Origin of the sequence: Flavobacterium aestuarii (assembly GCF_040049115.1) — a bacterium.
Lineage (GTDB): Bacteria > Bacteroidota > Bacteroidia > Flavobacteriales > Flavobacteriaceae > Flavobacterium > Flavobacterium aestuarii.
This window is the reverse complement of the sequence record NZ_JBDLZZ010000002.1, coordinates 230,834-288,504: the sequence shown is the minus strand read 5'-3', so window position 1 is coordinate 288,504 and position 57,671 is coordinate 230,834. Positions and strand designations below refer to the sequence as shown.

Below are 57,671 nucleotides of genomic sequence, written 5' to 3'. Positions count from 1 at the left end.
TTTTTATTATTATTTTTGAAATTGACATTATTATTGTCTATTGCTATTACCTTATTTTATTTTAAATCGCAATCCTGCATAATACATTTGACCAAATACAGGCGCGTATAAAATTGTTGCATCAAAATTAGGACCAAAAGGGTTTTCAGCGTCAACTATGGCTTGGCTCTGAGTATAATTACCAATATTTTCCCCTCCTATATATATTTCAAAATTTCTCGAAAATGTTCGTGTAATCTGAGCATTCATCAAAGAATAAGCTGGCGAATGTTCAGGAAGCTGATATGCAGCAGGATTAGATGCGGTATAAGGCAATTGCTGCTCTCCAATCCAGTTGTAAGTAAAATCGAATTTCCATTGCTGCCCTTTGTCCTTAATATGAGTTTCATAGCCTAAATTACTAAAGAAACGATGTGCCGCCTGCAATGGTCTCTGAAATTTGCCAGACAGATAATCTGTCTTGATATCATAGTATTTGTAAGCAGTACGCAATTCTAATCGCTTGGCCAATTCATAATTGAATTCCAATTGAAAACTATTAGCATACGAATTGCCGTCTAGATTGTGAAAAACAACTGATTGTGGGCTTTCCATGACATCGACTACAATTTGATTCTGAAAATCGGTTCTATAAAAATCGGCTGTTACATCTCCTTTTCTATTAAACAATTGAAATCCCTGCATAAAACTAAGGCCATAATTCCATGCAATTTCTGGATCTAATCCATACAATTTTCCTCCAGTGTTTACAACATCAAACGTTCGGGAACTAGCAAATAACGTTTGATTTTCGGCAAAAATATTAGCTGGACGCTTTCCTCTTCCCACAGAAGCTCTAAACACACCTTTCTCCCAAGGATTATATTTCAGATGTATTCTTGGCGTAGCAAAAACACCCAAACGATTTCCATAATCGATTCTGGCTCCCAGAATCATGCTGAAATTATCGTGATTATCAAAAGTGTATTCAAAAAATGCTCCTGCTGTATTATCAATTCTGCTATAATCTGCAGTATTTACAAATTCAGAATAATCATCATAGGTAAAGTTCAATCCAGCAGCAAACTTGTTTTTATCATTACTAATGATAGAATTAAAAATCAAGTTCGAATAAAAACTATTCTGCTTGATATTATATCCTCTCAACCCAAAATAGGAATCTTGATTATAACTGGAAAATGCATTCTGAAAACCGATACTTTGATACGGCTTGTCCTTAAAAACATATCCTAATTTTGTAGAAATATCTACTTTTCTGGTATCAATTTCGGAACCCCAAAAATTAGCTGTTCCTTTATCAGTATCAGGATTAAAATCCAATTGTCCCATCTGCTTGCTATCATCCATATATTGGAAATTAATAAAACTGACCCAGCCTGTTTCAGCATTGTAATATTGGTAGCGATTGAGTACATTGATTTGTTTTTGCAAAGGATTATCAAGGAAGCCATCGTCATTCTTATCCATTTTAGAATCACGAATATTGCCATGCAGCAATAAACTGGAAGCCCAATTGTCAGACAATTTGGTGTTGAAATTTACATTTAGCTCAAATCTGGAATCGGTAGATCCGTATGCATTTAATAAAACCGGCACTTCCGTTAATGGCTTTACCAGCTCAGTATTAATTTGACCAGAAATGCTTTCGAATCCATTGACCACACTCCCAGCACCCTTGCTGATCTGAATACTTTCTATCCAAGGACCAGGCGTAAAAGAAAGCCCGTACGCTTGTGAAGCTCCTCGAACCGAAGGTACATTTTCCTGGGTCATTAACAAGTAAGGACTTGTAAGGCCTAACATCTTTATTTGTTTTGTTCCCGTTAAGGCGTCCGAAAAATTGACATCTATAGAAGGGTTTGTTTCAAAACTTTCGGCCAAGTTACAGCAGGCTGCTTTGAGCAATTCCTTTTTTGTAACTAAAGTTGAATTTGCAGTCAGTGTATATGATTTTTGCAGGGCCTTGCGTTTAGACTGGACTTTTATTTCTCGTAAAGTATCTTGCGCAAACGAACCATAAGCAACGAGCAAAAACAGCAAATGCAGTATTGTTTGTTTTTTCATGATGTATATTATAAATGATTAATATGCCAAACCACTCAAATGGTTCAACTCAAAAATTAAACATTATAATCTATCATAAAGGAGATATTGGCTGTACAGCTTATAAAGCGGAGGCGCATTGGCATCACAATAATAGGAAAGCTGTACATTGCTTTTAAAGCTGGGAAGCGCACTAAAAGCTGTAAATTGATATTCTGGAATTAAAAAAGGTGAATCAAGCTGAAAAGAAAAAGATTTAATAATTTTATCATCTGCCTTTTCCTTAACAACGATTTTCTTGTCTTTACAGCAGCTGTCTTTTTTGCTGACAGCTTTTTTTTCGCAACAGCCTTTTTCCTGCTGCATTGATATAGCAGAACCCAGAGATACCGAGGCAATTTTCCCTCCGCAATAATGCACATTAAAAGCTAACCCAACATTGGAACCCAATATCAGAAATGCCAAAAGTATGCTTATATATCTCTTAACTCTCATAATGCAAAATTACCATTATTATTTTCCAAAAAAACTAAACTCTTGTTAAACTTTTAATGAAACAATCAAATCAATTATTATGGCATGCCCCAAGGGTCGGGCTGTACATTATATCTTTTGTTTTCCTAAAGAAGGAAAACAAAAGGATGCCATTTCCATCCCTCATGCAGATCCGTTTTCAAAACAGCTTCATTGTAAAACATGGCAATTAAACTGTTAAGATTGCTGGCAATTATTTATTCATTTTTTGAAAGTAAAATGCTGGAATAAAAACAAATACAAACAAAGGCTGAATCAAAAAACGCCTCACATAAAAAAGCAATAAATTTTCCTGGTTTCTAAAAAAATAAATAACACAAAAGAAAACTATTATTAGAATCACAAAAAATAAAATATATAAAACACCAGCAAACGAAACCATTTTCCAATCCTTAAAAATAAAATAAAGGATCCCAAGAGAGAAAACGGTATTCAACGCATATCGGAACAATAATCCCAGAAAAAGCAAACCTGAATTAAATTCAGGCAAGGGCATTTTTAAATAATCGTCATTAAAATAAACCAGAAAAGGATCATAAAACAATTGGCTTTCGAAAGCTCTAACCAGAATTAACAAACAGAGCAATATGGCCAGAAAAAAAATACTGGTTTTATTTTGAAGTATTTTATTCGGCATATTTCGAAAATTTTCTTACCCAGATTAGCCATAAAATAAAAACGGCTCCATAAATTATAGCCGGAAATAAAACACCATGCAAAAGATGTTTTATTGCAGGATAATAATACATCAAAACTATTAATAGAGCAATACGCAATACATTGAGAATATAAATCAATGTTGTACCTCCAAGAATAAATAACAAAGTACTCTTGAAACTTCCAGTAAACGCAACAATAAAAGAAATAAATAAAACAATAACACTTATTCCATTGCACCCTTCGACAATACGGACAATATATTGATTTTGAAAATACATCCTGACAAACGGTTCATTAACAACACTTTCAGCCTGAATACGCATGAAAAACCATGAAATCACCTTTTCAGAATTATGCGCAACAATTTGCGTAATACTATCAACAGTATTATTTCCAAAACTATTTAAAAAAAGCTGATAAAGGAATGTCAGCAGAATATAGCAGCCAAAAAAACTAGCTAAAAAAACTAGAAAAGGTTTGTATTCGGTGAAGTATTTTTTCAAAATTATTTTTTTTGCCAAATTTATACAATAAAAGAATCTGCTTTAAATACTTTTGCATAAAAAATAATAAAACATGACTTTTCAAGAATTACAGCCAAAAGTAACTGAGATAACAACAGACGCAATACTCAGCAGAGACGAAAAACTATTGGCAATCTGCCAGCTCCTGAGCGATTCTATTTCTTACTACAACTGGGTAGGTTTTTATTTTGCCAATCACGAAGCAAAAACACTTCACCTTGGTCCGTATGTAGGAGCTGAAACCGACCATACTGTTATTCCATTTGGAAAAGGAATTTGTGGTCAGGTTGCCGTTTCCAACAATAATTTTGTCGTTCCGGATGTAAGCGCACAGGACAACTATATTGCATGCAGTTTTACTGTAAAGTCCGAAATTGTAGTTCCTCTTTTTGTAAACGGTAAAAACATTGGACAAATCGATATTGACAGCCATGTGATTGATCCATTTACCGAAAAAGATGAACGCTTTTTGGAATTTGTGAATCAGGAGATTGCAAAGTTGTTTTAAACTTCATAACCAATTCTAAGAAAGCCTGAAAACATTAATTTCGGGCTTTACAAATACATCTTTTATTGTAGACAAAGACGGTCAGATAACAGAACCAATGACCGTAAAAATCCATAAATTCTACCCTAGATTATGAAGCAATTGATGTTATAAGCAGTTACAAAAAATGGATTCCCGGCAAACAAAGAGGACAATATGTAAGAGTCAAATACCAGATCCCGATTACTCTAGCAGGCATGAAATAAAAGGGGCTCATCAAAATAATTCAAAATACATAATTTATAATCCATAATTATTTTCTACATTTGCACCCGTCTTACAATAGCTGTATGACATACATAATAATCATTTAAATAATATTAAAATGTACTTAACTAAAGAAGTTAAAGCAGAAATCTTCGCTAAATACGGAGGAAAAGCAGAAAACACTGGATCTGCAGAAGGACAAATCGCGTTATTTACGCACAGAATTACTCACCTTACTGAGCACTTGAAAAAAAATCGTCACGATTTTAACACTGAGCGTTCATTGGTACTATTAGTAGGTAAAAGAAGAGCTTTGCTGGATTACTTGAAGAAAACAGAGATCAACAGATATCGTGAGATTATCAAAGTATTGGGTATTAGAAAATAATCAATATAATAAAGAGGTGCGAAAGTGCCTCTTTTTTTTATTTCTCTTTTAGATTTAAAAAAAATATTTTAAATTTAATAATTCTTATCAGAAATGATAATTCATTAAAAAAGTTTGGTTTTTCATTGGGTTTTAGGCATTAACTACGCAACAACTACAACTAACAACACAACTAAAACCCACTGTATAATCAAAAGGAAAAAATTATGATTCCACAATTATTTGTAGAAAAAATCGATTTGGGTGATGGCAGAAGCATCACAATCGAGACAGGACGTTTAGCTAAACAAGCAGATGGTTCTGTAGTAGTAAGAATGGGCGATACAATGATACTAGCCACAGCAGTATCAGCCCGTACCAGCAACCCTGGCGTTGATTTTTTACCGTTAACGGTAGATTATCGCGAAAAATTTGCAGCCGCTGGCCGATTTCCTGGAGGTTTCTTCAAGAGAGAAGCACGTCCAAGTGACAGCGAAGTATTGACAATGAGATTAGTAGACCGTGTATTGCGTCCGCTTTTCCCAGACGATTACCACGCTGAAACACAAGTTATGATTCAGTTGATGTCTCATGACGAAGAAGTAATGCCGGATGCATTAGCTGGCTTAGCTGCTTCTGCAGCATTGGCAGTTTCAGACATTCCATTTTACAATCTGATTTCTGAAGTTCGTGTTGCACGTATCGACGGAAAATTAGTTATCAACCCAAGCAGAGAAGATTTAGAAAAATCAGACATCGACATGATGATTGGAGCTTCTATGGATTCTGTAGCAATGGTGGAAGGTGAAATGAAAGAAATCTCAGAAGCTGAAATGATCGAAGCAATTAAATTTGCTCACGAAGCTATTAAAGTTCAAATTCAGGCTCAATACCGTTTACAGGAAGCTTTTGGAAAAAAAGAAATTCGTACTTACGAAGGTGAGAAAGAAAACGAAGAAATTTACAAAAAAGTAAAAGCAGCAGCTTACGATAAAATCTATGCCATTGCTAAAGTTGGATCTGCTAAACATGAAAGAAGCGCAGCATTTGCTGAAGTAAAAGAAGAAGTAAAAGCTTTATTCACAGAAGAAGAATTAGCAGCTGATGGTGATTTAGTTTCTAAATATTTTTACAAAACCAACAAAGAAGCGGTTCGTAATGTTGTATTAGAATTAGGAATCCGTTTAGACGGAAGAAAAACTACTGATATCAGACCTATCTGGTGCGAAACTGATTACTTACCAAGAGTTCACGGTTCTTCATTGTTTACACGTGGAGAAACTCAAGCTTTGGCTACTGTAACTCTTGGAACTTCTAGAGAAGCAAACCAAATTGACTCGCCATCAGAACAAGGAGAAGAGAAGTTCTACTTACACTATAACTTCCCCCCTTTCTCTACTGGTGAAGCAAAACCATTGAGAGGAACTTCAAGAAGAGAAGTAGGTCACGGAAACTTAGCTCAAAGAGCTTTGAAAAACATGATTCCTGCTGACTGTCCTTATACTATCCGTGTTGTTTCTGAAGTTTTAGAATCTAACGGATCTTCTTCTATGGCAACGGTTTGTGCTGGAACAATGGCACTTTTGGATGCTGGCGTTCAAATGGTAAAACCAGTTTCTGGAATTGCTATGGGATTGATTACTGACGGCGAGAAGTTTGCTGTATTGTCTGATATTTTAGGCGACGAAGATCACTTAGGAGATATGGACTTTAAAGTAACTGGAACAAAAGACGGTATCACTGCCTGCCAGATGGACATCAAAATTGATGGATTGCGTTATGATATTATGGAGCAGGCTTTGGCTCAGGCACGTGACGGACGCATGCATATTTTAGGTAAAATAACTGAAACAATCGCTGCGCCACGAGCTAATGTAAAAGCACACGCACCAAAAATCATCACCAGAACTATCCCTGGAAACTTTATTGGAGCATTGATTGGACCTGGCGGAAAAGTAATTCAGGAATTACAGAAAGCTACCGGAACTACAATCGTTATCAACGAAGTAGACGAGCAAGGAGTTATCGAAATCTTAGGTACAGATCCTGCTGGAATCGAAGCAGTATTGGCAAAAATTGCTTCTATCACTTTCAAACCGCAAATGGGTGAAGCTTACGAAGTGAAAGTAATCAAAATGCTGGATTTTGGTGCCGTTGTAGAATACACTGCTGCTCCAGGAAACGAAGTTTTATTACACGTATCTGAATTAGCTTGGGAACGCACAGAAAACGTGACTGATGTAGTGAATATGGGTGATGTTTTCCAAGTGAAATACTTAGGCGTTGACCCAAAAACTAAAAAAGAAAAAGTTTCTAGAAAAGCACTTATTCCAAGACCTCCACGCGAGGAGAAAAAAGAGTAATCCAATCTTAGTTTACTAAAGGTTTATTTTTATAAAAAAGCCCCGTTTCAAAATTATGAAACGGGGCTTTTCAGTTTTACAAACAGAATATCAAAAAACATGAAGTTGTAGCAACACAAAAGACATTCTCGCCCAAAATCATCAAATTAAACAGTTTTTTCCGCTTTAATGAATAATTATTCCTTTTTTTAAGAAAGATAAACAATTTATTATATTAAAATAACGACATATTCAAAGAAAAAAAATATCTTTAACGTGAAAATTATTAACAAATTAATTTAAAAAATTATGTCTTATCCAACTATCCAAGTTACAAAACTTAATGCCGTTCCTTTCACATTCGACGAAACAGCAAATGTAGAATACCCAGTATCTCCTTTTGTTTCAGCAAAATTATACACCAATGCAGACAATGTTTTAACCTTAAAAATAAGAGCTACCTTATATATAGACTCTGCAAACACAGTTGAGCCTTTTGTAGAAATTGACCCTGTGGTTCGTGGAGGTTCCTTGCAATTGTATTTTGATTACAACTTTACCGAGGAAAGCCCTAAAAGTTTAGATGTTTGGTACATTGAATTGGATTATAGCGCGGAAGGGGTCGGATATATATCAAGCGTTACATCTTATTTAAGAGATGTTGATCCTGAAACTTCTAGAGGAACTAGAACAGATGTAGGAAATTAACAACTTAAAAACAACATCATTTATTAAAATGGTGTTGTTTTGAAATCTGCACTAAAAACTAACCAATTTGTAAAATGTTTAAATTAAAATTATTCATTACTTCAATTTTACTTTTTTTTCCGTTTTACCATTTCTCCCAAGAACAATCAACAACTGTAACTCTAAACCATATATTACAGAAAAAAGCTATAGAGTTCGAAAACGAAAATAACTTTAATAAAGCTCGTCTTTACTTTATAAAAAACAATTGGGATTCCACATTAGTATATTCCATGAAACAGCTAACTTCCAGGAATAACAAAGAAGTAATAGATTATTGTCACTTTTTTAGAGGATATAGTTTTAGAGAAAAAAAACTATTCAAGGAAGCCCAATCAGAAATGCATTTAATATCCGATAAATTTATGCTTTATCCTCTAGTAAACAAAAATTTAGGTCAAATTGCATTAGAATTAAAAGAATTTAAAAAAGCTATTCACTACTTTAAAAAAGTAGAAAAACTAGCAATTACAAACAAAAATGGTTACAAAATAAGTATTATTTACCAAAATTTAGGCGTTTCTTATTTGCATCTCAATCAGTTTGATAAGGCTGATGAATATCTTACAAAAAGTAAAGAATTACAAGAAAAAGAAAAGGATACAATCTCTTTAATTAGTTTATATTTAGATATCGCAAATTTAAGTTATGTCCAATATAAAGATTCTCAAGCAATCCCATATTTTGAGAAAGCTTATAATTTATCAAAAAAAATAAAAGATTTCAACAAAAAAGAAATCACAGCTTTCAATATGTCAACTGTAGAAGAAAATAGAGGCAACTACAAACAAGCCTTAATCTATAGAAAAGAATACGACCGATGGAAAGATTCCCTCAACAACCAAAATAAAGTCTGGGCAATTGCTGATTATGAAAAAAAATACGCTATAGCCCAAAAACAAAAACAAATATCAGTACTAAAAATAGAGAATGAACTAAAAGAAACACAGCGTAAAACCATGTTTTTTTCAACATTAGGTTTATTATTGGTATTGTCAGCTGGTGTATATGCTTATGCTCAAAAAGTAAAAAATGCAAAAATCATACTCTCGCAAAAAGAAAAACTGAACGAACTCAACGCTACCAAAGATCAGTTGTTTTCTATAGTAAGCCATGATTTGCGTTCCTCAGTAAATGCTTTAAAAACGAGCAACACCAAATTAACCACTTCACTGGAAACCAAAAACTATAGTGAGTTAGACCAACTCCTACATCAAAATAGCGAAATAGCAAACGGCGCCTACAGTCTGCTCGACAACTTATTGCATTGGGCATTATTGCAAACCAAACAATTGTATTTTCATAAAGATTCTGTTCATCTTTTTTCTATTATACAGCAAATAGAATACAACTACAAACCTTTATTACTTGATAAAGCCATCAGTTTTGAGAACACAGTTTCAAAAAATAGTTTTATATTCGTAGATCTCGATTCGTTAAAAATTGTACTTCGTAACCTGCTCGATAATGCTATAAAATTTACTCCCGAGAATGGACAAATTAGTTTTTATACTATAGAAACCAATACAGATTTTTGCCAGCTCGTGATTCAGGACACTGGTTTAGGAATGACACAAAACACCATCGACGAACTAATGCAGGAAAGTGAATTACTGGCCAAGAAAAAAAACTCGGAGATTATAGGAACAGGTCTAGGTATGCAATTGTGCAAGCAAATGATTAAGAAAAATGGAGGTTCAATAGCCATAGAAAGCGAGCTCAACAAAGGAACTAAAATGATACTTTCGTTCCCAAAAACAAAACAAAATGGATAATATTAATGTACTCATTATAGAAGACACGCCAGAAGAAAGCGAAGCACTAAGCAAAGTTTTATTGGCTAACAATTATAACATCGCAGGTATTGCCCAAAATTATAAAGACGCACTAACCTTATTTTACAAAAACCACGTCGATATTATTATTATCGATGTATTCTTGGATGGAAAACCAGAAGGAATCACGTTTGCCGAAACTATCAATATTATACCAAATGCTTCCAAGCCTTTTGTTTTTTTGACCAGCTCACAGGACCGTCAGATTTTTGAAAGAGCAAAACTTACCAAGCCATTCAGCTTTTTGATGAAACCTTTTAATGAATTAGAAATAATTTACGCAATAGAAATGGCTGTTGAAAAATTCTATGAACAAACCAATGTCTTTCTGAGCGAAGATCAGGATACTGTAATCAGTAACGACTATTTATTTATCAAAAAGAAAAATGCACTCAAAAAAGTATCGCTAAAAGATATTCTTTACATCGAAGTTGAAGACCGATATTGCAACATCATTACTGAAAAAGAAAAATTTGTTATATTGATCTCTCTCACCAAAATCAGTGAACTGCTCGATAAGAATAAATTCATAAGAACTCATAGAAACTATATAGTGAACTCTGATACAATTGAAGAAATAATTCTAGCTGATAATCTTGTTATTCTCAAAGGAAATCACAAAGTGAGCCTCAGTGACAATTACAAAGATTTTATCAAGAAAATAAAAACATTATCATAACTATTTCCTTTGTTACAGAAAATCTTCTCTTCATAGAGGAGATTTTTTTTTGTTTATATGTGACTAAATGAAAAAATTGACGTTGTTCATTTACAATGCTTATAACAACAAAAACCAGCTTCATAACATCTGGATAAAAACAGAGAAACTTTAGCCATATTTTTAACCAGCCAAATAACCTAAAGAACCAATGAGAATAGAACTTAATACCACCCTAAACATGCAATTAAGAAACTTTTTTAACAAAATCAACCCCTGGATTGGGCTTTTAGCATCATTGTGCATTATCCTCCCCAGCTTGTATAGCATTCTTGATGCTCCTTTTACAATTACCGATGACCACTTTATTCTGGCAGGCGGTTTATTTTTTTTTATTGTATTTTTAAAACAGATATTTAACAGAATAGTTAATTTAGAAGGAATGGATTGAAATCCTAATTACCTGATAACAGCAAGCATTAAAACTGCAAAACAATTTAGTTAAAGAGCATCTTTAAAACAAAGAGTTTTTGTTTCCAATTGTATTAAAATCCTAATACAAAATTATTCCTTACGCCCCGTATTTACCATTTTATAATCAGATTAGTTAAAACTCCCTGTTTCAGCATTCATGAGACAGGATTTTATTTTTATAAAAAAATAAACTTTTTGTAACTTTTTCTAATCCCATACGTATAACCACTTGTACACTTAAAAAAATGAGGAGACAAAAACATGAGACAACTTAAAATCACCAAGCAGGTAACCAATCGTGAGACCGCTTCATTAGACAAATATTTACAAGAAATTGGAAAAGTTGACCTTATTACCGCCGACGAAGAGGTAGAATTAGCGCAAAGAATTAAAGCTGGCGATCAAAGAGCTCTCGAAAAACTAACAAAAGCCAATTTACGTTTCGTTGTTTCGGTAGCCAAACAATACCAAAACCAAGGATTGACACTTCCCGATTTAATTAATGAAGGAAACTTAGGATTGATAAAAGCAGCACAGCGTTTTGATGAAACTCGTGGTTTCAAATTCATTTCATATGCTGTATGGTGGATTCGTCAATCTATCCTTCAAGCCTTGGCAGAACAATCTCGTATCGTTCGTTTACCATTAAATAAAATTGGTTCTATCAATAAAATCAACAAAATGTATGCTTTATTAGAACAATCTAATGAGCGCCCGCCATCTGCTGAGGAAATTGCAAAAGAACTTGACATGACTGTAAATGACGTAAAAGAGTCTATGAAAAACTCAGGCCGTCACTTATCAATGGATGCACCTCTTGTAGAAGGAGAAGATTCTAATCTATATGATGTTTTGCGTTCTGGAGAATCTCCAAACCCTGATAGGGAATTAATCCACGAATCATTGCGTACTGAAATTGAGCGTTCATTAGAAACCTTAACTCCAAGAGAGGCTGATGTAGTGCGTTTATACTTTGGTTTAGGTGATCAGCATCCAATGACTCTTGAAGAAATTGGAGAAACTTTTGATTTGACACGGGAACGCGTTCGCCAAATCAAAGAAAAAGCAATCCGCAGGCTGAAACATACTTCTAGAAGCAAAATTTTAAAAACTTACTTAGGTTAATACAATATCCCCAAATTAAAATTTTTAAACAAACTGTTTTAAATATTTTAATATAACGTGAACAACAGTCTGATTAACTGTTCGTTTTTTGATTGATGATTGAAACTCCGGCTGATTACCGGAGTTTTTTACTTATTCAGCAAAAAAGCCAGTCAATTCAAGTTTCACTCTCGGGTATCTGGAGTTTATTTTTTATAATTATCTTTGCAAAAAAAAACACGAATGTAAAGATGCCTTTTACAGCATCTAACCGTAAAAACTACACAATGAAGAATACAATTATTGCTCCATCTGTTTTGGCTGCTGATTTCGCTAATTTACAGCGTGATATCGAAATGATTAATAACAGTGAAGCCGACTGGTTTCACATTGACATCATGGATGGTGTTTTTGTGCCAAATATTTCTTTTGGAATGCCAGTGCTTGAAGCTATCACAAGACATACTAAAAAAACGGTTGATGTGCATTTGATGATTGTAAATCCCGATCAATATATCAAAACATTTAAAGATCTTGGCGCCGATATTTTAACCGTACATTATGAAGCATGTACACACTTGCACAGAACACTTCAAGCAATCAAAGCGCAAGGAATGAAAGCTGGTGTAGCATTAAACCCACACACTAATGTCGATTTATTAGAAGATATAATCAATGATATTGACATGGTCTGCATTATGAGTGTAAATCCAGGTTTTGGAGGACAGTCTTTTATAGAGAACACTTATACTAAAGTAAAAAAACTAAAAGATCTGATTACAAGAAAAGGAGCATCAGCCCTCATAGAAATTGATGGTGGTGTAACCAACAAAAATGCACTGCAATTAACCGAAGCTGGAGCTGACGTACTTGTTGCCGGAAGTTTTGTATTTGGAGCAGAGGATCCTATTAAAACAGTAGCTGATTTAAAGCGTCTTCTTTCAGTTTAATATAACAAAAAGTCCCAATAAGCAATCAGGCTCCATTGGGACTTTTATCATTAGTAAACACTTATTTTAATTATACTGATTGATTAAATATTTTATCAAATCAGTTGTAGTTATTATTCCAACCAGTACATGGTCTTCACAGACAGGCAGAGCATGAAATTCTTTTTTTGCTAATATTTCGGCAGCTTCCTTAATTGTAGTCTCGGGCGTGATTGTTATTAATTTTTTGGCCATTACTTGCTCCACCGTAAACATATTGTAAACAGTAGTATCAACAACCTCTTCATCATCATCAATTGCATCTGCAAAAGAAATTCTCAACAAATCTGTATAACTCAATATTCCTATTATTGTAACGCCATTCACCACAGGTATATGTCTGATTTTATAATGCTTAAAAAGAGATTCAGCCTTCGTCAAATCGTCCTTAATCGTAAGCTTAATTAGATCCTTGGTCATAATTGTAGACACTGGTACATGCTGTCTCATAACATTCTCTTTTAAAATTATACACAAATTTAGAAATGAAAGTTGGTTCAAAACATGATGATTATCAGTTGGAAATCAAAACTTTTTCGATAGATTTCTATTCAGTTAATAGTTATCCTTAAAGTAATTATCTGAGGTTTCGCAGACAAAACCATATGATCTAAATATCTAAATGAGATAAACTTGAAAATATTTAAATTAAAATGGGACAAAGAAAACATTTTTTTCTTTGTCCCATTTAGTGATCGCGGAGGGGTTCGAACCCCCAACCCTCAGAGCCGAAATCTGATATTCTATCCAGTTGAACTACGCGATCAGTATAAAAATTCAGATCATATATTATAAAATCTGAAATCTATTTATTTTAATTAGGCTAATAATTTCTTTACGATTGAAGAAATGGTTTTTCCCTCTGCCGTTCCACCTAATTGAGCAGTTGCCAATCCCATTACTTTTCCCATTGAAGCGATTCCTGATGCTCCAGTCTCGGCAATAATTTTTGCAATTACTGCTTCTACTTCTGCTTCGCTTAATTGAGCCGGCAGGAATTTTTCGATTACTGCAACTTGTGCTAGTTCTGGCTCAGCCAAATCTGGACGATTTTGCTCTGTAAATATCCTGGCACTTTCCTTGCGGGTTTTTACTAATTTTTGAAGTAATTTTATTTCATCATCAGCAGATATTTCTTCCTTTGAACCAGATGCTGTCTGAGCTAATAAAAGCTCTGATTTTATAGCTCTTAGGGCTTCTAATGCAATTGTATCTTTGGCTTTCATGGCCGTTTTGATTTCGTCCATGATTTGAATTGATAAACTCATATTCTTTATTTTAATTTTATTCTTGAAATAGATTCAAAATGTTATTGCAGACTGAAAATTCTTAACAACTGCCCCAGATGAAAATAAAAAGCTTTTTCTGAGAGAAACTCTATTTTTTTCATAAACCAGAAAAGCGGTCAAAGTAAACTCTTTCTCGTTCTTAAAAAAGTTATACCAAAAAGCTTGAAATGCACAGGCTGAATCAGGCTCGGCAAATTTAGAAAATTTTACTGGCAATAACAACTACAACCTTGATACTTTACAGTCAAAAAGATAGCCCGAAAATCAAAAAAAGTTTTCGGGCTATCTTCAAAAAAATGGCATTGTTAATCTACATTATCATGCAGATATGAATTATTGGAACGCAATTGCAAATCATTATTGCTGTCTGTTCCTACTGATATTCTTGAAGTTGAATTATTTGCTTGTGAACTATTAAGATCAATACCAAATCTCTTATATGCTGGCTCTCTTTCCAATTCGTCTACTCTTGATACGCTGTCATGAAATTTATAGTTGAAATCTTTTAGTTTTCTTCTTCTTTCCTCTGCTCTAAAGCGTAATGTTTCCTCAATTGTCATATCAATTGGTGAATTATTGCCTAAAGCTGGAGTCTCTTCCAAAATAGGTTCTACACTTTGCTTCATTGTAATATTCAATTCAGCAGGAATTGCTTCCTCCTTGATTTGGGCAGCAGGCTTAGATTCTACAAAACTATTCTCTACTTCCATATATTCCTCTAAAGAATATTTTATAACTCCGTTATCCGATAATTCGGTTACAGGAACAAACTGAACTGGATCTACAACTTTAATATTTCGAGTTTCATTTGTCAATTCAAACAAGAAATCATTCATTTGGACTGGCTTGCTCAATGGCAAATCAAATGAGAAAACTGTCTGTTCTTGCTTTTCCTCAAAACGAACTGGTTCAGGTTTTGTTTCTCTAACTGATTCAATCACAGGATTTGTAACTACAAAATCAATTTCTTTCATAGGAGAAACGATTTCAAAAGTCACATCTAAATTTCTGATAAATTCAGTCATTCCAACTAACTCATCTTCATTGATGGCAGGAATTACAGCCTCTGGCACAACAACATCTTCCTCTAAATCAAAAACCACTCTATTTTCAGCAGGCGCAACAGTTGTTTCATTACTTAAACTAAAACCAGCGACAGTTTTAGCGGAAAGATCAAAAACCCCTCTTTGCTCTTCACCAAGCGTATGAATTATCTTTTTAGGCTCAACATTTACAATCTCGTTTTGCTGTTCTACATTAAATCCAGTCGCTATAATAGTTACTGCAATGGCATCTCCAAGAGAATCATCTTCGCCAACCCCCATGATAATATTGGCATTTGAACCCGCTTCATACTGAATGTGTTCATTAATTTCGGCAATTTCATCAATAGTAATTTCATTAGTACCAGAAACGATAAGCAACAATACATTTTTGGCACCAGTAATTTTATTATCATTTAAAAGTGGCGAATCCAAAGCAGCGATTATACCCTCTTTAGCTCTGTTCTCGCCAGAAGAAACAGACGATCCCATAATAGCAGTTCCGCTGTTGTATAATACGGTTTTTGCATCACGCAAATCGATATTTTGTGTATAGTGATGGGTAATTACTTCGGCGATTCCTCTTGAGGCTGTCGCCAAAACTTCATCAGCTTTTGAAAATCCCGCTTTGAAACCAAGATTCCCGTATACTTCTCTTAATTTATTATTATTGATAACAATTAATGAATCAACCTGCTTGCGCAATTTTTCAATACCAATAAGCGCCTGCTCCTGACGCACTTTACCTTCAAACAGGAAAGGCAGTGTCACGATTCCAACTGTTAATATATCTCTTTCTTTGGCTAGCTGCGCAATAACCGGAGCGGCTCCTGTTCCTGTTCCGCCTCCCATACCAGCTGTAATAAATACCATCTTAGTATTTGCATCTAATACTTTTTCAATATCAGAAATACTTTCTATGGCGGACTGATGCCCTATATCTGGATTTGCACCAGCACCTAAACCTTCGGTTAAATTTGCTCCTAATTGAATTTTATTTGGCACACCACTATTCTCTAGTGCCTGAGAATCTGTATTGCAAACGATAAAATCTACGCCTTTAATACCTTGTCTAAACATATGGTTTATAGCGTTGCTACCGCCTCCACCTACTCCAATTACTTTGATTACATTTGATTGATTTTTTGGTAAATCAAATGAAATACTTCCAAATTCTGTGTTGCTTGGCATCATATGGGGTTTTAAATTTTTTATTAACTTTATCACTAACTACTCTAGGCTTGGGGCAAAAAGGAATTCTGATAATTTATTTTATTCTTTTTATTCTTATTTACTATTCTGCGTTATCCAAAAAATCTTTTATCTTATCCACATATTTATCAAAAAACGATCTTCTAATTTTATTTTCTGTAGATTCTTCTTTAACAGATTCTACTTGAAGTACTTTTTCAGGCTGTACATATACCTCTTCATTTATTTCAACTTTAGTTTCAACTACTGGCTCTCTATAATAACTGACTTTTTCAGGAACTATTGCTGCTTGCATTTTTACCGCGCTCTGGGTTTTATTTTCGATGCTATTCATCACTAGACCTACTGCTGTAGCATATAAAGGGCTTGAAATCTCCTCATCAGAATTTCCTGCTAAATGCTCATTTGGATAACCAATTCGGGTATCCATTCCGGTAATATACTCAACTAATTGCTTAATATGCTTCAATTGCGCACCACCACCTGTAAGAACAATACCTGCAATCAATTTCTTGCGAGGATCTTCATGACCATAAGCTCTCACTTCGGTAAAAACCTGTTCAATTATTTCAACAACTCTGGCATTAATTATCTTTGAAAGATTTTTTAATGAAATTTCTTTAGGCTCTCTGCCTCTTAAACCTGGAATAGAAACAATTTCATTATCTTTATTCTCACCAGGCCAAGCAGAACCAAATTTCACTTTCAATAATTCGGCTTGTTTTTCTATAATAGAACAGCCTTCTTTTATATCATCTGTAATCACATTTCCTCCGAAAGGAATCACAGCTGTATGACGAATAATTCCGTCTTTGAAAATTGCTAAATCAGTTGTTCCTCCACCAATGTCAATAAGAGCAACTCCAGCTTCTTTTTCCTCCTGACTTAAAACTGCGTCAGAAGACGCTAATGGCTCTAATGTTAATCCTGACAATTCAATACCTGAGCTTTGAATACATCTGCCTACGTTTCTAATAGACGATGCTTGCCCTACCACAACGTGAAAACTGCTTTCCAGCCTTCCGCCATACATTCCTATTGGTTCTTTCACATCAGATTGCCCATCAATTTTAAACTCTTGTGGCAATACGTGAATAATTTCTTCCCCCGGTAACATGGCCAATTTATGAACCTGATTAATCAATAAATCAATATCACTTCCACCAATTACTTCTTCAGGATTGCTTCTGCTGATGTAATCGCTATGCTGAATGCTGCGGATATGCTGTCCTGCAATACCCACCACAACATCTTTTATTTTATAACCCGAATTATTCTCAGCTTCAAGAATGGCTTGCTGTATAGACTGAATAGTTTGCGTAATATTATTTACAACACCTCTTGCAACACCTAGGCTTTTGGATTTACCAACACCTAAAATTTCCAGTTTACCATACTCGTTTTTTTTGCCTATCATAGCAACTATTTTCGTTGTCCCAATATCTAGACCTACTGCAATATTCTCTTTTTCCATTTTCTATTATTTTGTGCAAACTACTTGTTCCGTAAATCTGAGATCTATTTTTTTATATTTATACAAAGAACTGTCCAAACTCACTTTTTGAAAAAAAGCTTTATAGTTATTAAATTTTCGCTCCATGTTCATCAAACCACCAAAATCAATTTGGTAATTATAATTTCTGTTCTGCATTAATAAGCTACCATTAGGCATAATTTGGATGCCAATGATGTTTTTTCGCAAAAATGCATCATCATAAATTATCTTAAATAATTTAAATAAATCTTTGTTTTTTTTCTTGTTTATCTCCCCAGATACAAGAGGAACCCGAGCTGTAAAATTAGCCGACAAAGGCATGGTATTTCCCTCACTGTCAATATAGAAAGAACCCTCATCATTAAAGACCCTGGCAATGGGAGTCTTTTGTTTTACAACTGCTTTTAGAACACCATCGATACTTACATACACGTCTGCCTTCTCGATCATTTCATGAGCATTCAATACTTGCTCCAGATTATTCAAATCTAGCCTATCTTTTCTTACGGATGAAAGGTTCGAATTATTTTCTATCAACAATTTATTAACCGTTTCACTTTTCAAAAAAAGTGTATTATCCCCTACAAAAACCACTTCGGATTTAACTAATTTTCTCTTAGAATTTCTTTTTGACGTAAATGAAAAAAGAAAAATCACCAGCGAAAACATTAAGACTAATCTTATATTATACCAATTAAAGACTTTCATACAATGCTTTTTTGATTGAAGGAACCATCTCACCTATATCGCCTGCACCAATTGTAACTATGACAGCCGCATTATTAGCCAAAATTTCAGAAATCAAATCTTCTTTGCTCACTATCCTTTTATGCTTATTGGTCATTTTGTCCATAAGCCATTGTGAATTAACCCCTTCCATTGGCAGCTCACGTGCGGGATAAATTTCCATCAATAAAACTTCATCAAAAGCAGAAAGGCTCTTGGCAAAATTATCTGCAAAATCTTTTGTCCTGCTAAATAAATGAGGCTGAAAAACAGCTAACACCTTACGCCCCGGATACAACTCCCTGACTGCCTGATGAACAGCATTTATCTCTGTAGGATGATGCGCATAATCATCAATATATACTAAATCCTGTTCTTTAATCTGATACGAAAAACGTCTCCTGATTCCTTTGAAAGAACCTAAAGCTCTGGCAATAACATCGGTTGGGGTGCCGTATGTTACTGCCATAGCCAATGCCATTAAAGCATTCATTAAATTATGCTTGCCTGGCAATCCGAAACGCAAATCTTTAATAACTTCGTTTGGGGTTTTTACATCGAAAACATAGCTGCTGTCTTGTATTCTTATGTTATGAGCCTGAAAAACTGCCGTATCATTAACTGCACAAACGACACCTTCAATTGGCAGTTCATTAGTTATGAAAAGCTTTTTTTTATCCTTTATCTTATCTGCAAATTCTACAAATGAAGCTTCGATTGCATCACTAGTGCCATAAATATCCAAATGATCCGCATCCATAGAAGTGATGCAGGCTATATCCGGGTGCAGATGCAGGAAAGAACGATCAAACTCATCTGCCTCGACAACGGTTACAGTTTTTCCATTACCAATTAAATTAGAATCATAATTTTCAACAATTCCTCCTATAAAAGCCGTAACATCGGCACCGCTTTCGTATAAAATATGCCCCAAAATACTGGAAGTTGTTGTTTTGCCATGAGTTCCAGCAACCGCAAAACAAAAAGTATCTTTGGTAATAATCCCTAGAACTTCAGCTCTCTTCTTAACTTGATACTGACGTTCTAAAAAGAAATTCCATTCTGAGTGATGAACAGGCACTGCAGGAGTGATAATAACCAATGTGTTCTCAACATAATAATCTGCAGGAATCAAACTTATATTATCTTCAAAATGAATATCAATACCACTTTCAATCAACTCATTTGTGAGGATTGAAGGCGTTTTGTCATAACCTGAAACCTGCTTGCCAATGGCTTTAAAATAACGAGCCAAAGCACTCATCCCGATGCCTCCGATTCCTATGAAATAAACGTTTTGTATTTGATTTAAATTCATTTTTGTTTTATTTTTTTATTACCTCTTCTAAATATTAAACAGAACTGTCATTTTACAGTTTTTACTTAATCAGCTTGACGATCTCGTCAACGATTTGCACAGTGGCATTGGGTTTAGCTAACAGTTTAATGTTCTGGCTCAACTGCTCCTGCTTGCCTTCATCTTTTATCAAAGACTCAAAAACCAGACTGAAATCATCATCAAGCTGCGATTCTTTTAACAAAATAGCTCCCTTCTTATTTACTATTGCCTGGGCGTTTTTGGTTTGGTGATCTTCGGCGACATTTGGCGAGGGAATAAAAATTACTGGTTTACCCACTATGCACAACTCCGAAACCGAAGATGCCCCAGCGCGTGAAATCACAACATCGGCCGCTGCATATACCAAATCCATTCTTTCAATAAAAGCAACAACCTGAACATTATATTTATTGTACTTTTTATATTCTTCCAAATAAAACTTGCCACATTGCCAAATAACCTGAACGTTTAAGGAAAGAAATTTATCCAGTTCTGTTTCGATCAATTGATTAATCCTTCTTGCTCCCAAGCTTCCACCCAGTACTAATAATGTTTTTTTATTTCTATCTAATTTAAAATGTGTAATTGCTTCATCTCTTTTAGATTGAATATCTAATAAATCCTGACGGACAGGATTCCCCGTAAGCTTTATTTTTTCTTGAGGAAAAAACCTTTCTAAATCCTCATAAGCCACACAAATACTATTTGCTTTTTTGCTTAATAACTTATTTGTGATTCCTGGATATGAATTCTGCTCCTGAATAACAGTTGGAATATTCATGCTGTTAGCCATTTTTAACAAAGGCCCACTTGCAAAACCACCAGTTCCAATAACTGCATCTGGTTTGAATTCTCTAATTATTTTTCTGGATTTCCACAAACTATCAATTACCTTAAAAGGAAACATCGCATTTTGAATTGTTAGTTTTCTTTGCAAGCCTGCTATCCAAAGTCCTTTGATTTCAAAGCCTGCCTGTGGCACTTTCTGCATCTCCATTTTATCTTTGGCACCAACAAACAGAATTTCGGCATCCGGAAAACGGGACTTTAATTCGTTTGCGATTGCTATAGCGGGATAAATATGACCCCCAGTACCACCGCCACTTAATATAAATTTATATTTTGCCATTTTAAAAAAATTCTAATTGCTTTTACTAGTCTGCAATAAACTCTACTATCATAATAAGATCAGCAAATCCAATTATTTCAGCACTGCATTCATTGGATTATTTGAATTATCCGTAATCGAATAATTACCTGCATCATAATTGTCATTAACATTTTTAAAATCTGCTTCCTCAAGATCTGCTTCCATTTCTCGATCTATAAGCTTTTGAAGTATTTCTTCTCTTTTTTCTTTATCTAATTTTTCCTGAGCAATTTCTTCTTCTTTTTTGGTCACGCTTAAAATAATTCCGAGTCCAAAACATGTCATCCATATGGAACTTCCTCCACTGCTTATCAAGGGGAGTGTCTGTCCCGTTACCGGCAACAGCTCTACAGCAACTGCCATGTTAATCATTGCCTGAAAAATCATTGGAAAACCTAAGCCAATTACCACTAATTTCCCAAAAAGGGTATTCGCTTTATGAGAAGCAACAACAAATCTGAATAGCAAAAGCAGGTATAAAACCAAAACTCCCAGCCCTCCTACTAACCCGTATTCCTCTACAATAATTGCATAAATAAAATCGGAAGAAGACTGTGGCAAGAAATTTTTCTGAACACTTTTGCCAGGTCCCAAACCATATATCTGACCGGAAGCTATTGCGATTTTGGCCTTTTCAATCTGATAATCATCTTCATCTGGTTTATTGGTGGTAAAATTTTCATATCTGCTTTCCCAAGTGCTGACTCTGTTAAAAAATTTGGCTTCAGGAAAATTTTTACCGATTAAAACAAAGAGTGTCAAAAACACAACTCCCAAACCAATGATATAAAATATGTATTTCATTGGGTATTTCCCAATAAATACGAGCATAACAACCATAGAAAAAATCAGAGCCGTAGTAGAAAAATTTCCAGGCAAAATAAACATCAATGTTATAAAAACTGGTATCCACAGCTGTACAAATGAAGTTTTGAATGTAATTGGCTCTTCTCTATTTTTAGACAAATAACGGGCTACGAAAACAAACAAGATAATAGCAGCCAAAGTAGATGTCTGAAAAGAAAGACCTACGAATGGTATCTGAATCCACCTGCTGGCATTTGCACCTGCAATTACTGTCCCTTTAATTAAAGTATAAGCTAATAAAACCCAAACTATTGGCAACCCTACTTTCGAGATTCCTCTAAAATAATGATATGGTACATTGTGTACCCAAAAAATGATTGCAAAACCAAAGCAGATATGTAAAAAATGTTTTACCAGATAACCCAAAGTATTTCCCGTACCATGACCTAAATACGCCAAATTGCTACTGGCACTAAAAACAGGCATAAAAGAAAACAGGGCTAATAAGGCCACAAATGACCAAATACCTTTATCTCCTTTTAACTTATTAATTAGCTCTTTCATTTTTTTTGGCTTCTTAGTTTTTTTTGGCTTCTTAGATTCTTAGTTTTTTTTATGAACTAATTACAGAGATTAAAATCCTAATAATCTCTAAAAGTTTTAAATTACAAATTTTTCACAGCCTGCTTAAATTGTCTTCCTCTATCCTCATAGTTTTCGAATAAATCAAAACTCGCACATGCTGGTGACAACAATACAGTATCACCTTTCTCAGATAAGCGCTGTGCCATTCGAACGGCATCATTCATACTGTTTACTTCTACCATAATATCTACCACATTGCCAAAGGCATCAATAATTTTTTTATTGTCTATACCCAAACAAATAATAGCTTTTACTTTTTCACGAACAAGAGACATAAGCTCATGATAATCATTTCCTTTATCTACACCGCCCACAATCCATACGGTTGGAGTATTCATGCTCTCTAAGGCATAAAAAACTGAATTCACATTGGTTGCTTTAGAATCGTTGATGTATTGTACATTTTGAATTTTGAGCACTTTCTCCAATCGGTGTTCAACACCTTGAAAAGTAGACATGCTTTCACGGATAGTGCTTTTTCTAATTTTTAAAATATTAGCCACTGAACTCGCTGCCATTGCATTTTTCAAATTATGCTTACCTTCTAACGAAATATGCTCCGTATCCATTACAAACTCCTCTTGATTAATCTTAACTTCCATTGTGTTATTTTTTATATATGCTCCCTCACTATACTCGTCTGTCAACGAAAAAGGAATTAACTTAGCTTTTACTGTATTATTCTTTAACCATTCCAAAATGGCTTCATCGCTTGCATCATAAATAAGGAAATCCTCCTCATCCTGATTCATTGTAATCCTAAACTTTGAATCTATATAATTCTGATACTTATAATCGTAACGATCCAAATGATCTGGACTTATATTGGTTATTATTGCAACATGCGGCTTAAAATTTATAATTCCATCCAGCTGAAAACTGCTCAATTCAATAACATAGAAATCATAATTATTATCTGCCACCTGCCAAGCAAAACTCTTTCCAACATTACCTGCCAAGCCAACATTCAAACCAGCTGATTTCAGCACATGATACGTTAACATTGTTGTGGTAGTTTTACCATTACTGCCAGTAATCCCGATGCAGACAGCTTTTGTAAAAGATGATGCAAATTCAATTTCAGAAATTACCGAAACACCTTTGCTTTTCAATTGCTTCACGATGGGTGATTTATCCGGAATACCTGGACTCTTCATTACGACATCGGCATTCAGAATTAATTCCTCCGTATGCTTTTCTTCTTCCCAAGGAATCTCATTAATAATCAATACCTCTTTGTAACTATCTTTTATCTTTCCAAAATCAGAAACAAAAACATCATAACCCTGTTTCTTGCCAAGGATAGCAGTTCCTACACCGCTTTCTCCTCCTCCTAAAATTACTAGCCTCATCTACTATCTCAATTTTAATGTTACAATTGACAAAATGGCCAGCATAATTGCCACTACCCAGAATCGCGTGACTATCTTGCTTTCATGATATCCTTTCTTTTGATAGTGATGATGCAGGGGAGACATTAGAAAAATCCTCCGCCCTTCTCCAAACCGTTTTTTTGTATATTTAAAATAGCTAACCTGTAAAACGACAGAGAAATTTTCGACCAAAAAGATTCCACATAATAAAGGAATAAGCATTTCCTTGCGAACAGCAATTGCAAGAACAGCAATGATTCCGCCAATGGTTAAACTACCAGTATCTCCCATAAAAACCGAAGCAGGATAAGAGTTATACCAAAGAAATCCAATTAATGCTCCAAGAAACGCGGCAATAAAAACAGTCATTTCACCCGAATTGGGTATATACATTATGTTCAGATAATTAGAGAAAATTATGTTTCCCGATACGAATGTAAAAATCGCCAGTGCAAAGACCGATACAGCAGAAGTTCCTGCTGCTAATCCGTCAATTCCATCGGTTAAATTAGCACCATTTGAAACTGCCGTGATAATAAAAATCACTACTGGTATAAAAATAAGCCAAGCCCATTTTTGATACCCGTCACCTGTCCATGCTAAAATTTCGGCATAATCAAATTCGTTATTTTTAAAGAAAGGAATTGTTGTAGCTGTAGATTTCTCTTCGAGTGATGCTTGATTGATAACTGTTTCGGCAGGAATTTTAAATATATCGCTTTTTCCAGTATCTGTCCTAACAGTAACAGCAGGGCTAAAATATAATACCGATCCAACAATTAACCCTAAGCCTACTTGTCCAAAAACCTTAAAAATTCCTTTTAATCCCTGTTTGTCTTTTTTGAATATTTTAATATAATCATCAATAAAACCAATAGTTCCCATCCATAATGTAGTAACAATCAGCAAAACAATATAAATATTATGCAGCTTTGCAAAAAGAAATACTGGAACCAGAGTAGCAAATATGATAATGATACCTCCCATGGTAGGAGTACCAGCTTTTTCATTTTGCCCAGCCAAACCAAGTTCGCGTACTGTTTCACCCACTTGCTGCCTGCTTAAAAACCCAATTATCCGCTTACCATAAATAGTAGACAATAACAATGATAACAACAATGCTAAAGAAGATCTAAATGTGATGTATTGAAATACCCCAGTCCCTGGAACATCCATTACTTTGTCTAAATATTGAAATAAATAGTATAGCATATCTCTCTTGTGTTTATTTGGTTAATCGTTAATTTGCGTAATCGTTTGGCCTTGTCCTATTCGGTTAACGAATAAACAAATAACCGATTAAACTTTATTTTCCTAATTGATCTAAAATCTCTTTTACATTTTTCATGTCATCAAAATCATAACGTACTCCTTTGATTTCCTGATAAGTTTCATGTCCTTTGCCAGCAATCAATATAATATCATTAGGCTGTGCCAATTGACAAGCGGTTCTAATAGCCTGCATTCTATCAGTAATTGACAAAACTTTTTTTAAATTCTGAGCCTGAACTCCTTTTTCCATCTCCTGGATAATCGCTTCTGGCTCCTCATTTCTAGGATTATCTGAAGTAAGGATTGCTTTGTCACTCAATTCAGCAGCTATATTAGCCATAACAGGACGTTTAGCAGTATCTCTATTGCCTCCACAGCCAACAACCGTTACCAATTGTTCGTTATGGGTTCGCACATCATTAATCGTATTCAAAACATTTTCGAGAGCATCTGGTGTATGGGCATAATCCACAATAGCCGTTATGTTGGTATTCGAAACAATATATTGAAATCGGCCGGAAACACTTTCCAGTTCTGACATCAGCCTAAGTACTTCAAAACTTTCCAAGCCCAGCTCAACAGCAGTCCCGTAAATTGCTAAAAGATTATATGCATTGAAAGTTCCAATCAGTTTTACCCAGACTTCATTGCCGTTTATTTTCAAAAGCAGACCAGACAGCTGATTTTCCAAAATCTGTGCTTTATAATCAGCATATGTTTTTAAAGCGTAAGTCAATTTTCGGGCAGCAGTGTTTTGAAGCATTACCGGACCATTTTTGTCATCACTATTAGTCAATGCAAAAGCAGAACTAGGCAAGTGATCAAAAAAAGATTTCTTTACATCTCTATATTCGGCAAACGTTGGATGGTAATCTAAATGATCGTGAGACAGATTCGTAAATATTCCGCCTCTAAAATGCAGAGCTTCTGTACGTTTTTGATGAATTCCATGAGAACTTACTTCCATAAAACAATACTCAACGCCCGCCTCAATCATCTCATTAAGAAAATAATTGATTGTAATAGAATCTGGTGTTGTATGAGTTGCTTTATGCTCTGCTTCGTCTACTAAAATCTTAACGGTAGACAGCAGTCCTACTTTAAATCCTGCTTTTTTGAACAATTGATATAACAAGGAGGCAATAGTCGTTTTGCCATTAGTTCCTGTTATTCCAACCAGTTTCAATTTTTGTGAAGGATTATCATAAAAATTTGCTGCCATAAAGGCCAAAGCAGCATTAGTGTCCTTTACACAAACATAAGTCACGCCATTTATTAAATTCTGCGGAAGAGTATCACAGATAACAGCTGCCACACCAAGCCCAATTGCCTTTTCTATAAAATCATGCCCATCCGAAATAGTACCGCGAATTGCCACAAAAACATCATCCGCCTCAATTTTTCTCGAATCAAAATGCAGCTGGTTTACAATAATTTCGGTAGAACCCGTAACAGATTCTATGGATACTTTATATAATATGTCTTTTAATATACTCATGATAATTCCAATAGAATTGATGAATTTTTTACAATATTCTGACCCGCCTGAAGGGACTGTTTTTTAACTTTTCCAACCCCAACAACTTTAACTTTCAAACCAAGATTCCCTAATAGAGCCACTGCATCCATTCCAGCCATACCTCGTACATTTGGAATTACATTCTGCTTTTTTTGTGCTTTAGCATAATAGCTGTTATAACTGCCATCTTGTATTGGATTAGGACGGTCTAATTTTTTAATCACATTAGTCGAAGGCGTATCTGTAAATATTTTTTGGGCTATTCTTTTAAAGACCGGACCAGCAACATCGGCACCATAATAATTATTGTTCGATGTATTGGGTTTATGAACAACAACAATACAGGAATACTTAGGATTATCTACCGGAAAATAACCCACAAACGATGATGCGTAATGCTTATCTGCCCCACCATTCAGTGCATAATTCATTTGTGCCGTCCCCGTTTTGCCAGCCATAGAAAAATCCTTGGAATACAATTTAGAACCTGTGCCTTTTTTTACCACATTTGCCAGAACCGCCTGAACTTTACGTAGTGTTTCATCCGAACAGATTTTCGGGTTCATCACCTCGGTATTGTATTTTTTTATGGTTTTATCCCAGGCCTTTATTTCAGTAACCAGCATGGGTTTTACCATGACACCATTATTGGCTACTGCATTATAAAAAGTCAATGTCTGTAATGGCGTAACCGAAACACCATATCCAAATGCCATCCACGGAAGAGAAATATTGGACCAGCTCTTATCACTTGGCTGTGGTATATAAGGAACTCCTTCTCCTCGAAAAGCCAATCCCAGTTTTTTATTTAAGCCAAATGAATTGATGTGATTTACAAATTTAGTGGGGTTATTTTTATAATTATTATATACCGCCTGAACCATAACCGTATTGGAAGAAAGTTCAAATCCTCTTGCCAAAGACACCTTGCCATAACCTCCTTCATGAGAATCTCTTACTTTACGTCCAGAATACGTAATTATACCGCCATGACTGTCATAAACGGTGCTTGTGTCTGCTACTTTATCTTCTAATATTGATATCAAATCAACTAGTTTAAAAGTCGATCCTGGTTCGTGAGACTCTGCATAAGCATAATTTGTTGTCTCATAGTAAGTACCATCATTTGCTCTTCCTAAATTCGAGATTGCCTTGACCTGCCCTGTCTTGGTTTCCATAACCACAACACAGCCATGATCTGCCTCATATTCTTCCAATTGTTTCAACAAGGCATGATGTGCAATATCCTGAATATAAACATCTATAGTCGAAATTACATCATAGCCATCTAGAGGCTCTACTTCATTTACATCTCGAATTGGCTTCCATTGCCCTTTTGCAATTTTCTGCTTTAATATTTTACCGTCTTTTCCATTAAGAAATTCGCGATAAGCCCATTCAATTCCTTTCCCATCAGAGTAGCCAGTTAATTTTCTTTCATACCCAATGGTACGTTCTGCTATTTGCCCAATTGGATGTTCGCGGACTGTTTTTTGTTCAATTATGATACCGCCCTTATAAGCTCCCAGATTAAAAAGAGGAAATCCTTTTATCTTCATATATTGAGTAAAACTCAGCCCTTTAGCTACTAAATAATATCTATTTTTATGAACTCGGGCTTTCCTTAATTCATTTTGGATTGTACTGCTTGATTTTCTTAGCATCATTCCCAATGAATCCGAAAGCAGTTTTACATTTTTTTCAAAAGCTTCTGTTTTTGGCGCAACTGCATCAAAACGAATTGTATAACTCGGAATTGAAGTGGCCAGCAGACTTCCATCAGCAGAATAGATATTCCCTTTATTGGCAGGAATAACAAAATTCTTCACTGTTCTTTCCTTAGCCAGCTCCCTGTAACGATCTCCATCAACCCATTGAATATTAGTTAACTTGACAGCAATAGCCATAGCCATCAAAAAGATGAAAAAGGCAACCAGATAGGTGCGATAGGATATATATTTATCTTCTACTGCCATAATTTTTCTAAGAAATTTTTCTCTTCGGGCTCTTTAACTTCTATTTTTACAGGCGGAACAGTTGATGGATAAATTTGTCTTTTTTCCATTTTTGCTGAAACGGTAGATTCCATTTTTAATTTCATCAATTCAGAACGTCTATCCACAAATTCAGAACGCAGCTCTTTTACCTTATTACTCAGTTCAACAATCTTAAATACTTTTTGCTCGTAACGCTGGGTATTCGCAATCATTATTATAGCAAGTAAAATCACAAAAACGATAAAACGCCAATTTTTGACAGCATTATCATCTATTAGAAACTGTGCTTTTAATATGTTATAAATTCCACCTTTCATTAATAAATTATGTGTTATGAGTTATGAATTACAGAATCCAGCATTCACATCCTCTTTTAAACTTTTTAAGCAATTAAACCTTTAAACTTTCTCAACCTTTTTCTCTGCAATTCTCAATTTTGCGCTTCGTGCTCTATTATTCAATTTTATTTCTTCGTTATCCGGAACTATCAGTTTTCCTATCGTATTAAAAGGAACAGAAAAATTACCATAAAAATCACGCTCGGGCTCCCCTTCAAACATTCCGTTTTTTATAAATCTTTTTACCAGCCTGTCTTCCAATGAATGATAAGATATCACACTCAATCTGCCGCCTGGTTTCAAAATCTCTAAAGATTGTTCCAAAAATTCCTTTAAGACATCCATCTCCTGATTCACTTCAATACGGATTGCCTGATATATTTGTGCCAATATTTTATTTCGAAGTCTTTCAGGCAGGTATTTTGCCAGGACTTCTTTCAGTTCTTCAGTCGTTTTGATTGGATGATGTTCTCTGGCTTCAATAATTGTTCTTGCCAAAGCTGGTGCATTTTTCAATTCACCATAATCATAAAAAACCCTTCTTAAATTGGCATCATCATATTCATTCACCACTCGATACGCATTCAAGTCATTTTTTTGACTCATTCTCATATCCAGTCCAGCATCAAAACGGGTTGAAAAACCTCTTTCGGCTACATCAAACTGATGAGAAGAAACGCCTAAATCACCCAAAACACCGTCCACTTCCTTCACGCCATGAAAGCGTAAAAATCTTTTTATAAATCTGAAATTTTCATTAATCAATGTAAATCTTTCATCTGGCAAGGCATTCGCCAAAGCATCTTCGTCTTGATCAAAAGCAAACAGTTTACCATTTGGCCCAAGTCTTTTCAATATCTCTTTTGAATGACCACCTCCGCCAAAAGTAACATCCACATAAATTCCATCAGGTTTTATGTTCAAACCATCCACAGTTGGGTGAAGCAATACAGGATTATGATATTCCATTGTCATCGTCATTTAAATTACCCATTACTTCTTCGGCTAAATCCGCAAAATCAACATCTGCTCCATCAATTGATTTTTCATACAGATCCTTGTCCCAAATCTCTACAATATTAACTGCAGAAGAAAAAACCACATCTTTATCAACACTGGCAAAAACGACTAAATCTTTCGGAATCAGCAATCTGCCAAGGGCATCAATCTCTACCACCTTTACACCGGCAGTAAAACGACGAATAAAGTCATTGTTTTTTTTTACGAATCGATTAAGTTTGTTGATTTTTTTCATCATCAAATCCCACTCTTCCATAGGATACAATTCCAGACAGGGCTGAAAGACAGAACGCTTCAAAACGAAACCGTCTTGAAGCGAGGAAGCCAATTGCTTTTTTAAGGGAGCGGGCAATAAAACCCGTCCTTTTGCATCGACTTTACACTCATATGTCCCTATAATTGTGTCCAAGTGAATTGTGTTGATTTGTATTAAGCAAAAATATATAAAATTTTACCACAATTTACCACATTATACCACTTTGTTAATAAGTTTAACCACTTTTAGCCAAAAACGCTTAGTTTATAGACTATCAGAACATTAGCAATTGTATCAATAATTTGTAAGAAAGCAACTGATTTGAGAAAAACACATTATTTAGTCATTCCCTAAACATATTCTTAAAAGCATATAAATAATATCCATCAATCGTTAAAAAAAGAATAAAATAAGGCTCAAAAACTATTAATTATGTGTTTACGAATAAAAGGTTAAAAAACAGCCCCCGAAATTCTTTTTAATTTTTTAAACCCTATATTTGTAAAAAATTGAAATCGTCGTTTAAAACATGGAAAAATATTACAAAAAAGAAGGCAAATACGGGTATTACGAAGCAGGCGAAGGAATTCCGATTGTCATCTTACATGGTTTAATGGGAGGACTTAGTAATTTTGATGCGGTAGCAAGTTATTTTTCTAACAAAGGCTATAGAATTATCATTCCCGATTTACCTATTTACACTCAAAACATATTAAAAACCAACGTAAAAAGTTTTGCAGTTTATGTAAAAAACTTCATTACGTACAAAAAATTAGACAGGGTTATCCTTTTGGGAAATTCACTAGGTGGACATATCGCTTTGTATCATACTAAAATGTTCCCAGAAAAAGTTTCAGGGCTTGTAATTACAGGAAGTTCAGGATTATACGAAAGTGCCATGGGAGACAGTTATCCAAAAAGAGGCGACTACGAATACATTAAGAAAAAAGCTGAAGATGTATTTTATGATCCAAAAATAGCCACTCCAGAGCTTATTGACGAAGTATACGCAACTGTAAATGACCGTATAAAACTAATCAAAACCCTAACTATTGCCAAAAGTGCCATCCGTCATAATATGGCCAAAGATTTGCCAAAAATGCATGTGCAGACTTGTATTATCTGGGGCAAAAATGATAAGGTTACGCCTCCCGATGTTGCTGAAGAATTTCACAAATTATTACCCAATTCTACCTTATATTGGATTGACAAATGTGGGCATGCCGCGATGATGGAACAACCGGAAGAATTCAACGCACACCTGGAAGACTGGTTAACCCATACACATTTGGCTGAACATTAATTGTACAGAGAACTTTATACTCAAAAACATGAAAATTAATACTGCCGAATTCGTAATAAGCAACTCAGATGCAAGCAAATGCCCTAAGGACTTTTTGCCGGAGTACGCTTTTATTGGCCGTTCTAATGTTGGGAAATCTTCATTAATCAACATGCTGACCAATAACAAAAATTTGGCTAAAACATCAGGAAAACCAGGAAAGACACAACTGATTAATCATTTTTTGATTAACAACAACTGGTTTTTGGTTGATTTACCCGGTTATGGTTATGCCAAGGTTTCTAAGAAAACCAAGTCCATTTTTCAGGAATTCATCACGGATTATTTTGAGACAAGACAGCAATTAGTCTGCGCTTTTGTATTAATTGATATCCGCCACGAAGCACAGAAAATTGATATTGAATTCATGTCGTATATGGGCGAAAGCGAAATTCCGTTCTGTATAATTTTCACCAAAGCCGACAAAATCAGTAAAACAAAAATTGACTCGCATATTGCAGCCTACAAAAAACAGATGTTTGCCAACAACTGGGCAGAAATGCCTCCCTATTTTGTTACTTCATCAACAGAAGCAACAGGAAAAGACGTACTGCTAAACTATATTGACGAAGTTAACCAAGAGGTTTTCAAAAATAACTCGGAGTTTTAATACCTTCTTAAAATAAAATATCCCAAAACCGATCTCCAGTTTTGGGATATTTTTATTTATCAGATGAAAAAAACCTATCTTTTTAACTCCAATTTCTCTGCAAAATAATCACAGAAGTCTAACATCGTATCCGACATTTTTTCATCATTTGTCGCCCTTTTAAAAGTTTCGGCCATGGATACCAATGTCTGGTGAAAAAATATTTTCATTTCATCAACAGGCATGTCTTTTGTCCATAAATCAATTCTCATGCTCTCTTTTGCTCTGCTGTCCCAAACATTAAGCATAATAGCTTTCGATTCAGAGAGATTTACTCCGCCGTCTTCTGCTGTCCAAAAAAGTTTTTCTGGTACGCGGTTTTCGTCTAGTTCGACTAAAAATTTAATTTCCGAAGTATTTTTATCTGACATTATTTCTTGGGTTTGTATTTTGATTGTTCAAAAATTTCTTTAGCATCAAGTTTCAGCAGCCTATCTACCGTAACATTATTATTTTCCATAAAGGATCTGACTATCTGCCAGCCAATCCATGCCCCTACTCGTCCGGGAGAATCGTTATCTATTTCCAAATAAAATTTAGAAAAGGGTGATGGATCTATAAAACGTGAAGCCAGTTTTTGTTCATTGCTGTACAGCATTTCTTTTTCTATAAAGTAACGCCAAATGTAACTTTCATTTTCCTGACACCAGACAATCTGCTCAGGAGTATAACCCATTTTCTCAGCATCGGTATATTCTGGGATTAAAAGATCTTTTAAATACAACTCTTTTCCAAAATAAATCATTTGAGACAATAAATTATTTTCCGCTGGAGGAGCAATTTTTCCGGCAGAAAAACTAGTTACGATATCGGGCATCATTTGTCTTTCCTCAAAATTCTGTTTAATATATTTAGGAAAAGTATAAAATTTATGATCCTTCCCTAAATACAATTCTAATGAAATAATCACCAAAGAATCGGCATAAATGGCTTTATTTGAATAATCCATATCCGAAATCAAAGTAATGACTTTAGGAGTTTTTGTTTTGGGAAAATAATATTTCATGTGCTGAATCAAAACTTCCACTTCACTTTGAATTTTTTCGGTACTGGAGTATTTTTTCTGAACTTCGGCATATACTTCTCTCCATATAGGAGCATTCATTTTGTTCAGCCAGACAGAATCATTAATCTTTGGCGAAAAAAAGTAAGGATACTGCTTTTTTAATTTAGCGAGATCCTTTGGCGCTGTTTCAAAAAACTGTTTATCAAAACGTTCTACCTTAATATCCTCTAAAGGAGTTTCATCAATAGCTTTTTCGACTTTGCTCTTTTGATCACAAGACCAAAAAAGCAAACAGCTAACCATTGATAAGAGAAATAATTTCATACTTATTTTATTTATTTATCAGCTTATTGATGTTTTTAGAGAATAATTCGCAAATCTTCACGAGCATTTTCAACCTCAACCAAACATCCTCTATTGAATTGTATTATTTTATTTAAATTTGTTTTCAAAGCAAATCTAAAAAACATGTTGCTTATTTTTTTTGCAAATATACATTCCTGCTTTTTAAAACTTAAACTATTATGACTAAAAAAAGAACCTTAGAAATCGAAAAAGTAAATACTCATATTGTTGAATGGCTAAAAAGCTATGCTGAGAACTCTAAAGTAAATGGATTTGTTGTAGGGATTTCCGGCGGTGTAGATTCAGCAGTTACCTCAACGCTCTGCGCACAGACGGGCTTAAAAGTACTATGCGTCGAAATGCCAATTCATCAGGCTCCCAGCCATGTTTCTAGAGCCAGGGAACATATTGAACAACTAAAAAACAGATTCCCAAATGTTACTAATGCTATTGCCGATTTAACTTCAGTTTTTGAAACTTTCAAAAAAGAAGTTCCATCAACGAGTAACGAAGCAGCAGTAAATTTATCACTTGCCAATACCCGTGCGCGTTTGCGTATGACTACGTTATACTATTTTGCAGGTATCCATGGCTTGCTAGTGGCAGGAACAGGAAATAAAGTAGAAGATTTTGGTGTAGGATTCTATACTAAATATGGAGATGGTGGTGTTGATTTGAGTCCAATAGCCGATTTAATGAAATCTGAAGTGTATCAATTGGGTACATATTTAAAAATTCCAGACTCTATTTTGACTGCTGCTCCTACAGACGGATTATTTGGTGATGATAGATCCGATGAAGATCAGCTGGGTGCAAGTTATGACGAATTAGAGTGGGCAATGGAAGCAACTGATTCAGGAACAGACCCTAGCACATTCTCAGAACGTGAAAAAACGGTTTACGAAATTTATAAAAAACTTAACAAAAACAACCAGCATAAGATGAATCCGATACCGGTTTGCCTAATAAATTGTTAAAAAAAAATAATTTGTCCGAAAAATGATACTTATAAGGAAATAATTTTATAATTTTATATCTTCAAAAACAATCCTAAAACTAAATACCATGATTAAAGTTTGTTTAGCAGATAATTATCCTGTAGTACATTTTGGAATAAAATCGTACTTCAAAGACCATTCAGAAATTTCAATCGTTGCTAACGTTGGCAATTTCGCAATGGTAAAAGACATCCTTCTTACTAAAGAAATAGATGTGCTTGTGTTGGATCTGGAACTTGAAGGCCTTTCAAGTATCTTCGAAATCAAATCGGTTTTGAAAAATTTTCCAAAAACAAAAATCGTTTTTTACAGCGGTCTTTCAGAACAGATTTATGCTCCAAATGCCATTAAAGCTGGAGTATCCGGATTTGTTCACAAAACTGAAAAACTGGAAACTTTGGGTCAGTCGATCATCAAAGTTAACCAAGGCAAAATCATCATGAATGAAGCCGTAATGAAAAACATTGCTTTGATTGCAAAACAAAGCAAAAGCGAACGCTTGTACAGAAAGCTTTCTAATCGCGAAGTTGAAGTACTGCGTTATTTGAGCGATGGCAAGAAAAACCATGAAATCGCTGAAATTTTATCGCTTAACGAGAAAACAATCAGTACTTACAAATTACGATTGTTAACTAAATTAAACGTTACGAATCTAGTAGATTTAGTAAATAAAGCTAAAACTTTAGAAATCGTTTAACTGTAGCGGGACATTACTCTACCTAATTTTTTCGAAAAAGAATTAATTAATTTGTAGTAATCCATCGCTAAAGACATAGACTCTGTATTATCTGAACCTGGTTCATTTGATACAGAGTTTTTTAATTCATCTATAATTTTATCCACTAAATACCAGCGCATCGTCAATATAGTTTCAGACACATATTGGCTTATAGTTTCATTTTTTGTTTTAGGAAAAATATTCTGTCCTATCCAATTATGCAGCACCAGCCTTTCATCTTCCATTAAAATATCGGTCACTTCCTGAGCAAAATCGGAATTTAACTGCATTAGATATTTCTCAAATTCCAAATTTTCATTCTGAAGAAAATATTGAATTAAGTCATTAAAAATATCACGGAATAAAGGATTGGCAAGTTCCACCTCATCTTCCTGCAGACTCAGATATATCCTTTGATATACCTTATACTCCTTCTTTTCAGTTACTATTTCGATCTCTCCTGATTCATTTGTTCTCAAAAAATCATCCTCAAACTCCTCTGTTTTGTTACCATATAGCAAAAGAATCTCGATTATTTTGCGCTCCAAACGATATAAGACATCCACTTTTGCAGCCTGAACAGGACTTTCATTTTTTACAATTTCGAAAGCTTTTTGTTCCTGTTTTGCTTTTTTTCCAACTTCGGCAACATCTTTCTGAACCAGCTGCGCCAAAGTGCTTGTCAGCACCTGTTCCGAAATATCCATTATTCTAGAACATTCCTGAATATAAATTTCACGCTGGATTCTATCTGGGATCTTCGAAATGCTCTGTACCATATCCCGGATGAGATCGGCTTTTTTAATTGGATCATTTTTAGCTTCGCCCATTAAAATTGAAGCCTTGAACTGGATGAAATCCTTTGCATTAGCATCTAAATAAGCAACCAGATCATCATGGGGCGTTTTTTTGGCAAAACTATCCGGATCTTCACCATCAGGAAATGTACAGACTTTTACATTCATACCCTCTTCAAGAATCAAATCGATTCCTCGTATAGAAGCACGAAGTCCCGCTGCATCACCATCAAACAGAACCGTTATATTTTTTGTCAGCCTGTTAATTAAACGTATCTGATCTGGAGTAAGAGCCGTTCCAGATGAAGCTACAACATTCTCGATACCCGCTTGATTAAACTGGATAACATCTGTATATCCTTCGACTAAAAAACAATTATTCAGTTTAGCAATTGATTGTTTGGCCTGAAAAATACCATAAAGCACCTTGCTTTTATGGTAAATTTCACTCTCTGGTGAGTTTAAATATTTGGCAGCTTTTTTATCATTAGTTAAAATTCGGCCACCAAAACCCAGCACCCTTCCCGACATACTTTGTATAGGAAACATTACTCTTCCCTTAAACCTGTCAAAAGGGCGATCTTCTCTGGCAATAGTTAATCCAGTGCTTTCAAGAAATTCCAGTTTATAGCCTTTTCCTAAAGCTTCTTTGGTAAATGCATCCCATGCTTCTGGAGAATATCCAAGTGCAAATTTCTTTATAGTTTCTGCCGTAAAACCTCTTTCTTTAAAATACGAAAGACCAATTGCCTTTCCTTCTTCGGAATGCAACAGTGTGTTATGAAAATAATCTTTTGCAAATTCAGAAACCAGATACATACTTTCACGAACATCTGTATTTGCTTTTTCAGCTTCAGTCTGTTCTGTTTCTTCAATTTCGATATTGTATTTTTTGGCCAGATAACGGATGGCTTCCGGATAAGTAAAATGTGAATGCTCCATCAGAAAAGCAACAGAATTCCCTCCTTTTCCAGAACTGAAATCTTTCCAGATTCCTTTTGCAGGCGATACCATAAACGATGGAGAACGCTCATCCGAGAATGGGCTGAGTCCTTTAAAATTACTTCCTGCTCTTTTTAACTGTACAAAATCGCCAATAACTTCCTCTACTCGAGCGGTTTCAAAAACAGAATCTATGGTTGCTTGTGAAATCAATTTATTTTTAGGTTGCTGTGTTACTAAGTCGCTAAGTTACTAAGTTTTTGAAAATATCAACCCTTTCAAAGTTTGAAACTCTGAAAGGGTTTAAAAAACTAACTAAAACTTTTTTAATTAAAATCGAAACGAAGTCCCAACGAAATATTATTTTGGTCTACAGGATTATTCTCGAATAAAGGCTGTAAATCATATTTTAAATACAAACTTGTTGCTTTATACCCTACATAAGTACTCAAACCATAATTGAAATCGTTTACATTATAATTCCCTTTTGTTTTTTGCTCTACATCATTTCCGACAGCATCATCAAAACAAAGAATCTGCTTGGATTTGACTCTAAATCCGGCATATCCGCCAATACCAATTCTTGCACTCTTATGGGTTCTAAAATAACTGGCATCATCTCGAACTTCTTTCTTTGTAAAATCAAATTCCAGATGCAATGGCACCATGACATAAACATTTCTAAATCTGGATTCGTCTAAATGGACTGGACTTGTCACTAAATCAGTCTGCGGTCCGTTTTTTTGAAAATAGCGGTCATCTGTAGCACGAAGATTATTGTACATCAATGAAACTCCGTATTTAAAATGCAAGAGATTATCTTCTTTCAAAATTCTTGTATTATAAGTCAGTCCCCATTCATAAAAATGCGATTTCAAATATTTAAAATCGGAGTTGGCAACTTGTTTATCGGTTACCAGATTATTAGCCCCAAGCGCAAAAACAAACTGAGACGTAGTTCTTTTAGATTGACGATTTTCCTTATCCTTTTGTCCATGATACACCTTCATTGATGTAACATTAATTTCTGTCCCATCTATAATAGCAGAATCATTACTGCCACCAATTATAATACTTGTCCCTGATCTTTTCTTTACATTCTCATCTTCAACTTTTTCGTTAACTTTATCTTGAATTAATTGATTTAACTTTTCTTCTTCAACAGCTATTTTTGTATCAATATTAGCGGCATGTACTTGAGCTTTTTTTAATTTTAACGCATCTGCCTTTTCTTTAGAAATAGAACCATCTACAACTTGCTTGTCTAATGAATCTATCTCAGTTTTTAGGGCATTTTTCTCATCATCTGTTATTGTTTTTATTTGATTAGCAATTGCTTTTGCTTTTTTTTCAAATGAAATTGATTTGTGTTCTCGTCCTTTATTCGTCCCCGTTTCTGGAACGGTATCTTCAACCACTTCAAGAGTTACATCTTTAAACCAAATCTGGCCTGTTCCATCTAATAAAACACCGTAAGAAATTGAGGTTGCATCCTTTGGCACAAATAAAACAATTTCATATTTTTCCCAATCAGTTGTTCCCTTTATGGCTCTATTATGCATGTTGTCAAAAGCCAGAACTTCTGTACTGTAATAGTCAACCCGCATCCAAAGTCCAGCCCAGGATTTTACCTTTTCGCTTTTTACATAACCAGACATTTTAACTGTTTTTCCTAAAAACAAATCTGGATTAATAGTTCTCATACTGCTTCCAAAACCTTCGATTTTACTTTTAATCGATTTGATGGTAAAAACATTTTGATTAGTAAATTCAGGACTTTTATCAGGCCCAATTTCAAACCTTTTAGGTTCAGATTGACCAGTACTCCACTTTAAAGATTGTACTGAATCTTTTTCCTGAGCTGTCAATTGGGTAACTATAGCAACCAATAATATTGTGGTAAATAAAATAATTTTCTGCATGATTTTCGTTTTTTGATTGATGATTGATTATTGATGATTCTTCATTTATTTTTCGTAATTCCTGTTAACTAAAACAGTTTTTACTGCATTTAATTTTTTATTAAATCTGTCCAAAGCTGATTCTCTGTAAGATTGATTTAATTCAGTTTCAGCATTCAGCAATAGATCATTTGGATTTACAGAAATAGCTTTTCTGGTTTCAATAGTTTTGTTAGTAACTTTTGCTTCAAATTTGGTATTGCTGACTTCCGCTAATAATTGTTCAGCTGAAATGTATTTGTTTTTGTAAGCCGTCTGGTAATTCTTGTCTTCAGAAGAATTAACTATAGCGCTATCTTCTTTTAAATTATTGATAGCTGGAAGCGCTTCTTTATTTTTGAGTTGATTCAGCTGTTTTTTAGGAGCGATATTAGAAGCCGCAACTCTTTGTATCTTCGCTGTTCTTTTTTGAATTTGCTCATGCAAAACACTTTTGCTGATTACTTTCTGTTCCTCTAAATGATTTGTATCTGTTTTTTGTTCAAGGACTATTGGCAGATCCTTATTTATTTTTACAGTTTCGATACGATTAAAATAAATCGTACTAATCAATAAAAACCCGGCAATACTTGCTACAGCATATATCCATTTAAAACTGCGTTTTGGTTTCTCATCTGCAGCATCAAGCATTGCTTCTAATTTGTCCCACGCCATTTCCGAAGGTTTTATTTCCCGAGCATTTAATTGCTCTTTGAAATGATTTTCAATTTTATTCGGTTCCATAACTATAATTTTTTAACTTATTAATCTGCCCCTGCAGCATTTTTTTAGCATGTGACAACTGTGACTTTGACGTCCCTTCGTTAATTCCTAATAAACTTGCAATTTCCTGATGCTTGTATCCCTCAATAACATATAAATTGAAAACCATTTTATAACCATCAGGCAAACTGTCTATTAAAAACTGAATATCTTCTACGGAAAAATGACTTTCGATATTATTGAAACTTTCTTCTGGAAAAAATTCATCCTCAGCAAAACTTACTTTTTTCTCGACCCGGATAAATGAAATACATTCGTTAACCATTATGCGTCTTATCCAGCCTTCGAAACTTCCTTTGTTTTCAAATTTCCCTAAGCTGACAAATACTTTCATGAAAGCGGTAATCATTACATCTTCGGCTAAGTGCAGGTCTTTTATATACTGCCGGCAGACACTTAACATCCTGGGAGAATATTTAGAATAAATCCATTGCTGTGCCTGCCGGTTGTTCTGGACAGCCAATGCAATCATTTCGTTTTCTTCCTGATGTAAGCTAATTACTTTCAAAGCCTTTTAAAAAGTGTTTCTATAAGTATAGACGAGAATCAACCAAAAATGGTTGCATGGGTTTAAAAAAAAAAATTACATTTTCAAAAAACAATGGCAATAACAATATAAAACTCAACAGCAATTACTTTTGAAATTGCCATTGATTTTTGAAATTGAATTGGTATTGAAAACTATTTTTTTCTTTCGATAACGTAGTTTACCATCAAAATAAGTGCTGCTTTATAGTCAGATTCGGGGTAATCGTTGAGCAGCTGTAGTGCTTCCTGCTGAAACTCTATCATTTTATTTTCGGCGTAAGCCAAACCATTATTATCTTTCACAAAAGCAATCACTTCTTTAACTCTTTTTTTATCCTTGTTATGGTTTTTGATAGAATTAATAAGCCAGCTTTTTTCTTTTGGAGTACAATTATTAAGGACATGTATAAGAGGCAGTGTCATTTTTTGCTCCTTGATGTCAATTCCTGTTGGTTTTCCTATAGCGTCCTCAGAATAATCAAATAAATCATCTTTGATTTGAAAAGCCATTCCGATTAGTTCTCCAAATTTCCTCATATTCTCTACCTGAACTTCGTCTTCAACAACGGATCTTGCCCCAAGAGCACAGCAGGCAGCAATAAGAGTGGCTGTCTTTTTTCGGATTATTTCATAATAAACGGCTTCGGTAATATCAAGTCTTCTGGCTTTTTCAATTTGAAGCAATTCTCCTTCGCTCATTTCGCGGACAGCTACAGAAATTATTTTTAACAAATCAAAATCACCATGATCTATCGAAAGCAGTAATCCTTTGGATAACAGATAATCACCAACCAATACAGCAATTTTATTTTTCCACAGTGCATTGATTGAGAAAAAACCTCGGCGACGGTTACTGTCGTCGACCACATCATCATGAACCAAGGTTGCCGTATGAATAAGTTCTATAACACATGCGCCTCTGTAAGTTCTTTCGTTTACCGAACCTCTGGAAACCATTTTTGCCATCAGGAAAACAAACATAGGCCTCATCTGCTTCCCTTTTCTATTAACAATGTAGTAAGTGATGCGATTGAGAAGCGCCACTTTGGAAGTCATTGATTCGTAGAACTTTTTCTCAAAAAGTTCCATTTCATTAACTATAGGCTGCTTTATTTGTGTAGTAATATTCATTTAGAGGTCAAATATACTATTTTTAATAAAAAAACATTGAAAAATTAAAATCAAAAAAAGGATTAAAAGAGCCACTATTCTTTTTTAATCCTTTTAAAAAAATAATTTATATGTTAAGCTTCTTTATTGGCAAGCTGACCGCAGGCGGCATCAATGTCTTTTCCTCGGCTTCTTCGTACTTTGACAACAACACCTATAGTTTCTAATGCTTTTATATAGGCATTTATTGATTCTTCGGAAGCCTGCTGGAATTCACCGTCATCAATTGGATTGTATTCAATCAGGTTTACTTTGCAGGGGACATATTTGCAGAACTTCACCAAGGCATCGATTGAAGCTTTATTGTCATTGATTCCTTTCCAGACTACATATTCATAAGATATTTTGCTTTTTGTTTTCCGGTACCAATATTCTAATGCTTCGCGCAGATCAGCCAGGGGAAAATTTTGGCTGAAAGGCATAATTCTGGAACGGATCTCATCAATTGCTGAATGCAGGGAAACGGCCAGTTTGAATTTTACCTCATCATCAGCCATTTTTTTTATCATCTTAGGAATACCAGATGTAGATACCATAATCCTCTTTGGCGACATTCCTAATCCTTCGGGCGAAGTAATCATTTCAATCGCTTTCAAGACATTGTTGTAATTCATAAGCGGTTCGCCCATGCCCATAAAAACGATATTGGATAAAGGATGGCTGTAGTACAGCCTGCTTTCTTTATCTATCGCAATAACCTGGTCATAAATTTCGGCTGGTTCTAAATTGCGCATGCGTTTTAATCGTGCAGTAGCACAAAAATTACAGTCCAGACTACAGCCCACCTGACTCGATACACAAGCGGTAGTTCTGGTCTGGGTTGGAATCAGCACACTTTCAACTACTAATCCGTCATGCAGGCGAACGGCATTTTTTACGGTTCCGTCCTCACTGCGCTGCATCGTATCTACTTTAATATGATTAATTACGAAGTTATTTTCCAGCATAGAACGCGTCTGCTTAGAAACATTGCTCATGTCTTCAAAACTATGTGCTCCTTTGCTCCACAGCCATTCATACACTTGATTGCCTCGAAATGCTTTATCGCCATTAGCTATAAAAAAATCTCTCAGCTGGTTTTTGGATAATGCCCTTATGTCTTTTTTCTCAATTTGCATGGTGCAAATTTAATGACAATTTGTGGAATTGCAGTTTTGATAACAAAAATTTAAAATACTGCTCATTTGAAACATTTCTTTCCTCTGTACTAGCTGATCAATCTTTTTTAAGAAAATCTCAAAAAAACAACTCAATCCATTAAAAATGTTAAAAAAACACAATCGCTTTTTGACTTAGAAATATTTGACAGAAATGAAATACATTTTGAAATAAAAAATAAAAAATTTTTAAAATTTTTAAAAAATATAAAGCCATATAAAAGAGAAAGTTGTCTTTTATTACAAAAATACTTAAATACCTTAAACTCCCACATATACAGCACATTAGACAATTAATGCGTGAAATAAAAAAAATAAAAAACCAGAGAAAACGATATAATTAATTCTTCAGCCCTTTCGTTAAGAAAAATACAATTTTTATAGTTTGATTAACATGATTTTTGTCATATTCCCAATTTCATTTCCATTATACATTTGTACCAACAAAGGACAAAAAGAGATTTTAATACGAATCTCTTTTATAGGCAGAAATATTTATTACAATTATTTTAAAAAAGAAGATCATGAAATTAACACTTAAAACGATTATTGCATCAACAGCATTATTTGCAATGGTCATATCAGCAAATGCCCAAAAAAATTACACTTTAGACGTTAAAACAAATTTTTCTGTACTTGGAACATCAACCATGCATGATTGGGAAATGAAATCATCATCCAGAACTGGAACTGCAAATTTTACCGTGACAGATTCAAAACTAGCAGACATTAACAGTATCGATATTACTCTTCCAGCCGAAACCATTAAAAGCGAAAAAAAGAGTATGGATAAAGTTGCATACGAAGCTTTAAAAACTGACAAATTCAAAAACATCAAATATGTCTTGAAATCTGCAGAAAAAGTGAATGAGACAACTTGGAATCTGACAGGAACCTACACTATTGCTGGAGTTTCTAAAGTACTGAAAACACAAGTAAAGACATCAGTAACCGCAACTGGAGCAGTAACTCTGCAAGGATCTAATAAAATAACATTTACCGAATTTGGCATGAAATCTCCAACTGCCATGTTTGGAGCCATAAAAACTGGAGAAGACTTAACAATAAAATTCAACTTAAATTTTAACTAAATACCATGACCATGAGAAAAATTTATCTCTTAGCAGCAGGTTTATTATCTATGACCGCTGTAAATGCCCAAGTTACATTTGGCGATATGCAAAATCAGATTTCAAGAAGCAAAGATGGAATAAACGTTTTTGATGTACAAAAAGACGACAAAGAGTTCAAAGGACTAAGCGTTGATCTGGGAGGTGCTTTCAATATGGATTTCCAAGCAATAAATTCGTTCAATGACCAGCCAGACACCTTTGTTAATCCTTCAAAAATTACTGGTTACCGATTGATGAATACTGAAAATAATTTTGTCCTTCCAGCAGCTGATATGACTATTGGAGCCCAATTATTTGATGGTGTTAGAGTAAATCTGGACATCTATTTAGCTTCAAGACATCACAATGACACTTATGCAAGAGGAGGTTATCTGCAAATTGACAAGCTTGACTTCATCAAAAAAGATTTCCTTGCTGATATCATGAAATATGCTACGATTAAAATCGGACAGATGGAGAACAACTTTGGTGATGCACACTTTAAAAGCTCTGATAACGGAAGCACGCTTAGAAATGCATTTGTTGGAAATAACATCATGAACGCATTCACTACCGAAATGGGTATTGAAGTATACTATAACAGAGATGGACTGGTAAGTATGTTAGGAGCAACAAACGGAAATTTAAATCAAGGAACTCAAGAAGTAATGTATCCAGCTAATCCAGGTGCCAATACTGTAGTTAGCCCAACCATTTTGGCTAAATTAGGTTATGACAAGCAGCTTAACAAAGACTTAAGAGTAAGACTTACAGGTTCTTTATACCATAATGCTAACTTGGGTAACTCAAACTTATATTCTTCTTCTAGATCAGGATTTGGTTTTTGGGGTGTATTAAACAATAATGCTTACAAAAACAACGGTGCAGATGTTGCAGCTAGTTATAATTCAACTTCTACACCAGAAGCAACATTCAATCCTGGCTTCAAAAACTGGGCTACTTCCTACATGATTAACCCATTTGTAAAATACCAAGGCCTTGAGTTCTTTGGAACTGCTGAATTCGCTTCAGGAGGAGACAAAGCTGGTGTTGATGACAAACGTACAGCTACCCAATATGCTGCAGATCTTGTATACAGATTTGGAAAAAAAGAACAGTTTTATATAGGCGGAAAATACAATACCGTATCTGGAAAATTGTCTAATGCTGATGCAAAAAAAGTTACTGTAGACAGATTTGAGTCAAGCATTGGCTGGTTCATGACTAAAAACATTGTAGCAAAATTAGATTATGTTAGTCAAAACTATAAAGATTATACACAATTTGTCGGCAATGTACCTACTGGAAATGCTAACAATTTTTACGGAGGTAAATTCAACGGTTTAGTATTTGAAGCAGCAATTTCATTCTAATACGGCATTTCATTCTTAAAAAAAATGAAACAATTAGTTAATACAATAATGGGTTTAGCATTTTTCTTCATACTGGGAAGTGCTAGACCCATTTGCCTTTTTACTGACTCCAATACCATAATAATTGATAAGCTGGAAATAGAAATTCTTGGCAATTCTACTGTAGGTAAATTTAACTGTTCAAATTCGTTCACATTTAAAGACACTATTTACTTGAATTCAAACAGCAGGAACAGTTTAAAATCCGAAATCTCAATGAATAATTTTGAGTGTGGCAACAGAATAATGAACAAAGACCTTAAAACAACAGTAAAGGCCGCTACATTCCCCAAAAGTACTGTTACTATTACCAATATAAAACCATTTGGCAGCAATTACAAATGCAGTTTAAATTTTCGAATAACTGATAAAATCCTTTCTTATCAGAATTTAGTTTTAAAAAACAACAAAGAATTCCTTGATGGAAACGTGGCTGTCAATTTTTCTGATATTGGCCTCGAACCCCCAACCAAAATGGGCGGTATCATCAAAGTTAAAGATGAATTCGTAATTCATTTCAGTCTGCATAAATTATAACTTCCCTCCTCAATTTTATACCTTAAAAACAAATCCTAAAGGAAAACGTAATATTTCCCTTTAGGATTTGTTTTTTTGATGATAACTTATGCTCTTGCTTAAACAATCTGTGTCGATTTATTTTAAGAGATTTATAAATCTATCTTTTTTAACAAATGATTTTGACTCAGTTAATAGTCCTTTTCAACTATTAAACCCGGACTACTATAAAATTAATTTAACTTTACCTATGATATTTATCATTACTTTTATTAAATTTGTTTTAACTCAAACTAATAAAAACCTACAAAACCAATTTATTAAAGTGCTTCAAATCAAAGAAAAAAAGAGCTAATCTGAATCTTGATTACTGTTATACAACAATATACGCTGAATAATTTACAGCAGGATATAATTACATTTTAATAATACTAAAACAATAAACAGTCAAAACCAGATCAATACTTTTAAATTAAAATTAATAATGACCTTTTTTTGTAATTAACAAGATTAATATTCATTTAAACGCTCATTAGCTATTCATTGTTTGAATCAATTACTAAACTTAAATATGAAACTACTATGAAAACTTTTATGACAAGAACATTTACAGCATTAGCCTTTTTTTCAATTATAATGGCAAATGCCCAGAAAAACTATACCCTGGACACGAAACCAAATTTTTCTGTATCTGGAACCTCAACTATGCACGACTGGACAATGAAATCGTCATCGGCAACTGGAACGGCAAATTTAACGGTAACTGGCTCAAAATTAGACAAAATCACAAGTTTAACGATAACACTTCCAGCCGAGACAATAAAAAGCGAGAAAAAAAGCATGGACAAAGTTGCTTATGAAGCCTTAAAAACAAAAGAAAACAAGGACATAAAATATGTTTTAAAATCTGCCGAAAAAGTAAACGAGAACACTTGGAATCTTACAGGAACCTATACTATTGCTGGAGTAGCTAAAGAGGTAAAGACACAAGTAAAATCAACAGTAACAAACGGAGTTGTTTCACTGCAGGGATCCAACAAGATAACTTTCAAACAGTTTGGAATGAAATCTCCAACAGCAATGCTTGGAACAATAAAAACAGGCGAAGACCTGACTGTAAAATTCAATATTAACTTTAAATAAACTTAAACATGAAAAGAATAATTTTATTTGCAGCTGGAATATTGTCAATCACTACAGTTGACGCACAGGTATCATTCAGGAAAATTCAAAATCAAATACCACGAAGCAAAGATGGATTAAATGTATTTGATGTTAAAAAAGATGATGTTGAGTATGACGGAATGAGTATTGATTTAGGAGGAGCATTTGCCATGCAATTTCAAGCATTGAAATCATTTAATGACCAGAAAGAAGGGACTTATACTGCATCGAACGGAGCATCAATTGCAGGAAATGGTACAACTAATGGCTATCGATTGAATGCTCTAGAAAACAACTTTAATTTACCAGCAGCCAACATGACTTTTGGGGCTCAGCTGGCAGATGGAGTACGTGTAAATCTGGATGTTTACCTTGCCTCTAGACACCATAACGAAACGTGGGTAAAAGGCGGATATTTACAAATAGATAAGCTGGATTTCATTCAAAAAGGATTTATGGAAGATATCATGCAATATGCTACTATCAAAATCGGCCAGATGGAGAATAACTACGGTGATGCTCATTTTAGAAGAACTGACAATGGAAATGCACTTTTAAATCCCTTTATTGAAGGCAATATCATGGATTCTTTTCAGACCGATATGGGGATGGAAGTATATTACAACCGAAGCGGACTGGTAAGCATGCTTGGGATAACAAATGGCAAATTAAACCAAGGGGTTGCAGAAATTGTTCCTAATCCTGCAAATGCAGCAAATCCAGACCAGAATAATACCATTAGCCCAACGATTCTTGCTAAAATTGGTTTTGATAAGCAATTAAACAAAGATCTAAGAGTAAGAATTACGGGGTCATATAATCATAACGCCAATATGAGTTCAAATCCTTGGAGTTCAGATAGAGCAGGGAGCCGTTATTTTGGTGTAATGTCCCACCAGGCTTATTCCTATAATGGCGAAGCAATATCAAACAATTTTGATCCAAAAGAAAATGCATCTACAGGCCGATTTAGCCCAAATTACGGAAACTGGTATACAGCTTTCATGATTAACCCTTTTGTTAAGTATCAAGGATTGGAATTATTTGGAACATTAGAATTCACAAGTGGTGGTGACCACAAAGGAACAGACGAGACGCGCAAAGTAAACCAATATGCTGGAGATTTAGTCTATCGTTTTGGAAAAACAGAACAATTCTATATTGGAGGAAGATATAATATTGTTTCTGGAAAATTATCGAATGCTTCTGAAAAAGTTGAAGTCAATAGATTTGAAGCTTCTACAGGCTGGTTTATGACTAAAAATATAATTGCTAAATTAGCCTACACAAATCAAAATTATTCTGACTACACTCAATACAGCGGCAACAGCTTAAATGACTTATATGGCGGTAACTTTAATGGAGTTATGTTTGAAGCGGCCATTACTTTCTAATATGAATAAACTATTTATTATAACAATGGGTTTAGCGCTCTTCCTTTTAACAGGAAGCGCTAAGCCTATTTCTGCATCTGCTGACACAAATACCATAATAATCAACCAGATAAAAATTGAAATTTTAGGAAACTCTACTGTAGGCAAATACAAATGCAACTGTCCGCACACTTTTCGGGATACAATTTATTTAAACTCTTCCACCAAAAACAGCCTGAAATCGGAAATTGCTACAGATAACTTTGACTGTGGCAACAGGATAATGAATAAAGATCTGAAAACCACAATTAAAGTAACTAAATTTCCTAAAAGTACTGTTACTATAACCAATATAAAACCTTCGGGAGCTGATTTTAAATGCAGCCTGAATCTTAAAATTACAGACAAAACCCTTTCCTATTCTAATTTGGCATTACGCAATTCCAAAGATTTTCTAGAAGGAACTGTCAATGTAAAATTTTCGGATCTGGCGCTTGAACCGCCAACTAAGATGGGAGGCGTTATAAAAGTAAAAAATGAATTTGTAATTCACTTTTTACTATATAAATTATAATCGTATCTCGTTTTACACCTTCTTTATTCATTTATTCACTGCTTAACAAACAATTCCGTCCTCATAAAATGGAGGCAAAACACCTTTTTATGAAAGTTAAAATGAATAACTTTGTGGTAAATTTCAATACACCAGAAAATGCATTTTATTTCTCAAGATCTAGAAGATTATATCGAACAACATTCCGAAAAAGAACCAGCATTATTAGCTGCTCTAAATAAGGAAACCTACCAGAAAATATTATTGCCCAGAATGCTCAGTGGCCATTTTCAAGGAAGAGTCCTTAGTATGCTTTCTAAATTAATTCGACCCGTAAACATTTTGGAAATTGGGACTTACACTGGCTATTCGGCTTTGTGTTTGTGCGAAGGAATGCAAGAAAACGGTCAGCTGCACACTATTGACATTAAAGAAGAATTGGTTGATTTTCAGCGAAAATATTTTGACAAGTCTCCTTGGGGAAACCAGATTACACAGCATTTGGGAGAAGCAATAGAAATTATTCCTTCTCTTGATTTGAAATTTGACTTGGTTTTTATTGATGCCGACAAGGAAAATTATCTTAATTATTTTGAAATGATTCTTCCAAAAATGAATAAAGGCGGCATACTTTTATCGGACAATGTGTTATGGAGCGGCAAAGTATTAGAACCTATTCATCCCAATGATATCAGCACCAAAGTCCTGGTGGAATACAATTTACTCCTTAAAAATGATCCAAGAGTAGAAACTGTTTTATTGCCTATCCGAGATGGATTGACTGTAAGCAGAGTTTTGTAGGTTCAGCTTCCGGGACATCAATTATTTTTGATGTTGGATATTCTAGCCCAGATGGAAATGAAAATCCTTATGGACAGAAATGGATTTTTTTCTTTATAAAAAAGAGCGACCAGCGGAAGCTCCTTTTTTATAATAGAAAAAACCATGTATGTACATAAGATTGAAATGGACAGCTGGAAAAAGCTCCCATAAATTATTATAACGGAAAATACTTTATCTGAGTGAATTGATAACCCTTGAATGCTATATATCCCAATAGCAATCCGCATAAGTATCCAGAAAAAATATCCAAAGGATAATGCAAGCCTAAATAAATACGGCTATAAGCAAAGATTAACGGCCATAGAAAAAGAAGCCAAAAATACTTAATTTGTTTCCTGAAGATAAAATATAAAAAAGTGGCTACCGCCATTGTATTAGCAGCATGTCCTGAAAAAAAACTGAAAGAACTGCGGGATTGTACTATCCTTATAAAACTGTTTATCTCAGGATTATTGCATGGTCTCGGACGCTGAAAAGTGTATTTGAATAAATTTGTGATTTGGTCGGTAGCCAGAACCAGGACTGCTATAAACAGCAATAAATAACCGGTTTTCTTGATTCCAATTTCTTTGTAAATAATATAAAATAAAAATAAAAAAAAGGGAATCCAATTGACTTGCTTAGTAATTATCAGCCAAAGACCATCATAGGTTTCGGAACCTAATCCATTGAGAAAAATAAATAATTGAGTATCTAAGTCAAGTATCTTTTCGAGCATTACATTTGGCGTTTTATTGGTCCAGTTATATCCTCTAAAAGAGATGTCCCGTCTGGGTTTGCTGTACCGCTTGCTATACTTTCTTTGGTTTTATTAACTTCGCCAGCAAATGTCTCTTCAATTCCTTTGAAGGTATTTGAAGTATCCCCCAATAGGCTGTTTTTGGCTTTGTTAATTTCGGAATTAATACCACCCGTTAAATCATTTAAGGTTTTTTGGTCAAAACCATTGGCTTCGGCTCCTTTCTGGATTTCACTTTTGATATCATTGGTTGCGTTTTTAAGCTGTGCCATTGCTTTGCCCATCGTTCTAGCCATTTCAGGCACTTTGTCAGAACCAAAAAGCATCAGCACAATAAACATAATAAAAACTAATTCGCCTCCTCCTATTCCAAACATAATTTTTTATTTTAAAAAGCAAAGATATTAAAATTTAAAACTTAGGCTTTTAAAATTGTCTTAAAAAAACGAGACGCTAAATTTCAAAGACTATAAGCTGTTTTTGGCTTAGAGATTCTTGGAAACTTAGCGTCTGAGTAACTTAATCCTTGATAACTATATCAATCAAACTTAGATTTTACCTCTGCTTTTGGCCATGAATTATTGCTCACGTCAATATCTGCAGTTTCTAATTTTGGATCTATCTGAATTTGTTTTATGGCTTTGGAAACAGCAAATACTTTCTTAGCTGTTTCGTTATTTTTTCTCCATATCTGTGCTGGATACTTGTAATTATCTACACTGCCATCTTCATAAGTAATCTGAACAATTATAGGCATTGGCATTCCGCCAGGCTTATTGAATTCTACTTCATAAAAATATTTTGGATTTTTTAGATTTGCTTTTTCTTCGGGAGCTACATTTTGGCTAACATAATCAGACAGTAATTTTACTTCCTCCAATTGTAGTTTCTTCTTTGACTCTGGATTTAATTCTGGGTTTTCGCCTTCAACTAAATATACGAATGGTCCTTTTTCGGCACCAAATCGTCCTTTTTTCACTTTAGCTTCCTTGAGGGCAGCCGTTGGTGTCTCAGTAACAAAATACTGCTTTACATTATTGATCCCAATATCTACAAAGTCAGTTGTATAAAACCAGCCTCTGAAAAACCAATCTAAATCGACTGCAGAAGCATCTTCCATTGTCCTGAAAAAATCTTCGGGAGTTGGGTGCTTGAACTTCCATCTGTTGGCATACACTTTGAAAGCATAATCAAACAGCTCACGTCCCATAATGGTTTCTCTTAATATGTTCAATCCAGTTGCCGGTTTTCCGTAAGCATTGTTTCCAAACTGAATAATGCTTTCAGAATTAGACATGATAGGCTCCAGGAATTTTTGATCACCGCTCATATAGGGAACAATATTTTTGGCTGGGCCACGACGGGAAGGAAAATTAGTTCCTAACTCCTGTTCTGCCATATATTCCATAAATGAGTTCAAGCCTTCGTCCATCCAGGTCCATTGACGTTCATCAGAATTGACGATCATAGGAAAAAAATTGTGTCCCACTTCGTGGATAATAACACCCATCATTCCGTTTTTAATCTGTTCACTGGTAACTCCATTTTCGTCTGGACGTCCATAATTCCAGCAGATCATAGGATATTCCATCCCTTGGTCTTCTGCCGAAACCGAGACTGCTTTTGGATAAGGATAATCAAATGTATGAGATGAATAACTTTTTAGAGTATGCGCCACTGTTTTTGTAGATGTTTCGCCCCAAAGCGGATTTGCCTCTTTTGGATAAACCGATTCAGCCATTACCACTTTATTAGCCAGCTGCACTGCCATTGCATCATAAATAAATTTTCTGGAAGAAGCAATTCCAAAATCCCTTACGTTCCTGGCACTGAATTTCCATGTTTTTTTCTTGTCTGAAAATCCTTTTTCAGCTGCTTCGGCTTCAGTCTGGGTAACTATAACCACTGGCTTATCAAAAGATTTTTGAGCCAATTCATATCTTTTTACCTGCTCTGCAGTAAACACTTCACTCCTATTTATTAACTCACCTGTTGCATCCACTACATGATCAGCTGGAACTGTAATGTTAACATCAAAATTACCAAAAGGCAGCGCAAACTCGCCACCACCCCAAAACTGCATATTCTGCCAGCCTTCAACATCATTATACACAGCCATTCGAGGATAAAACTGTGCAATTACATACAATCTATTACCATCTTTTTCAAACAACTCATATCCAGAACGGCCGTTGGCTGTCTCTTTTTGATAGTTATTGATGTTATACCACCATTTTGTAGAAAACGTAAGCTTTTCACCAGGTTTCATTGGAACTGCTAAATTGATTCTCATCATGGTTTGATTAATCGTATAGGACATTGGATTTCCTTTGGCATCTTTTACATATTCGATATTAAAACCGCGCTCTAAGTCCTGTTTTAAATATTCGCTTGTAAATTTTGCGGGAGTCAGAACAGATTCTATTTTTTCACTTTCGGCCAAGGGAGACTGAGAATTTTTTGCTCCTTGGTTTTGATCCAGCTGCACCCACAAATATTCTAAATTATCTGGAGAATTATTATAATATGTAATGGTTTCAGATCCGTTTAATCGGGCATTTTTATCATCAAGCTCAATATCAATTTTATAATCGGCCTGCTGCTGATAATATGCTGGGCCAGGCGCTCCTGCTGCAGTACGAAACATGTTGGGAGTTGCCAGCAAATCATACATTTGGCTAAATTTATTAGTATCATTTTTTCCTGCTGGCCTGGCAGGTGCAACTACTTTTTCTTGTGCCAGTAAAATTGTTGGAAGAATAAATAATAATGAAAATTTTCTCATAAACTAAGGCTGAAGTTGTTTTTAAGCGGTGAAAATAACAATTTTAAACATAAACGTTATAATTCATTCAATACTTTAACACTTGCCTTGTTGAGGAATTGGTAAACAGGAAACTTTTTTTATCTCCAAATGCAGTTATATGTACAATATTCTGCTGTTCTGAAATCCAATCAATTAATACCGAATTATGAATTTCGAGCGAGTTTATTTTAGAAATGTCTTTAATGCTTAAATAACAGACCAAAACATCGCCATCCATCTCTTTACTCAGGAAATTCATGGTCTTTGTCTGTCCATTCACCTTTACAGAAAAATTATCTGCCAGATATTTTTTTAAAAAATCTACAGATTCCGGGGTTTCTTTATCAGTATTCAAAAAAAACTTTCTGCTGTATTTTTTCTCCAAAGCTTTATCGAGGTCATCAACAAAAATCCGTGCTGTAACCTGAAGCATTTTCTTTTCGGGAGCATAATGCAGCTGATAAATCGCCATATAAAATTTATGCGCTGTAAAACTGCTCAGCAAGATTACTAAAACACATAAAAATAAACAGGCTAAGCTTTTTTTCATTTTTCTACTGAAGCAATATTTTTGAAGGTATCATATTTATTGATTAAAAAATTCATGATCTCAAATTGCTGCTTCGGATCAAGATAGGCTTTCGATTTAGGATCATTTTCGCAATACATTAGAAAAAGCCCAATCTGGTCATCTTTTATCTTTAATTTATCGGTAAAAAAAGAATAACTGACACTATGCATGGCTACGTTGGTAAAGCTTGTTTCCGAAACAAAATCAGTTTTTTCGGGATTGCTTTTAAACAAATGCTTAAAAACTTTATTATAAACCCTGATAACATCCATAGCATTTGGGTCTCCTGTTCCTGATGGCATCATTAAAACATTATTAGGTGAAGATTGTGCATCATCATAGTATTGTGTGTCTACAATTTTTTGAGTGCTGCCTAATTCAGGATGAGGAACATGTTTAGCATAAACCACCACTGAGAGCAATTCATTAGCAACTGTATGCAGTTTTATTTTATAATAAGAAGTAAAATCTGAGGTTCGGACTATAACTTTTTCAGTTTTAAATCCTAAACTTGTTATCACTAAAGTATCATTGGTTTTAGCCAAAATACTAAACAATCCCTTATTATCAATTAAACCGCCAGTGTGTGAATTTATATTAAAAACCAAACCGCTTTCTATTGCTGTAGAATCATTAACTACTTTTCCATGCAATGCTTTTCGCGTCAGCATTTGACCGAAACAAAATTGACATGTCAAAAATAAGACTGCTATTTTCAATACATTTTTCATGAAATAATTACTTATGAGATTAACAGATTTGAAGAATTTTTACAATAAAAATTATCTTTTTTAACTTTATTAAAATTACAACTTTATTTAAAAATTAAGTTTAAGCAAATCAATTATTTTTCAAGAACTATTATGTGTTGAATCTAAGTCATTTGAGGAATAAAAATACTTAAAAATGACTGTGAACTTATTTTTGGGATCAGGATATTTTATTTATTCAGCCTGTTTTCATTGTAAACCGAAGCAAGATTGGTCATTAAAAACATGCTCATAGGTTTATTTTTTTCGTTCAATGATTTTACAAATTCCGAGTTTTCTACACAATAATATTGAAATCCTCTAATAAGTTCCTCGGGAATTTTCAATGTTTTTACATAATATTTATCACCAAACATATACTCTAATTTTTTCAGAAGCAGTTCTTTCTTTTCAGCTTCGACATTCTTTTTGAGCATTTCTTTCTCTCCAGAAATAAGAGAATAAAGCCCCAGAATACCACCCGAACTAGAATACAATTTTCTTTGCTGTGGCGTAAATTTAATTTGCCCCTTAGGAATTATACCTAAATTTTCGGCAGTAATATTGGCATTTTTATTAATAACTACCTCATCCAGTTCGACACTATTGAAAATCATATACACCTCCATAGTTCCAGACTTATATTCATGCCTGTAAACGTACCTTTTCAGATATTTATAATCAATACCGGAAAAATTCAGAATATCACCTTCTTTGGCCTGGATTGAAAAACAGCCCTGCTCATCAGTAGCAGCCATCATTTTATTCATGCAGTTTATCACACTGATTCCTGCCAGCTTTCTTTCATCGGAGATAACAGTCCCGATTATAGTTTTCTCAGGATTAACTTGAGCAGTTACCCACTGGTATTGACCAAAGAAAGCAAATAATATTATTAAATTGTATTTCACTAAACTAAAACAGATTGGTTAATTTTTATATTCTGCTGCCAGATTTTTATTGAATTCGGAAGCCAGTGCAACGATCAAAAACATGCTCATAGTCTTATTTTTATCATTCAGCGACTTCACAAAATCTGGACTTTCGATACAATAATATTGAAATCCTCTAATAAACTCCTGAGGTATTTTTAAGGTTTCTATATAGTAACGTTCGTCAAATAGGTTTTCTAACTTTACCATCAGGAATTCTTTTTTTTCTACAGAGAGTTCTTTTTTCAACATTTTGGTTCTCCCATTTATAGCATTCAAGATAGGATCTACCGCCAAATATCCTCCCAAAAGCCCCAATAAATGTATGGGTTTAAAATCGCCAGCAGTCTGCAATCTTCTTTCGGCTGTTGTAAGCTTGACTTGATCTTTTGGGATTATGCCCAAATTTTCGGCGGTTATTTCAGGATTTTTATTGATAAGCACTTCATTTAGTTCGATGCTTTTTGGAGTCAGATCAGCCGTAATACTGCCAATACTAAACTCTTGTTTTTTTATCATTTTGCGCAAAGGTTCATAATTAATAGCCGAAAAATTCAGAATATCACCCTCCTTGGCAAGAATAGAAAAATGACCATAGGAATCTGTAACTGCCATAATTTTATTGGAAGCATTGGTAACATTTATACCCTCTAACGGAGTTATATTATTCACTGTCACCCGTCCAGTAACCAATTTTTCAACATTCGTTTGTGCTGCGATAAGCTCTACAATAAAAAAAGAAACAAATAAAAACGTAAAATTATTTTTCACAAGCACAATTGTTTAGTTTTTAGATATCTTCAAAATCCATCTTCGGAATGTAAAAGTATCTTAAAGCTCTCCAAAATAATTACTAATACACTTGTAAAAATTTGTTAATTAAAGCGTTATGTTATCACATTAAAAAAACAATCATTTTATACCTTTACACTGAATTTTAGATCTAAAAACAAGATGAAAAACTGTATCATTGCCAGCACTTCTACACTATATGAGGAAGAATACTTAAATTATTTATTGCCCGAACTGAAATTGCATTTCAAAAATTGCAAAACAGTGCTTTTCATTCCATTTGCACGGCCAGGCGGCATTACACATGATGAATACACAGATAAAGCTGCTATTGCTTTTGATAAAATTAATATCAAGCTAAAAGGCATTCATACTTTTGAAAATCAGAAAGAAGCTATACAAAATGCCGAAGGCATTTTTACAGGAGGCGGAAATACGTTCCTGCTCGTTACTCAATTGTATAAAAATGACGTAATGAATATTCTTGCCGATACTATTAAAAAAGGGACTCCCTATTTAGGCACAAGTGCCGGAAGCAATATTTGCGGATTAACTATCCAGAATACAAATGACATGCCTATTGTCTACCCGCCAAGTTTTCAAACATTAGGGATAATTCCATTTAATTTAAACCCTCATTATTTGGATCCAGACAATGAGTCCAAACACATGGGGGAAACAAGGGAAATGCGGATAAAAGAATTTCATGCGTTTAACTCGTTACCCGTTCTGGGCCTGCGGGAAGGAAGCTGGCTAGATGTAAAAGGAGAAAAAATCATTTTGAAAGGAAACCTGCAGGCACGTCTTTTTAGACAAAACTACTTACCCGAAGAATTAGAAAGCGGCAGTGATTTAAGTGGTATAAAGTAAAATATTGAGGTGAGACTCCAGTCCGAAAAAAGCAGGCACGCTTTGCAAATGAACCCCCTTTTATCGGGCTGAAGTTTTTGCTTTTCTTCAGGTTTTTTTGCACATGATCTGCTTAAATTTTGACAAAAAAAAACCTCAAATAAAAATTTGAGGTTTTGGAGCGAAAGACGAGGCTCGAACTCGCGACAACCAGCTTGGAAGGCTGGAGCTCTACCAACTGAGCTACTTTCGCATTAATCATTAAATTTACCCTTAATCAAAAAAATTTGATTCTTGAGCGAAAGACGAGGCTCGAACTCGCGACAACCAGCTTGGAAGGCTGGAGCTCTACCAACTGAGCTACTTTCGCATT

Annotated in this window: 54 protein-coding genes and 3 tRNA genes; 20 read left to right on the top strand and 37 right to left on the bottom strand. The window is 34.5% G+C overall.

The window, feature by feature from the left end; genetic code table 11:
• Positions 1-51: 51 nt before the first annotated feature.
• The 4 genes from ABEG11_RS03230 to xrtF form a co-directional block, all read right to left on the bottom strand.
• Positions 52-2,064: a TonB-dependent receptor plug domain-containing protein gene (locus ABEG11_RS03230; protein WP_348822756.1), complete on the bottom strand. Its 2,013-nt coding sequence runs from the start codon at positions 2,062-2,064 to the stop codon at positions 52-54.
• Between the two features lie 63 nt (positions 2,065-2,127).
• Positions 2,128-2,538, bottom strand: a complete 411-nt coding sequence (locus ABEG11_RS03225) for an HYC_CC_PP family protein (protein ID WP_348822755.1) — start codon at positions 2,536-2,538, stop codon at positions 2,128-2,130.
• Positions 2,539-2,770: 232 nt separating this feature from the next.
• On the bottom strand, positions 2,771-3,214 hold the full coding sequence (locus ABEG11_RS03220; RefSeq protein WP_348822754.1) for an exosortase F system-associated membrane protein: 444 nt from the start codon (positions 3,212-3,214) through the stop codon (positions 2,771-2,773).
• Complete coding sequence (gene xrtF / locus ABEG11_RS03215; protein WP_348822753.1) at positions 3,204-3,740, bottom strand: exosortase family protein XrtF; 537 nt, start codon at positions 3,738-3,740, stop codon at positions 3,204-3,206. The genes ABEG11_RS03220 and xrtF overlap by 11 nt, the downstream gene beginning before the upstream one ends.
• A 73-nt stretch (positions 3,741-3,813) precedes the next feature.
• On the opposite strand from xrtF, the gene ABEG11_RS03210 reads away from it, so the two are divergent.
• From ABEG11_RS03210 to rpe, 8 genes are all read left to right on the top strand, one after another.
• Positions 3,814-4,269: a GAF domain-containing protein gene (locus ABEG11_RS03210; RefSeq protein WP_348822752.1), complete on the top strand. Its 456-nt coding sequence runs from the start codon at positions 3,814-3,816 to the stop codon at positions 4,267-4,269.
• 364 nt (positions 4,270-4,633) lie between these two features.
• A complete protein-coding gene (rpsO, locus tag ABEG11_RS03205) occupies positions 4,634-4,903 on the top strand; it encodes a 30S ribosomal protein S15 (protein ID WP_325260454.1) in 270 nt (89 codons plus the stop codon).
• Between the two features lie 206 nt (positions 4,904-5,109).
• Positions 5,110-7,245 carry a polyribonucleotide nucleotidyltransferase gene (locus ABEG11_RS03200; protein ID WP_348822751.1) on the top strand — a complete coding sequence of 712 codons (2,136 nt, stop codon included), beginning with the start codon at positions 5,110-5,112 and terminating at the stop codon, positions 7,243-7,245.
• 288 nt (positions 7,246-7,533) lie between these two features.
• On the top strand, positions 7,534-7,932 hold the full coding sequence (locus ABEG11_RS03195; RefSeq protein ID WP_348822750.1) for a hypothetical protein: 399 nt from the start codon (positions 7,534-7,536) through the stop codon (positions 7,930-7,932).
• Between the two features lie 272 nt (positions 7,933-8,204).
• Positions 8,205-9,746, top strand: coding sequence for a tetratricopeptide repeat-containing sensor histidine kinase (locus ABEG11_RS03190; RefSeq protein WP_348822749.1), 1,542 nt, complete (start codon positions 8,205-8,207; stop codon positions 9,744-9,746).
• Positions 9,739-10,485 (top strand): LytR/AlgR family response regulator transcription factor, encoded by a 747-nt coding sequence (locus ABEG11_RS03185; RefSeq protein WP_348822748.1) that lies wholly within the window; start codon positions 9,739-9,741, stop codon positions 10,483-10,485. Before ABEG11_RS03190 ends, ABEG11_RS03185 begins: the two co-directional genes overlap by 8 nt.
• Positions 10,486-11,199: 714 nt before the next feature.
• Positions 11,200-12,063 (top strand): sigma-70 family RNA polymerase sigma factor, encoded by an 864-nt coding sequence (locus tag ABEG11_RS03180; RefSeq protein ID WP_007804760.1) that lies wholly within the window; start codon positions 11,200-11,202, stop codon positions 12,061-12,063.
• Between the two features lie 266 nt (positions 12,064-12,329).
• Positions 12,330-12,992 carry a ribulose-phosphate 3-epimerase gene (rpe, locus tag ABEG11_RS03175; RefSeq protein ID WP_348822747.1) on the top strand — a complete coding sequence of 221 codons (663 nt, stop codon included), beginning with the start codon at positions 12,330-12,332 and terminating at the stop codon, positions 12,990-12,992.
• Between the two features lie 66 nt (positions 12,993-13,058).
• Here the strand turns inward: rpe and ABEG11_RS03170 are convergent, their stop codons facing one another.
• The 16 genes from ABEG11_RS03170 to mraZ all read right to left on the bottom strand — a co-directional run bounded on the left by ABEG11_RS03170 (position 13,059) and on the right by mraZ (position 30,665).
• Positions 13,059-13,481, bottom strand: a complete 423-nt coding sequence (locus ABEG11_RS03170; RefSeq protein ID WP_348822746.1) for a CBS domain-containing protein — start codon at positions 13,479-13,481, stop codon at positions 13,059-13,061.
• Between the two features lie 242 nt (positions 13,482-13,723).
• Positions 13,724-13,797: transfer RNA gene (locus ABEG11_RS03165), tRNA-Arg, on the bottom strand.
• A gap of 52 nt (positions 13,798-13,849) precedes the next feature.
• Positions 13,850-14,299, bottom strand: coding sequence for a GatB/YqeY domain-containing protein (locus ABEG11_RS03160; protein ID WP_348822745.1), 450 nt, complete (start codon positions 14,297-14,299; stop codon positions 13,850-13,852).
• Between the two features lie 326 nt (positions 14,300-14,625).
• Entirely contained in the window at positions 14,626-16,554 is a 1,929-nt protein-coding gene (gene ftsZ / locus ABEG11_RS03155) for a cell division protein FtsZ (RefSeq protein WP_348822859.1), read from the bottom strand.
• A 103-nt stretch (positions 16,555-16,657) separates the two neighbouring features.
• Positions 16,658-18,049 (bottom strand): cell division protein FtsA, encoded by a 1,392-nt coding sequence (gene ftsA / locus ABEG11_RS03150; protein WP_348822744.1) that lies wholly within the window; start codon positions 18,047-18,049, stop codon positions 16,658-16,660.
• Between the two features lie 6 nt (positions 18,050-18,055).
• Entirely contained in the window at positions 18,056-18,778 is a 723-nt protein-coding gene (locus ABEG11_RS03145; protein WP_348822743.1) for a cell division protein FtsQ/DivIB, read from the bottom strand.
• Entirely contained in the window at positions 18,765-20,114 is a 1,350-nt protein-coding gene (gene murC, locus ABEG11_RS03140) for a UDP-N-acetylmuramate--L-alanine ligase (RefSeq protein WP_348822742.1), read from the bottom strand. Before murC ends, ABEG11_RS03145 begins: the two co-directional genes overlap by 14 nt.
• Before the next feature lie 61 nt (positions 20,115-20,175).
• Positions 20,176-21,264, bottom strand: a complete 1,089-nt coding sequence (gene murG, locus ABEG11_RS03135) for an undecaprenyldiphospho-muramoylpentapeptide beta-N-acetylglucosaminyltransferase (RefSeq protein ID WP_348822741.1) — start codon at positions 21,262-21,264, stop codon at positions 20,176-20,178.
• A 72-nt stretch (positions 21,265-21,336) separates the two neighbouring features.
• Positions 21,337-22,656 carry an FtsW/RodA/SpoVE family cell cycle protein gene (locus tag ABEG11_RS03130; RefSeq protein WP_348822740.1) on the bottom strand — a complete coding sequence of 440 codons (1,320 nt, stop codon included), beginning with the start codon at positions 22,654-22,656 and terminating at the stop codon, positions 21,337-21,339.
• Positions 22,657-22,757: 101 nt separating this feature from the next.
• Entirely contained in the window at positions 22,758-24,089 is a 1,332-nt protein-coding gene (murD, locus tag ABEG11_RS03125) for a UDP-N-acetylmuramoyl-L-alanine--D-glutamate ligase (protein WP_348822739.1), read from the bottom strand.
• A gap of 3 nt (positions 24,090-24,092) precedes the next feature.
• Positions 24,093-25,322: a phospho-N-acetylmuramoyl-pentapeptide-transferase gene (mraY, locus tag ABEG11_RS03120; protein ID WP_348822738.1), complete on the bottom strand. Its 1,230-nt coding sequence runs from the start codon at positions 25,320-25,322 to the stop codon at positions 24,093-24,095.
• A 94-nt stretch (positions 25,323-25,416) separates the two neighbouring features.
• The gene (locus ABEG11_RS03115) at positions 25,417-26,880 is read right to left on the bottom strand and encodes a UDP-N-acetylmuramoyl-L-alanyl-D-glutamate--2,6-diaminopimelate ligase (RefSeq protein ID WP_348822737.1); all 1,464 of its coding nucleotides are present in this window, start codon (positions 26,878-26,880) and stop codon (positions 25,417-25,419) included.
• The gene (locus ABEG11_RS03110; protein WP_348822736.1) at positions 26,877-28,877 is read right to left on the bottom strand and encodes a peptidoglycan D,D-transpeptidase FtsI family protein; all 2,001 of its coding nucleotides are present in this window, start codon (positions 28,875-28,877) and stop codon (positions 26,877-26,879) included. The genes ABEG11_RS03115 and ABEG11_RS03110 overlap by 4 nt, the downstream gene beginning before the upstream one ends.
• Positions 28,868-29,215 carry an FtsL-like putative cell division protein gene (locus ABEG11_RS03105; RefSeq protein WP_348822735.1) on the bottom strand — a complete coding sequence of 116 codons (348 nt, stop codon included), beginning with the start codon at positions 29,213-29,215 and terminating at the stop codon, positions 28,868-28,870. Before ABEG11_RS03105 ends, ABEG11_RS03110 begins: the two co-directional genes overlap by 10 nt.
• 81 nt (positions 29,216-29,296) lie before the next feature.
• Complete coding sequence (gene rsmH / locus ABEG11_RS03100; RefSeq protein ID WP_348822734.1) at positions 29,297-30,217, bottom strand: 16S rRNA (cytosine(1402)-N(4))-methyltransferase RsmH; 921 nt, start codon at positions 30,215-30,217, stop codon at positions 29,297-29,299.
• Positions 30,192-30,665 carry a division/cell wall cluster transcriptional repressor MraZ gene (mraZ, locus tag ABEG11_RS03095; RefSeq protein ID WP_348822733.1) on the bottom strand — a complete coding sequence of 158 codons (474 nt, stop codon included), beginning with the start codon at positions 30,663-30,665 and terminating at the stop codon, positions 30,192-30,194. Before mraZ ends, rsmH begins: the two co-directional genes overlap by 26 nt.
• A 376-nt stretch (positions 30,666-31,041) precedes the next feature.
• Here mraZ and ABEG11_RS03090 point away from each other — a divergent pair, with 376 nt between their 5' ends.
• Positions 31,042-31,815 carry an alpha/beta fold hydrolase gene (locus tag ABEG11_RS03090; protein ID WP_325261664.1) on the top strand — a complete coding sequence of 258 codons (774 nt, stop codon included), beginning with the start codon at positions 31,042-31,044 and terminating at the stop codon, positions 31,813-31,815.
• Between the two features lie 28 nt (positions 31,816-31,843).
• Entirely contained in the window at positions 31,844-32,464 is a 621-nt protein-coding gene (yihA, locus tag ABEG11_RS03085; RefSeq protein WP_348822732.1) for a ribosome biogenesis GTP-binding protein YihA/YsxC, read from the top strand.
• A gap of 74 nt (positions 32,465-32,538) precedes the next feature.
• On the opposite strand, the gene gldC is transcribed toward yihA, so the two are convergent.
• Both gldC and gldB read right to left on the bottom strand, forming a co-directional pair.
• Entirely contained in the window at positions 32,539-32,874 is a 336-nt protein-coding gene (gldC, locus tag ABEG11_RS03080) for a gliding motility protein GldC (protein ID WP_348822731.1), read from the bottom strand.
• Entirely contained in the window at positions 32,874-33,833 is a 960-nt protein-coding gene (gene gldB / locus ABEG11_RS03075) for a gliding motility lipoprotein GldB (protein WP_348822730.1), read from the bottom strand. The genes gldC and gldB overlap by 1 nt, the downstream gene beginning before the upstream one ends.
• A gap of 200 nt (positions 33,834-34,033) precedes the next feature.
• Here gldB and nadE point away from each other — a divergent pair, with 200 nt between their 5' ends.
• Both nadE and ABEG11_RS03065 read left to right on the top strand, forming a co-directional pair.
• The gene (gene nadE / locus ABEG11_RS03070; RefSeq protein ID WP_348822729.1) at positions 34,034-34,831 is read left to right on the top strand and encodes an NAD(+) synthase; all 798 of its coding nucleotides are present in this window, start codon (positions 34,034-34,036) and stop codon (positions 34,829-34,831) included.
• An 88-nt stretch (positions 34,832-34,919) separates the two neighbouring features.
• A complete protein-coding gene (locus ABEG11_RS03065) occupies positions 34,920-35,549 on the top strand; it encodes a LuxR C-terminal-related transcriptional regulator (protein WP_348822728.1) in 630 nt (209 codons plus the stop codon).
• Here ABEG11_RS03065 and dnaG read toward each other — a convergent pair.
• From dnaG to rlmN, 6 genes are all read right to left on the bottom strand, one after another.
• Positions 35,546-37,522: a DNA primase gene (gene dnaG, locus ABEG11_RS03060; RefSeq protein ID WP_348822727.1), complete on the bottom strand. Its 1,977-nt coding sequence runs from the start codon at positions 37,520-37,522 to the stop codon at positions 35,546-35,548. The genes ABEG11_RS03065 and dnaG overlap by 4 nt on opposite strands.
• A 113-nt stretch (positions 37,523-37,635) precedes the next feature.
• Positions 37,636-39,231 (bottom strand): hypothetical protein, encoded by a 1,596-nt coding sequence (locus tag ABEG11_RS03055; protein WP_348822726.1) that lies wholly within the window; start codon positions 39,229-39,231, stop codon positions 37,636-37,638.
• A gap of 45 nt (positions 39,232-39,276) precedes the next feature.
• On the bottom strand, positions 39,277-39,993 hold the full coding sequence (locus ABEG11_RS03050; protein ID WP_348822725.1) for a hypothetical protein: 717 nt from the start codon (positions 39,991-39,993) through the stop codon (positions 39,277-39,279).
• Entirely contained in the window at positions 39,980-40,540 is a 561-nt protein-coding gene (locus ABEG11_RS03045; RefSeq protein ID WP_348822724.1) for an RNA polymerase sigma factor, read from the bottom strand. The genes ABEG11_RS03050 and ABEG11_RS03045 overlap by 14 nt, the downstream gene beginning before the upstream one ends.
• Before the next feature lie 173 nt (positions 40,541-40,713).
• A complete protein-coding gene (locus tag ABEG11_RS03040; RefSeq protein ID WP_348822723.1) occupies positions 40,714-41,691 on the bottom strand; it encodes a polyprenyl synthetase family protein in 978 nt (325 codons plus the stop codon).
• A 113-nt stretch (positions 41,692-41,804) separates the two neighbouring features.
• Positions 41,805-42,848, bottom strand: a complete 1,044-nt coding sequence (rlmN, locus tag ABEG11_RS03035) for a dual-specificity RNA methyltransferase RlmN (RefSeq protein ID WP_348822722.1) — start codon at positions 42,846-42,848, stop codon at positions 41,805-41,807.
• A gap of 563 nt (positions 42,849-43,411) precedes the next feature.
• On the opposite strand from rlmN, the gene ABEG11_RS03030 reads away from it, so the two are divergent.
• From ABEG11_RS03030 to ABEG11_RS03000, 7 genes are all read left to right on the top strand, one after another.
• A complete protein-coding gene (locus ABEG11_RS03030) occupies positions 43,412-43,978 on the top strand; it encodes a YceI family protein (RefSeq protein WP_348822721.1) in 567 nt (188 codons plus the stop codon).
• An 11-nt stretch (positions 43,979-43,989) separates the two neighbouring features.
• The gene (locus ABEG11_RS03025) at positions 43,990-45,372 is read left to right on the top strand and encodes a hypothetical protein (protein ID WP_348822720.1); all 1,383 of its coding nucleotides are present in this window, start codon (positions 43,990-43,992) and stop codon (positions 45,370-45,372) included.
• A 24-nt stretch (positions 45,373-45,396) separates the two neighbouring features.
• Positions 45,397-45,948 carry a YceI family protein gene (locus tag ABEG11_RS03020; RefSeq protein ID WP_348822719.1) on the top strand — a complete coding sequence of 184 codons (552 nt, stop codon included), beginning with the start codon at positions 45,397-45,399 and terminating at the stop codon, positions 45,946-45,948.
• A 561-nt stretch (positions 45,949-46,509) separates the two neighbouring features.
• Positions 46,510-47,070 (top strand): YceI family protein, encoded by a 561-nt coding sequence (locus ABEG11_RS03015; RefSeq protein ID WP_348822718.1) that lies wholly within the window; start codon positions 46,510-46,512, stop codon positions 47,068-47,070.
• An 8-nt stretch (positions 47,071-47,078) separates the two neighbouring features.
• A complete protein-coding gene (locus ABEG11_RS03010) occupies positions 47,079-48,485 on the top strand; it encodes a hypothetical protein (RefSeq protein WP_348822717.1) in 1,407 nt (468 codons plus the stop codon).
• Position 48,486: 1 nt separating this feature from the next.
• Complete coding sequence (locus ABEG11_RS03005) at positions 48,487-49,038, top strand: YceI family protein (RefSeq protein ID WP_348822716.1); 552 nt, start codon at positions 48,487-48,489, stop codon at positions 49,036-49,038.
• Between the two features lie 138 nt (positions 49,039-49,176).
• Positions 49,177-49,818: an O-methyltransferase gene (locus ABEG11_RS03000; RefSeq protein WP_348822715.1), complete on the top strand. Its 642-nt coding sequence runs from the start codon at positions 49,177-49,179 to the stop codon at positions 49,816-49,818.
• Positions 49,819-50,014: 196 nt separating this feature from the next.
• Here the strand turns inward: ABEG11_RS03000 and ABEG11_RS02995 are convergent, their stop codons facing one another.
• The 7 genes from ABEG11_RS02995 to ABEG11_RS02965 all read right to left on the bottom strand — a co-directional run bounded on the left by ABEG11_RS02995 (position 50,015) and on the right by ABEG11_RS02965 (position 56,428).
• Positions 50,015-50,578, bottom strand: a complete 564-nt coding sequence (locus ABEG11_RS02995) for a phosphatase PAP2 family protein (protein WP_348822714.1) — start codon at positions 50,576-50,578, stop codon at positions 50,015-50,017.
• Positions 50,578-50,976 (bottom strand): Sec-independent protein translocase subunit TatA/TatB, encoded by a 399-nt coding sequence (locus ABEG11_RS02990; protein ID WP_348822713.1) that lies wholly within the window; start codon positions 50,974-50,976, stop codon positions 50,578-50,580. Before ABEG11_RS02990 ends, ABEG11_RS02995 begins: the two co-directional genes overlap by 1 nt.
• A gap of 161 nt (positions 50,977-51,137) precedes the next feature.
• Positions 51,138-53,384, bottom strand: a complete 2,247-nt coding sequence (locus tag ABEG11_RS02985) for a M1 family metallopeptidase (protein WP_348822712.1) — start codon at positions 53,382-53,384, stop codon at positions 51,138-51,140.
• Between the two features lie 67 nt (positions 53,385-53,451).
• A complete protein-coding gene (locus ABEG11_RS02980) occupies positions 53,452-53,955 on the bottom strand; it encodes a DUF6702 family protein (RefSeq protein WP_348822711.1) in 504 nt (167 codons plus the stop codon).
• On the bottom strand, positions 53,952-54,647 hold the full coding sequence (bamP, locus tag ABEG11_RS02975) for a BamP family beta-barrel-assembly machinery protein (RefSeq protein WP_348822710.1): 696 nt from the start codon (positions 54,645-54,647) through the stop codon (positions 53,952-53,954). Before bamP ends, ABEG11_RS02980 begins: the two co-directional genes overlap by 4 nt.
• Positions 54,648-54,916: 269 nt before the next feature.
• Positions 54,917-55,636, bottom strand: a complete 720-nt coding sequence (locus ABEG11_RS02970) for a hypothetical protein (protein ID WP_348822709.1) — start codon at positions 55,634-55,636, stop codon at positions 54,917-54,919.
• 18 nt (positions 55,637-55,654) lie between these two features.
• Positions 55,655-56,428 (bottom strand): carboxypeptidase-like regulatory domain-containing protein, encoded by a 774-nt coding sequence (locus tag ABEG11_RS02965; protein ID WP_348822708.1) that lies wholly within the window; start codon positions 56,426-56,428, stop codon positions 55,655-55,657.
• Between the two features lie 183 nt (positions 56,429-56,611).
• On the opposite strand from ABEG11_RS02965, the gene pepE reads away from it, so the two are divergent.
• Positions 56,612-57,319, top strand: coding sequence for a dipeptidase PepE (gene pepE, locus ABEG11_RS02960; protein WP_348822707.1), 708 nt, complete (start codon positions 56,612-56,614; stop codon positions 57,317-57,319).
• 156 nt (positions 57,320-57,475) lie between these two features.
• Here pepE and ABEG11_RS02955 read toward each other — a convergent pair.
• Positions 57,476-57,551: transfer RNA gene (locus ABEG11_RS02955), tRNA-Gly, on the bottom strand.
• A gap of 44 nt (positions 57,552-57,595) precedes the next feature.
• Positions 57,596-57,668: transfer RNA gene (locus ABEG11_RS02950), tRNA-Gly, on the bottom strand.
• Between the last annotated feature and the right edge of the window lie 3 nt (positions 57,669-57,671).

Coding starts and splice junctions, on each gene's coding strand:
- ABEG11_RS03145 (WP_348822743.1), bottom strand. CDS start 18,778: ATGAAAGTCTTTAATTGGTATAATATAAGATTAGTCTTAATGTTTTCG.
- ABEG11_RS03195 (WP_348822750.1), top strand. CDS start 7,534: ATGTCTTATCCAACTATCCAAGTTACAAAACTTAATGCCGTTCCTTTC.
- ABEG11_RS03230 (WP_348822756.1), bottom strand. CDS start 2,064: ATGAAAAAACAAACAATACTGCATTTGCTGTTTTTGCTCGTTGCTTAT.
- rpe (WP_348822747.1), top strand. CDS start 12,330: ATGAAGAATACAATTATTGCTCCATCTGTTTTGGCTGCTGATTTCGCT.
- murD (WP_348822739.1), bottom strand. CDS start 24,089: ATGAGGCTAGTAATTTTAGGAGGAGGAGAAAGCGGTGTAGGAACTGCT.
- ABEG11_RS03200 (WP_348822751.1), top strand. CDS start 5,110: ATGATTCCACAATTATTTGTAGAAAAAATCGATTTGGGTGATGGCAGA.
- ABEG11_RS03115 (WP_348822737.1), bottom strand. CDS start 26,880: ATGAGTATATTAAAAGACATATTATATAAAGTATCCATAGAATCTGTT.
- ABEG11_RS03065 (WP_348822728.1), top strand. CDS start 34,920: ATGATTAAAGTTTGTTTAGCAGATAATTATCCTGTAGTACATTTTGGA.
- ABEG11_RS02990 (WP_348822713.1), bottom strand. CDS start 50,976: ATGTTTGGAATAGGAGGAGGCGAATTAGTTTTTATTATGTTTATTGTG.
- murG (WP_348822741.1), bottom strand. CDS start 21,264: ATGGCAAAATATAAATTTATATTAAGTGGCGGTGGTACTGGGGGTCAT.
- ABEG11_RS03015 (WP_348822718.1), top strand. CDS start 46,510: ATGAAAACTTTTATGACAAGAACATTTACAGCATTAGCCTTTTTTTCA.
- rpsO (WP_325260454.1), top strand. CDS start 4,634: ATGTACTTAACTAAAGAAGTTAAAGCAGAAATCTTCGCTAAATACGGA.
- gldB (WP_348822730.1), bottom strand. CDS start 33,833: ATGAAATTATTTCTCTTATCAATGGTTAGCTGTTTGCTTTTTTGGTCT.
- ABEG11_RS03000 (WP_348822715.1), top strand. CDS start 49,177: ATGCATTTTATTTCTCAAGATCTAGAAGATTATATCGAACAACATTCC.
- rlmN (WP_348822722.1), bottom strand. CDS start 42,848: ATGCAAATTGAGAAAAAAGACATAAGGGCATTATCCAAAAACCAGCTG.
- ABEG11_RS03055 (WP_348822726.1), bottom strand. CDS start 39,231: ATGCAGAAAATTATTTTATTTACCACAATATTATTGGTTGCTATAGTT.
- ABEG11_RS03190 (WP_348822749.1), top strand. CDS start 8,205: ATGAAACAGCTAACTTCCAGGAATAACAAAGAAGTAATAGATTATTGT.
- ABEG11_RS03185 (WP_348822748.1), top strand. CDS start 9,739: ATGGATAATATTAATGTACTCATTATAGAAGACACGCCAGAAGAAAGC.
- ABEG11_RS03025 (WP_348822720.1), top strand. CDS start 43,990: ATGAGAAAAATTTATCTCTTAGCAGCAGGTTTATTATCTATGACCGCT.
- ftsZ (WP_348822859.1), bottom strand. CDS start 16,554: ATGCCAAGCAACACAGAATTTGGAAGTATTTCATTTGATTTACCAAAA.
- nadE (WP_348822729.1), top strand. CDS start 34,034: ATGACTAAAAAAAGAACCTTAGAAATCGAAAAAGTAAATACTCATATT.
- ABEG11_RS03210 (WP_348822752.1), top strand. CDS start 3,814: ATGACTTTTCAAGAATTACAGCCAAAAGTAACTGAGATAACAACAGAC.
- ABEG11_RS03110 (WP_348822736.1), bottom strand. CDS start 28,877: ATGGCAGTAGAAGATAAATATATATCCTATCGCACCTATCTGGTTGCC.
- ABEG11_RS03105 (WP_348822735.1), bottom strand. CDS start 29,215: ATGAAAGGTGGAATTTATAACATATTAAAAGCACAGTTTCTAATAGAT.
- ABEG11_RS02985 (WP_348822712.1), bottom strand. CDS start 53,384: ATGAGAAAATTTTCATTATTATTTATTCTTCCAACAATTTTACTGGCA.
- ABEG11_RS03170 (WP_348822746.1), bottom strand. CDS start 13,481: ATGAGACAGCATGTACCAGTGTCTACAATTATGACCAAGGATCTAATT.
- ABEG11_RS03220 (WP_348822754.1), bottom strand. CDS start 3,214: ATGCCGAATAAAATACTTCAAAATAAAACCAGTATTTTTTTTCTGGCC.
- mraY (WP_348822738.1), bottom strand. CDS start 25,322: ATGCTATACTATTTATTTCAATATTTAGACAAAGTAATGGATGTTCCA.
- ABEG11_RS03005 (WP_348822716.1), top strand. CDS start 48,487: ATGAATAAACTATTTATTATAACAATGGGTTTAGCGCTCTTCCTTTTA.
- rsmH (WP_348822734.1), bottom strand. CDS start 30,217: ATGACGATGACAATGGAATATCATAATCCTGTATTGCTTCACCCAACT.
- ABEG11_RS03130 (WP_348822740.1), bottom strand. CDS start 22,656: ATGAAAGAGCTAATTAATAAGTTAAAAGGAGATAAAGGTATTTGGTCA.
- pepE (WP_348822707.1), top strand. CDS start 56,612: ATGAAAAACTGTATCATTGCCAGCACTTCTACACTATATGAGGAAGAA.
- ABEG11_RS03010 (WP_348822717.1), top strand. CDS start 47,079: ATGAAAAGAATAATTTTATTTGCAGCTGGAATATTGTCAATCACTACA.
- bamP (WP_348822710.1), bottom strand. CDS start 54,647: ATGCTGACGCGAAAAGCATTGCATGGAAAAGTAGTTAATGATTCTACA.
- ABEG11_RS03050 (WP_348822725.1), bottom strand. CDS start 39,993: ATGGAACCGAATAAAATTGAAAATCATTTCAAAGAGCAATTAAATGCT.
- ABEG11_RS03225 (WP_348822755.1), bottom strand. CDS start 2,538: ATGAGAGTTAAGAGATATATAAGCATACTTTTGGCATTTCTGATATTG.
- ABEG11_RS03020 (WP_348822719.1), top strand. CDS start 45,397: ATGAAACAATTAGTTAATACAATAATGGGTTTAGCATTTTTCTTCATA.
- ftsA (WP_348822744.1), bottom strand. CDS start 18,049: ATGGAAAAAGAGAATATTGCAGTAGGTCTAGATATTGGGACAACGAAA.
- ABEG11_RS03090 (WP_325261664.1), top strand. CDS start 31,042: ATGGAAAAATATTACAAAAAAGAAGGCAAATACGGGTATTACGAAGCA.
- ABEG11_RS03160 (WP_348822745.1), bottom strand. CDS start 14,299: ATGAGTTTATCAATTCAAATCATGGACGAAATCAAAACGGCCATGAAA.
- ABEG11_RS03180 (WP_007804760.1), top strand. CDS start 11,200: ATGAGACAACTTAAAATCACCAAGCAGGTAACCAATCGTGAGACCGCT.
- ABEG11_RS02980 (WP_348822711.1), bottom strand. CDS start 53,955: ATGAAAAAAAGCTTAGCCTGTTTATTTTTATGTGTTTTAGTAATCTTG.
- yihA (WP_348822732.1), top strand. CDS start 31,844: ATGAAAATTAATACTGCCGAATTCGTAATAAGCAACTCAGATGCAAGC.
- ABEG11_RS02995 (WP_348822714.1), bottom strand. CDS start 50,578: ATGCTCGAAAAGATACTTGACTTAGATACTCAATTATTTATTTTTCTC.
- ABEG11_RS03040 (WP_348822723.1), bottom strand. CDS start 41,691: ATGAATATTACTACACAAATAAAGCAGCCTATAGTTAATGAAATGGAA.
- gldC (WP_348822731.1), bottom strand. CDS start 32,874: ATGTCAGATAAAAATACTTCGGAAATTAAATTTTTAGTCGAACTAGAC.
- murC (WP_348822742.1), bottom strand. CDS start 20,114: ATGAATTTAAATCAAATACAAAACGTTTATTTCATAGGAATCGGAGGC.
- ABEG11_RS03030 (WP_348822721.1), top strand. CDS start 43,412: ATGAAATTAACACTTAAAACGATTATTGCATCAACAGCATTATTTGCA.